This is a genomic window from Ruegeria arenilitoris (assembly GCF_013030985.1).
Lineage (GTDB): Bacteria > Pseudomonadota > Alphaproteobacteria > Rhodobacterales > Rhodobacteraceae > Ruegeria > Ruegeria arenilitoris_B.
The window spans coordinates 57,672-115,342 of record NZ_WPYP01000013.1 but is presented as its reverse complement, the minus strand read 5'-3'; the positions used below and the strand labels follow the sequence as shown (position 1 = coordinate 115,342).

The window sequence follows — 57,671 nt, the reverse complement described above, 5'->3', positions numbered from 1 at the left end:
ATATTGGAAACCATCTTCGAGTTTTTACGCGAAGGTGATGAACTGGTTGTTCACCGACTTGACCGCCTTGGTCGTTCTACGAGGGATGTTCTGAACCTGGTGCATGAACTGGATACCAAAGGCGCTTCCCTGCAGGTTCTTGAACCGGAAGTGAGTACAGCCGGTGATCTTGGTCGAATGGTGGTAACTCTGGTCGTTTCATTTGTTTTCCTTTCAATCCGCACGACATCAGGCACGGAGAATTCCGTGTTGGGTGCGACTAACTGGAAAACAATCAAGGCATGATTTCAGCTAACATAGCTTAGTCCTGTCGGCAGCGTTGTTGGGTGGCACGAAACGGCCGTACGTCAGGCTTGATCTGAAAGACCGCAACGCAGGACTGAGTGAACATTCGCTGCAATTGGACCTATGTCAGCTTCCTAGGCAATGGGGTCGTTTGTTGAGGCGACTTCTCGCCATCGTCTCGGGCGCGGATCTGGGCTTTGTGATCACCCCCCATCTGACAAGGATCGTGTTGGCAATCATCGGTGCACCCATCGCCGCAAATCTTATTCTGCGCTGGTCCAAACCTCGGGGTTGATCATGTGGATCGGAGCGCCTTCGGCATAGGCGTTCACCTGATCGAATATATCCGCGAATTGCAGATCGAACTCGTCCTCGGTGACAAAGCCGATATGCGGGGTCGCGATCAGGTTTGGATGCGACAATAACGGATCGCTCGAATCGGTCAGTGGCTCGGTATCGAACACATCAATGGCCACCTTGCCGGGGCGACCGGCGTGCAGCGCCTCAAGCAAAGCGCCCGGAGCGATCAGCCCGGCCCGTGAGGTGTTCACAAACAGCGCCCCCGGCTGCATCTGTGCGAAATCCGATACGGTGATGATCTCGCGCGTGTCCGGTTTCAGGCGCACATGGACTGAGACGACATCGCTGTCGGCAAAGAACGCTTCACGGCTGGGCGCGACCAGCGCGCCATCCGCCTGCGCGCGTGCCCGGCCTTCCTCAGACGACCACCAGACAACATTCATCCCGAACGCCTCGGCATAACCCGCAACGGCGCGGGCAATGCGACCATAACCATAGAGCCCCAATTGACGGCCCCGCAGCGTTTTGCCAACACCAGCCTGCCAGTGCCCTGCCTTGACCGAGGCCATTTGTGCGGGCAAGTCGCGTATCCCAGCCATGATTAACGCCCAAGTAAGTTCGGCTGCGGCGTAGGACGGCGTCCCACCATGCATGTTCGAACACAACAACAATCCGTGATCTGTACAGGCCTCAACATCGATATGAGGATAAACGCTGCGCTGGCTAATCAGTTTCAGCTTCGGCAATTTCTCCAGCAAGGCGCGAGTGACTTTGGTGCGTTCCCGGAACAGCACCAGCACCTCTGCATCCTGCAACCGCTCGGCCAGAACGTCAGTGTCTTCGACATGATCCGTCCATACCGTCACCTCATGACTGATGAGTTTTTCAAAGCAAGGCAGGCCACGCAGCGTGTCAAACCAGTCATCCAGAATATGTACGTTCATCGGCTTTCTATACCCTGACCGCAGGTCAGCTTTCTTGGGGTTGGTACAAAATGCGGAGCGTCGAGGGCGGCCAGCGCGTTCCGGACGCGTTCGCTTTGGTCCAGCAGATGGTTGAACTGCTCATCGCACCCAGCGATCGGTGTCGGGTACTCTGCCATATCCCGCCTTAGGACCGCTTGCGCCAACCTAAGTTCCTGACGCGCGATAGCGAGGCATTCCGAATAGTCGTCCATCGTGTCCTCCAATATTGTATACCGAAGTATACCGCGTAGACGACACCTGATCAACTTCCGTTCCAAACAGATTGCGGCACATAAACATGCCCGTCCGCCAACTTGCGCGCGGTCCTTACTAGGCCCGCCGCGTCCACGGAGAACCCGTCGGTGGTGGAGAAGTCCACCAGCACGTCGATTTCGCCGGAGGCGTGCTCCAGCACGACTTCAGCCGGACTTGCAGTGGGGCGATCCAGCAAACCGTCCGCCACTGTGCCAGGCGTCAGCGCGCAGGACGCCATGCATTGCGCGCCGGTGACCGCCATGGTCGGGTGGGTCTTCCACGGCATGAAATACCGCACCGCAAGCGTTCCGCCCTCTTTGGCAGGCGCGACGAGGCCGAATTTGGGAGTGACCGATTTGGACACATCCCCCATACCCATCCGATCCCCGGCCTCAATCCGAACAGCCCCCATCCGATCAAAAAAAGTGTGGTTGGCATCCAACTCTTCAGCGCTTTCATAGCCCGTCAACCCGAAGTCTGCGGCGCGGGCGATGACCATCGGCATTGCAACATCCATGCAAGTTAGTTCAACGCCCTGAACGGTATCGCGTAAGTTGCCCGTGGGCAGGAAAGCTCCGGTTGCCGAGCCCACCACACCCATGAAACTCAGCTGCACCGGCGCTGAATGGCCGGGTACACCAGCGATCTCCGCATCGCCCTCATAGGTCAATTCGCCCTCGGGTGTATTCACCTTGGCCACGACCCGAGCCCCCGTATTGACGGCCCGAATGCGGATCTCAGTTTCATCGCCCTGAGGTACAAACAGCCCCATTTCGATGGCCGCAGGGGCAACGCCGGACAGGATATTGCCACACGTGGGCTTGAAATCGACCAGCTTGTCATCGACCGAGACCTGCGCGAAGAAATAGTCGATATCGGCCCAATCATCCTCACTGATCGACAGCATCGCGACCTTCGTGGTCACCGCCGCGCCGCCGCCGATACCATCGATGTTCAGCGACTGCCCGGAACCAAGAGCGGCGATCAGCACCTCGGCCAGCGTGTCCAGATCCTCGGGCAAGTCCGAGCGGCGGAAATACGGACCTTTTGACGTGCCGCCGCGCATGAAGAGGTAAGGGATTGCGGTTTGGGTCATTTTGAATCCCTCACTTCAACGGCCAGGGCAGGCTGACCATGTCTTGCAACAGACCCGGCGGGAAATCGCGGTTCAGTGCGCCCGCCATCAGGCACATGAATCCAATGCCGCAGGCGGTCAGGATCAATGTCATCTGCCAACTGGCCCCGGCCCGGATGCGGAAAAACGCAATCAGGAAGCCCAGCAATGCCAGGATGAAGCCCACCAACCATGTCACCGCGATCAGGCTGGCGAACCATGCCAGTGTGGACCAAAGACCATGGGGCGCGCCGGCATCCTCACCAGCGATTTCCTTGTCGGCAAAGATTGCGTCGCCCTCGGGCCGCCGCATCATCTGAATCAGCAGGATCACGCAGCAGAACAGAGACACACTGCCGATCACCAGCGGGATGATCTTGTCAGTCATGTTGTAGTCAGGGATCATGTTGGCGTTGACCAAAGCGACGATCAGATAGGCCATGATCACCAGCAGAAAGATCAACGGCGCGCGTTTGTGCCCGGCCTGCACGTCACCCTCAGCCATGATCATCTTGGCCTGCCGGATGCCCAGAATGACCGAGACAACCGTAACAACGATCAGGACGATCACGATGGGGCTGAAGACATACTCCATGCCCTCCCCAAAGCTCTTGCGGAACCGGAACGAGGCGATCTGGAACGCCTGATTGGTGAACTTTTCGACCGGGTTCGACAGTACGAAGCCGATCAGAAAGGCCGGACGCGACCAGTCGAACCGACGCAGAAAGATGCCGATCAGGCCGATCACGAACAGGGCCAGCAGGTCTTCGAAGTTCTGTCCGGATTGAAAGGCCGCGAAGCTGATCAGCATGAACAGGAACGGGGCCAGATAGGTGAACCGGATCGTGGTCAGCTTGGCGATCCCGCCCGAGGCTGCGATGCACAGAATGGTGCCCACCACGTTGGCCAGCGCCAGCAGCCAGACGATCGAATAGGTGATGTCGAGATTGTCCTGGAGCATGCTCGGACCGACTTCGATATCCCCCGACCCCAGCAGAGCGACTGCACCAATGAAGATCGCCATCGATCCTGAGCCGGGGATGCCGAACAGAAGCGTCGGCACCAGACCGCCGCCTTCCTTGGCGTTGTTCGAGCTTTCCGGGCCGATGACACCGCGCACTTCGCCTTTACCGAAATTGCTTTTGTCCTTGGTCGTTTGAACTGAGTGACCATAGGCAATCCAGTCGACAACCGAGCCGCCGAGGCCGGGGATAACCCCGACAATCACGCCGATGATCGAACAGCGGACCGACAACCAGATGTTTGCAAACCAATCCTTCACGCCATCCAGCCATCCAGCGCCCAACGAAGCGCCTTTGGCAATCGACCGATCCTGCCGCAGCAGCGAGACGATTTCGGGAACGGCAAAGATACCCAGACCGACGATGACCAGCTTTAGACCATCCGTCAGGTAAGGAATGTCATAGGTCGCCATCCGAAGCGAGCCGCCGGCATCGGCCTCGCCAATCGTACCCACCATCAGGCCCAACCCAGCCGCGGCAACGCCTTTCAGTGGGATACGTCCGGCCAGAATGGCAACCATCGACAGGCCGAGAATGGTTATCATCAGCATCTCGGGCAGACCAAAGGCCAGGACGATGGGCCGCGCGATCAGGATGAACATAGTTAGGAAGGTCGCGCCAACGAGACCACCGAATAAGGATGACGCAAAGGCAGCAGACAACGCCCGCGCGGCCTCTCCCTTTTTTGCCATCGGGAAGCCGTCAAGCACGGTCGCCTGCGAAGCAGAACTGCCTGGTATCCCCATCAGAACCGAAGCAAATGTGTCCGAGGTCGGAACGACAGCGACCATTCCAATCATCAGAGCCAGACCCAGGATCGGGTCCATGCCGAACATGAATGGCAGCAAAAGGGACAGGCCAGCGATACCGCCGAGCCCGGGAAAGACGCCCACGGCCAGCCCCATGACAACGCCGAGCACAAGATAACCCAGAACGATAGGTTGCAGGATCAGAGCCCACGCATCACCAAGCGCAGGAAGAGCGGTGGCGAAAACCTCCATAGCGGCCGCCTTTCATTCAATTTTGGTAGAATTCAGATGGCGCGGCCCCCGTGTGGGAGGGCACACGCCGTGAAGGGCCAGCTTAGTTCAGCTCGACGCCGTAGGAGTCTTTTAGCCAGTTCAAGACATACTGCTTGGCGTTGTCATCCACGCTCGTTGCAGTTTGCAGCGCTGCCTTGGAGCCGTCGCCCACGAACACAGGGTATTTGCCTACACGCTTGGAGGAGATGTCCGCAAAGTCGCCACGCTCGGTCACCGCCTGGAAGGCCGCGGTATAGGCTTCAACCACCTCTTGCGGTGTGTCACTCGGCAAGAAGGCCAGTTTCTGAACAGGGAAACCCGCAACAAAGAAGGCTTTCCACGCGTCCCATGCCTCGCCGCTGGTTTCGCAGCCATCAGTTGCCTCGCAGACCTCTTTAAAGGTCGGAATGTCCGGGAAAGTCGGATCGCGTACGATATTGGCATCGGCATCCAGCGCACCCCACGTCATCATAGGCACGGCCTTACCGGCCTCGACCAGCGGCGCCGAACCGCCCAGATAACCCGAGGAGGTCTGGTAGTCGATATTGGCTTCACCACGCTCAAACATCAGGCGACCGTCTCCACGGCCTTTGATGCCAAAGACGGGCTCGACATTCATGCCCAGCATCTGCCACGCCAACAACGGCACGAGATCCAGACGGGTCGCACCCTGCGAGCCGTAGATGAAATTGGTATCCTTCAGAGCGTTTGCGGACCCGTCGAACTTGGCCCCGTCCTCGGCATTTAGATAAGCAACACCGCCGGTTCCGGACGCCATGACCGGAATCCAGTCGTTATACTCGTATCGCACGCGCGGGTCGCTCAGCAGATAGGGAAACTGGGTTGATCCAGATGTGCCAAACAGCAGTGTGCCGTCATCGTGGCTTTGCTCCTGAAACCAATTCGCGCCTTTGGTCGACCCTGCGCCGGGCATGAATTTAACCACAACGGTCGGCTGACCCGGCAGCGCCTCGGACAGAAGCGGTGCAAAGAAATTGGCCCATTTAGCAGACCCACCCGTTTCCGAGAACGGAATGACCCACTCGATGGTCTTACCCGAGAAATCGACCTCGGCAGCGGCGGGCGCGGCAAGTCCGGCGGCGGCGATCAGCCCCACGACGGCGCGGCGGGTGAAGTTGGAATTGGCCATTGGTTCCTCCCTGTTGACCAGACAACCACGTCAGCGCTCTCCGCGCCACTGTGATCGCAAATAGAACTGTGGGGTTGATTCCCCCTCCCATCTGTCAATCATGGAGCGCCAACCTTGCGTGAAACTTGCAGGAGCCCGAATGCGGATCGTCATCGTCGAGGATAATGAGACCCTCGCAAACGCTATTGCCTACCGCTTGCGTGATCGTGGTCATGCCGCAGATGTGCTGACGGACGGCGACGCGGCCGAGCTGTATCTGGTACAAGAGGGGGCGGACCTGATCGTTCTGGATATCAACTTACCGGGCCGGTCAGGGCTGAAAATCCTGCGTTCGCTGCGCAATCGGGGGGACAGCGCCCCCGTCATACTGCTGACCGCGCGCAGCGAGACCAGTGACCGGGTTTCGGGTCTGGATATGGGCGCGGACGACTATCTGGTCAAACCTTTCGAGATGGATGAGCTTGAGGCCCGCATTCGCGCGCTGTCCCGCCGCAAACAACTGGACTACGGTGCGCGCGAGACCATCGGAGAGCTGGAATTTGACCGAACTGCTCGGCAGGTCAGCGCAAATGGGCAGGTACTTGACGTGCCGCGCCGGGAAATGGCCGTACTTGAATGCCTGCTGGAACGGCGCGGCAGGATTGTCCCCAAAAGCCAGTTGACTGATTACGTCTACGGTGTGGGCGCGGATGTCGAGGACTCTGCCGTCGAACCCCATGTGTCGCGATTGCGCAAGCGCCTTCAGAATCTTGGCATCCGGATCAAGACGGCTCGTGGCCTTGGATACCTGCTTGAGGTGCATAAGTGATCAGGCATGGTTCGCTCAGGCTTAGGCTGTTCATTCTGATCCTGACGCCTTTGGTGCTGCTCGCAATCCTGCTTGGATATTGGCGCTTCACTGTTGCCCAGCAAACAGCGCAGGAACTTTTTGACGACAGCCTGTTATCCGCCGGTCTGGCGATTTCGCGCGATGTGGCGGTGTCAGAGGGCGATGCCTTGTCGCCCACCACGCGCAGTTTAATCCGCGATGCATCGGGAGGAGAAATTTTCTATCACGTGACCGGACCCGGCGGCATCTACGTGACCGGGTACGCATATCCTCCAGCCTCAGCAAGCCCGCCACAGCAGGATGTTTACCAACCGCAGTTCTTTGAGGCGGTCTATCGGGATGAGCCAGTGCGCGTGCTGAAAATGACCGAACGGGTCACGCTAGGGAATCTGGTGGGGGATGCGACGGTAACGGCATGGCAACGCATCGCGGACCGCAACGCCTTTGCCAACGAATTGTCGATCCGCGCAGCAATCCTGATGGGTATCCTGCTGGCCACGCTCGCCTTTGTCGTATGGTTCGGCGTCGCGCGCGGCCTGCGGCCGTTGCTGGATTTGCAGGACGCCATTGACCTGCGCTCACCCGACGACCTCAGCAAGATCAAACGCCCGGTACCGGTCGAAGTCCGTGGCATTGTTCAGACCCTGAACCGGCTATTCGGGCAGGTCGAACACAGCATCAACGCCCATCAGGTGTTTATCTCAGAAGCCGCGCATCAGCTGCGAAATCCGGCAGCCGCAGTCCAGTCCATGGCCGAGGCACTGCGCGATGCTAAAACGGATGCGGATAAAGACAAACGCATTGTCGAGCTTGTGGCGGCGGCAAAGAATTCGGCCACGGTGGCGGAGCAGCTATTGTCGCTGGAGCGACTGCGGCAACCTACACATCAGGATCAGTTTGATAAGATTGATTTCCGCTTGGTCGTGGAAGAGGCTTGTGCAGAGATGGGCGTACACATCCTCACAAAAGGGATCGACTTCGAGGTCACCATGCCGGAAACGTCGATCATAGCTTCAGGGGATCGAGTGTTTTTGACTGAAGCCATCAAAAATCTGTTGGACAACGCAGTTAAGCACGGCGGCGCAAAATTGAGCCGAATTTCAGTTATGCTGCGCTGTGACGGTGGCTACGTCAAACTAACGGTGGCCGATGACGGAACAGGCCTCTCGCCCGACCAAAGCGAAGCCGCGTTCAGTCGGTTTTCGCAGCTGGAGTATTCCGAGGGCAGCGGTTTGGGGTTGTCAATCGTGTCTGCGGTGGCGAAGCGCCACGGAGGAATGGTCGCAATCAACCACGTCGAAAGAGGAGCGAGCGTTACGCTTGAACTTCCTATAGTCCTCTAATTCGTTTCGAAATTTAACTAGAAACCCGAAGCCCATCACGATCAAATTGCATTATTTGCAATTGTAGCGAGGGTCTGCTTTCCCACGGTCTACGGCCCTTTGCACGAGGCGCAGCATTCGTTAAAATGGACTCGCTGCCGTCATTCTCTGCGCGTTAAACGAAGGGCTGCTTCTCGTTTGCTCAGCCAGAAAATCATGAATTCTAGAGTCTCAGAAATTCAAAACCCCAAGTAACTGATTTTGTTGCGACCACAGTCTCGGCAATTAAGTGATCCGACATCGCCTGTCGGAGTACGTAAATAGTGGGACTGAATTATTGAGACTCCCCTTCCATTGAATTCAACACCTTAAGATTATTGCGCATTTTGAATGCTCCGACGGTTCAGCGCTTCAGCGGCGAAGTCTTCTACAACCTGTGCGACGTTCAAATTCTGATCGAGCAATGGAGGAGACACTACAAAACAAAACGCCCCCACAGTGCTCTGGGCTATCGCCCGCAAGCGCCGGAAACCATGATCCCGATGGATAACAGGCCGATGATGCACTAACAATCTATGTGGACCAGTCAGACGAGGCTGCTCAGTGGCTCCTTTTCGCCCAACTTCGCGCTGGGCCACTCGTTCGCGACACCGCGCAGGCACTCGGAAGATGCTGACCTATGTAGCCTATTGCTCGTTCTGCTATTACTAACGCAGAAATCGCTCGCGCCTGCAGTATGAGAAATTTGGCGGCTCAGCAAATTTCCCGATTCCGCCTGGTCCGATCTGATTGTTAGTGCACGACTGGCCCCTGGTCTACCGGGACAATGGTTTTTAGTGCGGGCGGTCGGTATCCCAAAGCCCGGTTCGAATAGAAGAATGGATCGGTGGCGTCCGGCCGCTGCAATGACCTGCCGGACGCCGCTGTTCCTATGCCGCTTTGGCATCTTCCATGACGGTGACCGCCATGCCTGTCAGCATCGGCATGTAGTAGCTACGATGGATTTTATTGACCTCGGAGGTCAGTGCGCCACGCATGCCAAGCCACATCATCATCTCAACCGATTCCGCGCCTCCGCGCTCCATCCAGATATCGTGCGGGATGTCGATCAAGGCCTGGGGGTCATCCTCGATTTTGTTGAGGAACTCCTCATCCCAATCTTCGTTGGTATGACCGAAGCGTGTACCATTGAGCTGATGCGACAGACCGCCGGTGCCGACCACGGCAACGCGCGCGTCCTCGGGGTAGGACTCCACGGCTTTGCGAAGCGCGTGGCCCAGTTGCCAGATACGGTTGGGCGTCGGCAGTGGATGCTGAAGCACATTGATGTGCAGCGGCACGGTTTTGACGGTCCAATCCGGATCGTGATCAAAGAGAAGCGGCAGTGGAACCAGCAGACCGTGATCCATCACCATTTCCTGGCAGACGGTGAGGTCGAACTCGCTGTCCATAATAAGCGAGTTGGCCAGATGCCAGGAAAAATCGGCATCGCCCTTTACCGGCGGAAGATCCCGGATCCCCCAGCCCTCGTCCCCAATCGGGTACTCATCGGCCGCGCCCATCGCAAAGGTCGGGCACTTGTCGTAGAAGAAGTCGGTGCCGTGATCATTATAGATGACGATCGCGTGCGTTACGCCTTTTTCCTTCAGAAAAGCCTTTGCCGGCTTGTAGCCTTCCCAACACGGCTGCCATTCAGGAGATTGATCGTTTTGGTCGTAGGCAGTCCCGATCGACGGAATATGCGACGAACCAATACCTGCAACTATTTTTCCCATGTTCGTATCCTTTGTGATCTGACTTCGTTCAGGTGTTCTGCTTCAGCGGAACGTTCCGTGTCTTCATGAACTCTTCGACGGATTCACCACGTTGCTGAGCGCCCATAGAGGCAAGCCCGTCACCGGTGACGCCACCAAGTTTGATCAGCATGTAGATGCTGCCGCCGCCTTCCTCGATCAGCGCCTTCACGTCCTTTTCGACGATCTTCTGCTTTTCCCAATCCGAAAGCTTGTAGTTGTTCATGTAGGTTTCAGGATCCGCTTCGAACGCAGCACGGTTTTCGGCCAACCGAAGTGAATACGCGAACTTATTCAGCTGGAGACCCTTTGCCGACCGTTGCCCGGTAAACACGGTGGTGCCCGGAATGTGGTCCGAGTGTCCGGTTTCTTTGCTCATGTTCTTTGCTCCTTTCCCAGCGAGAATTTGAACGGATTCATCGCCCGGTCCTGGTTCGAAGAACCGGGCGGTCGGATTGCAGCCGCCGCAATTTTGGCACCCTTGGCTGCCACTACAGTCGCTGCGCTGGCTCACAGTTCCGGCCAGTAAGCGAAAGGCAGACCCGTATGTTGCTTGGCATAGGAGATCTGCGCGGTTTCATCGGTCACCAGATATTCCAGCTCGGCCTGTTGCATTCGGCGTTCAAAGGAATTGGTCCCCGGGAAGATGTGGTATTTAGCGGTATTTGCCCACGAGAAGCGTTGGGTCTGCACATTCCTTTCCACTGCCAGCCTGGAATACTGATCGAGGATGGAGGAGTCGTCCTTGGTATAGTGCTGGATCAGACCGGCCGAGAGCACGCTGATATCAGCAAAGGCCGAGTTCAGACCCTTTGCGCCTGTGGGCGGTACGATGTGGGCCGCGTCGCCGGCCAGAAACATGCGACCATAACGCTGTTCTTCGCAGAAGAAACTGCGCAGCGGTGCCAAATCCTTCTGGAAGATTTCGCCGCGGATGAGTTCCCACCCTTCGGTTCCCATGCGTGCATCCAACTCATCCCAGATGCGGTCATCCGACCATTCATCCAGGTTCTCGTCATTGGCAACCTGCAGATAAAGACGCTGAATCTCCGGGCTCCGCATGCTCAGGAGCGCAAAGCCCCGGTCATGGTAGGTGAAGAAGGCGACAGGTTTGGATTGCGGCGCCTTCACCATGATGCCCAACCAGCCCAGCGGGTATGTCTTTTCGTGCATCCTGATCCCGCCTTCCGGGAGCGATTTGCGCGATGCGCCGTGATAGCCATCGGCGCCAACCACGAAATCGGCAGTCAGGGTCTTTTCGACGCCGCCTTCCTCATAGGTAACAGTGATCTTGTCGCCATGATGATCAGACACTCCGGTCACAGGGGTCTCGTAGAGTACGTTGTGTCCTACGCTGTTCAGAGCGCCGAGCAGGTCTTTGGTCACTTCCGACTGACCATAAACAGTGACACCCACGCCAATCAGTTTTTCAAAATCGATGAAATGATGAGTATTGTTGATGCCGACCTCGACACCTCGCTGATACATGGATTCTTTCTGAAGCCGCTCACCGACACCGGCACGGACCATCAGGTCGACGGCGTTTTTTTCCATAACGCCAGCGCGAATGCGACCTTCGACATAAGCTCGGCTGCGGTTTTCGAACACGATGCTCTCGATTCCGCGCTGGCGGAGAATCCAGGCCAGAAGAGACCCGGATGGTCCGGCTCCGATTATGGCTACGGGGACATGCATTGGCTGGCTCCTTTTTACCGTAATGTCCGTTGCTCTGGCCGTTCGACGGGAGTTCTCGCGGCTATTCTGCTCAGGTATTTGGAAGGAGGTGTCAGCGACACTTCAAAGATCAAACTGCTCTGCACTACCACTAGGCTGGCATTACCCGTCAGTTTCGATCTCCTCCCAGTACCAAATTGGTGTGCTAAAAATAACGACCGAGAACCATAAGAGCTATTCATGCAAAATGATAATCAATATAGACATCAGTTATGCATATAGCCGTGATGAGGTGTGTGTGAGGAAGCTACTGGAAAACTTTCCGACCGGTTGTTTGATCGATCGGCCTCAAGTCACCGGTTGAATCTCAAACCTCCACCAACGACTTTGCTTTGGCATGATGAACAATCTCGTCAAAACGCAGCTTCAGCCCGTGTGCATCAAGCAAGGTTCTGACCTGATCTTCCAATAGAGTCCGGTAACCCGCATCTTGAGACTTCGAGTAAACTTCCTGAATCTCAGTGGGTTCGTCCTTTAGATAGCCATTCAAGCGGACACACACATGACCTGGCATGTTCAGGAATTCCACTTTGATTTCTGATGTCCCGGCGCTTTTGATTTCTGAAAAAAGATGGTCGATCAAATGTGGGCGCAAATGCATATGCGGCAACAATGGCCCGACGAAAACATAAGTTTTGATCCCGGCCTCATTCAAACGTCGCAGTACATCCAACCTTGCGCTGGCCAGCGGTGCCATCATGTCCAGTTTTCGGCTCAGCGCGTCATCCGTTGTTGCTATTGAAAGCCCGACTTCTGCATTCTCAAGCTCTTGCAGCAGGCTGACATCATCCATGACGGAAGGGCTCTTTGTAAGAATACTGACCCGCCCGCGATATTTGTGCCTGACCAGAGCCTCCAGAACGCCACGGGTCAGGCGGTACTTTCTTTCGACACCCTGATACGGATCAGTAACAGTGCTGATTGAGAGTCGCGGATGTGGTTTCTTCTTTAGCAGGCGATGAACTTCCTTTTCGAACAAATCCACCGCATTGGTTTTCACATAGACATAGTTACCCCAATTCGAGATGCTCTCACCGACAAACCTTCCCATGAAACTTGCGAAACAGTAGCTGCATGCAAACTGGCAGCCTGTATAAGGGTTAATAACAAAATCAGCGCTCGGAACCTTTGTGGATGAGATGATGGTTTTGGCCTCTACTTCGTGGATTTCAAGCACCATGGCGTTGATCCTTTGTTATTCGCTTCCGTTGACAAGGGTGATAGGTGCGCTGCGCGCCGCGGGGTCAGGCGGCATCGCTGACCTCTTCGAGAATTTGTTCCGGCATCGCCCAGATAAGAGCGACTACCGCGTAGCAAATGATCGAGACCCAGCTGGCCGCAAAAGAGGCCACAATTCCGAACAGATAAACAAATATTACCTTGTATCTGTGATTTTTCAGAATCGACCCGCGCAAAACAAATTCATTGCCAGCGTGTTTTGCAATCGAGCTTTGCAGCCCCATATACGCAAGCGCACACATCGACAGAATGCCTCCATACAGTGCCACAGGGAGCGCGGACCCCAGATTTTCATCAACCCAGGACGTCGCGAATGGGATCAGCGAAAGCCAGAACAGTAGATGCAGATTGGCCCACAGAATTTTACCGTTGACCCGACGGGTGACCGCAAGAAGATGATGGTGGTTGATCCAGTAGATTCCAACGTAAACAAAGCTCATCACATAGCTTAGAAACTTTGGAGTAAGCCCCAGCAAAGCCACTGCTGAGACTTCATCTGGCGCTTCTAACTCCAGAACCATAATGGTGATGATGATCGCAATGACACCATCGCTAAACGCCTCCAGCCTGACTGTTTTCATTGTATTTCCACAATTTTTAGATGCACTCGTTGAAGAAGGGGACTGTTCAGACCATTGTTCCCATCAACTAAAATACGGGGCGCTGATATGCGCCCCGCAGATGTTTTTGGCGATCGCGCCTGAGTTCCCTCAGCGAACTTTCAGAATTTTCCGTTGTCGTTCTTCCAGTCGGACTTCGGTGGGATTGCCGCCATGATCCCCCAATGCTGATCGACGTAGCCGTCGTTCAGCCCCAGTAAATCGAAGTAGGCAAAGGGTTTGCCAGCAAATTTTCCTTCGGACATCACCAGAACAAAGTTCCCTTCACCATGTACGGCGTGGATCTTGTCATATTCCATTGTGATGCCTTGTTTGGCGAATTCACCCAACGCCGCCTTCAGCCCTGACACGCCATTTGCGATATCAGGGTGATGCTGGATATAATTGTCGTCTTTGACAAAATTCCCGATCTTGTCGACCTCGCCCTTTACAAGAACGGTGTCGATATAATCGTGTGCTTTCGTTTTGTTCGCTTCGGTCTTATCGGCGTCGACAATTTGGGTAACACCATCAAGCTGGGTATTGCCGCTGGGGTTGGGCTTTGAGGCCAACGGCATCATGTTGTCCCAGTGTTCGACGATCAGCCCGTCTTCGAAGCGAAACACATCAATCACAACTAGTGGGGATTTGTTATTCCATGCGCCGCTGTACAGGGACTGCACGACAGCAAAGTCTCCGTCGGATAGCGTTCTGTAGGGGTTCACGAGTGTCCCTTGGAATGCACCCGATTCCACCGCACCAATCACAGGCGCGATACCGTCAGGAAAATAAGGGTTGTGCTGAATGTACTTGTCCGGATTGACGTACTCTTTCATTGCGGTTGCATCACCAGTCTGGAAAGATTGCAGTACAGCCGCAGCTTTATCGCCGTTGGACAAATCTTGTGATTGGGCAGTCGTCGCCAGCATCACCATTGACACTGCTGACAAGAAAATTCTACGCATTTCGGTTCCTGTTCATTTCAGTTTGTAGAAGCACATGGGCAATCTTGAAACTTCCAGGGAAGAGCTGATCCATGGTCGGTCAGAAACTAAAAAAACTCTCGCCCCGCACCTGTGCGGTTGAAATCTAGACACATCACCATCTTGCGGTTAGTCTGAAAAATATGAAAATTATCTTCCGATAATCTGAAAGATGTTCGACTATCTGCGAGGGATGGCCATATTTTCGGTTGTGGCTGAAGCCGGTAGTTTCAGTGCTGCAGGAAAAAGGCTGGGGTTGGCCACATCAGGCGTCAGTCAACATGTCAGCAATCTTGAAAAGCGCCTTGGAACCACTCTGTTCTATCGCTCAACACGAGCTCTTTCACTGACGGCGGACGGAAAGAGCCTGCTGGAAGCGTCGCAGCGAATGTTGAGCGCTGCCGAAGACGGCGTGAATCGCATCGTTGACTCAGGTCCAAGTATTGTTGGTGAGCTAACAATTACGATGCCGACGTTCATGAACAACACCGAATATGAACATGCGATCTGGGATTTTGCGCGGGAAAACCCCGGTGTCTCCCTGACCGTCATGTACAGCGAACACCTTGTTGATCTGGTGAAGGAAGGTGTCGATCTGGCCCTGCGGCTTGGGGAGTTGAGCAGCTCAAACCTTCGCAGCCGCCGAATTGGAACCTTCAGCCGAACGCTGGTCGGCGCACCTCGGTACCTGGAACAAGTGGGCCCGGTACTGGAAGTCGATGATCTTGCTCGGTGCGAGTTTCTGTCTTTTCAGGGACTTCAGGCCAAGCTTGTACTGACTCGGCGGGACGAAGAGATTTTCTTTATGCCATCCGGTTCACGCATAAGAGTCGACTCTTTTTTCGCAATCCGTTCAGCGTTGTTGGCCGGGTTGGGGATTCATCGCGGGCCCAGCTTTCTATATGCCGACGACATTGCCGAAGGCCGCTTGCAAGAAGTGCTTCCGGACTGGAAACTGCCGAACATGGGAATTTTTGCCGTCTGGCCGGATATTGGCGGGCACAAGGCCATAACGAGAATGCTCGTCGAGCATATCGTCGACAAACACAAATCCATCCAAGCCGAACGCCGCATCGCCCTGTAAATTTTGATCGTACAACAAACTCAGGTGCTGAAGAGTTATCGAAGTTCTTTCTTTGGCGTCTCAGCAAAAAACTAAGACGGCAGAGATCAGAATTTCCCGGAGTTATTCCACTCCTCCGGCGCGAGAATTCTCTCCAAAACGTCCCAGTGTTCAACCAACTTGCCATCTTTCAGTCGGAATATGTCAAATGCCGCATAGTGACCATCACCGCGCTGAAGATGCCCATATGTTACCACGAAATTCCCCTGCCCGATCAGCTTATGCAACTTGTGATACTTCGCAAAACCATGCGTTTCGAGCAGCCGATGAACGTGGTCCTTCAACCCTTCGATGCCATCTTTGGCTCCGGCAGCGTGCTGATCGTATTGTTCCGTCGAAATATACTCAGTGATCTTCTCAAACCGACCGTTCAGAAGGATGTCATCATAGAAACGTTGCACAACCGCTTTGTTTTCAACAGTGCGATCCAGATCTTCGATATCGACCGGACCGTCCACCATAGTACGTCCCGCCGGATTTTCACCCTCATACTTTGCAATAACGTCCCAGTGTTCGATCATTCTGTCCTGATCATCAGTATCGAACAGATCGGCGGTAACCCATTCTGCTTCACCGTTGTTGAGGCTCTGATAGACATGGAGGAATACATTTCTTCCGTCTTCTATAGCCCGGATAACCCGAATGTCCCTGACAGGGTTTCGCTTCACGAACGGTTCAAAGAACTCAGTGAACCCCTCTTTGCCGTCGCCCACGCCAGTGGAATGTTGCGTATAGCGGGCACCCGTGAACTTATCCAACGCTTCACGTATGTTGCCATCCCGGATACCTTCCAGATACAGGCCCTTGGCGTTTGCGATCTTTTTGCTGTCCGGCATAATGTTTCTCTCTTTTCCAAGTCAGAAATTTCGATGTGATTTTGACGCTTGCTTGAGAACCAATTCAGCAAACTGGCACTTAGGGGTCCGATTCTTGGCTTTCCGATCTCAACCCCAGTAAAGGCGCATTGGATTCTCGACCAACAAAGCCTGCTGCTTCGCTGGTGACGTGGCTATTCTGGGTATGACGTCCACCAGTTGGCCGTCATCGGGAGTGTGTGACTTCATATTCGGGTGGGGCCAGTCTGTCCCCCACAGAGCCCGGTCAGGGAAAAGATCGACCAGTTCACGGGCAAAGGGGACGACATCGTCATAAGGCGGGCCGCTGACCGTCAGACGCTCTGGGCAGCTTACCTTGGTCCAAAAGTTCTCATGTTCTGTCATCAGGTGTATGAAGCGCTGAAAATCTTCGTGATTTATGCCCTTGGTTACGTCAGGCCGCCCCATATGATCGACGACAACCGTTGTGGGCAGGCTGGTCAGAAACGGGATCAGCTCTTCAAGATCGGGCGCTTCGAAATATACGACAATATGCCAGCCCAGTTTTGCGATGCGCTCGGCAATCCCCTGAAACACTGACTTGGGCGTGCTGTCGACCAAACGTTTTACAAAGTTGAAGCGGACGGCACGCACGCCAGCAGCGTCAAGATGCTTCAACTCTTCATCTGTGACTGCAGGGTCGACAACTGCGACGCCACGGGCGAGATCCCCGGCCGTATATAACGCATCCACAAGCGCGTCATTGTTGCGACCGTGGCACGATGCCTGAACGATCACATTCCGCGCAAATCCAAGCCGGTCGCGCAGGGAAAAGAGCTTGTTCTTTCCAGCGTCGCAAGGCGTGTATTTTCGCTCAGGCGCGTAAGGAAACTGTTGTGCCGGGCCAAAAACATGACAATGCGCGTCCACTGCTCCGAGTGGTAGTTTGAAGGAAGGGTTCGATGGATTTGGATGAAAAGGGAGATAGTCGGCGTCCATGTTAATGTCCTTCAATCTGCAAAAATTGTTCCGTCGAACAGTTTGCGTGCGGTTCTCAAAATTCCCGCAGTTTCGATTTCACCATTTTCTGACAACTCGACCACAATCGTGGTTTCACCGCTTGGATGTTCGACGGAAAGAGATATGGATGATCCCTGCGGGACTTTTGCCTCAACCGCTGCCGGCGCACCGTCTAGCAGGCAAGCAGTGGCGACACTGACCGCCCCAAGAACGCCAATAGATGCATGGCATCGGTGCGGAATGAACGTGCGGGTTGATATGGCACCCCCGGCTTTTGCCGAGGAAATCATCGTCATTTTGGGGACTGATTTGCTGGAGACATCACCCAGATTCATCAAATGTCCGGCTTGCAGGCGAATGCCTTCGAGCCGAGCTTTCAAGGCCTCATTCCCATCCAGCTCATCGCGGGATTCCGTGCCCTCGATGCCGACATCGCGGGCGCGCAACACGACCACTGGCATGCCGTTGTCGATCAACGTGGCTTGAACCCCATCGATTTCATTTACCGGTTGCCCGGTGGGAAGCAGTGAGCCGCATGTTGACCCCGCTGTACCTGTGAACGAAATCGGAATGGGTGCGGCTGAACCTGGCACACCATCGATCAGTGCCTCCCCGGCATACACCACACGCCCTTTGTGCGTTTGCACCTGAAGGGTCGAAATCTGCCCGGTATTCTCCATGAAGACCGTAACTGGCGTAACTTCATCTTTTGGTTGGACCAGCCCCCGTTCGATTGCGAATGGCCCGACCCCGGCGAGTATGTTTCCGCAGTTTTGCGCATCGGTAACGACCGCCTGATCGACGAAGACCTGTAAAAACAAGTAGTCAACATCGACACCGGGCCGGGTCGATTTGGAAATTATCGCCACTTTCGAAGTCAACGGATCGGCGCCCCCCATGCCGTCAATCTGGCGCGGGTCGGGGGAGCCCATAATTCTCAGCAGAAATGCGTCTCGCCCTGCGATATCTGATGGCAGATCGTCGGCGAGAAAATACCCCCCTTTGGACGTGCCTCCCCGCATCCACATGCACCTTACTGCATCTGATGAAGGCGTTTCAGACATACTTCAGGCCTTTGTCAGCAAGGCAGCTACGCATGTCGTAAATGTCCAGTCCGAGTTCACCGCTGGCCAGGCGCGCGCGCTTGCTTTCTTCGTTCGCTTCGCGCGCCCTCGCCTTGCTCAGCACGTCTGCGGCATCCTCCCGACGAACAACACAAACCCCATCATCGTCCGCGACGATGACGTCACCCGGAATGATGTGAGCTGCAGCGCAGACAACGGGAACATTGACTGAGCCCAACGTCTCTTTGACGGTTCCTTGAGCAAAAACTGCTTTGGACCACACCGGAAACTGCATCTCCGTCAAATCGCGGATATCACGGACACCGGCATCGATGACCAGACCTGCGCAGCCTCTCGCTCTGGCTGATGTGGCCAATAGATCTCCAAAGTACCCATCGCTGCATGGGGATGTTGGGGCCAATACCAATATGTCCCCCTCTTGCAATTGTTCGATGGCTACGTGCAGCATCCAGTTGTCGCCCGGTGGTGCGGAAATGGTGACTGCTGAGGCCGCAACCCTGGCGCCGGGATACACCGGGCGCATATAGGACGCCAAAAGACCTTTGCGCCCCTGTGCTTCATGCACAGTCGCAACACCGCATTCAGCCAACCCGGCTATGACTGCCGGGTCTGCACGCTCAATGTTCTGAACAACCACGCCCATTACAACTCATCCACCGTGCGCGGGTAGATCGACTGGAAGCCCTCGGCGTATTCGGCCTTGCGACCCCCGGCCATTCCCCCTGAGTTACGACGGAAATGGTTGGCGCGGTTACGAGCGACATTGGTGTAGTAGTCCCACAAATGCTCCTGACCCTGCATGCATTCAATCGCCGCGCGCTTCTTGTCCCAGACCGGTGTGATGTCGAGGAACGTGTCCGGTTTCCAGCCCATCTGCTCGGTCTGATGCGGTTCAAACAAATAGAGCTGCGGCGCGCCGAGGACTTTCTCGCCCGGATTGTGACCCCAGGCCTGCGCTATCATCCGGCACTCCATCGCAACACTGGTCGCGTACATGTGGTCGGTATTGTAAGGATCATAAGCCGAGTGGCTCAGCATGAAATCGGGCTGCACCTTACGGATCAGATCCACAACTTCAAATTTCTGCTCGCGTTTCAGTTCAAGCGGGTAGTCACCTGCATCGAAGAAAACAATGTCATGCGCACCAAGAGCGGCCGCGGCTTTTTCAGCTTCGGCCCGACGCGCTGTTTTCACCTGGTCAAGTGTGCAGCCATCCTGCTTCCAAAGCTTTGCTGACTCTCCGCGCTCACCAAAGGAAAGGCACGCGATGGTAACATCAAATCCCCTTTCCTGATGCAGGGCGATGGCGCCACCACAGCGCCAAACGAAATCTGCCGCATGTGCACTGATGACAAGCACACTCTTGTTATCCGTCATGATTGATTCTCCGGAATGCAAGTGTTGGACCACTTGGTTGGGCTTTAGAAAAGAGCCCGGCCGGTTCGGCGTGAACCGAGCCGGGCTCCATCCAGGGAGAGAAGGTTACAGACCGTTCATATTGCACAGCGCATTTGCCGCCTGACCGCCATCCACCGCGATGTTCGTGCCGCGAATCCAGGGCGTCATATCGGAAAGTAGGAAGGCCACGACCGGCGCCACATCTTTCGGAGTTCCGGCGCGATCCATGACCTTGCGGGCTTGTTCGGCTTTCTCACCTAATGTCTCAAGGAAGTCCTTCAGAATTGGTGTTTCCACTGCACCGGGGCTAATGGCATTCACGCGAATACCACGATCGCGCCAGGTCCAACGATGCTGCATGGTCCAAACAACTAGCGCTTCTTTCGCGAAGAAATATGAACGGGCCTGTTCCTTATCGATGTCGTGGCGGGCTACAAAATCAGCGACCTGTCCAAATTCCAGATTTGCCGCTTCTTTGATCTGGTCCACCGAATTTGGCCAGCCCAGCCCCGCCAATGATGCCAGATTGACGATAGAAGCTCCATCAGCCAGCTTGTCGATCATCTTTTCTGTGAAGTACTTCAGGCCAACAAGATTGACCCTGATAACCGTTTCAGCATCGACCGTCGGCGGGACACCGGCGATGTTTGCTATGCCGTCGATACCGTCGGGAAGAGCATCCACCAAAGCATCGATAGACGACTTGTCGCCAAAATCGACCTTGTAGAAAGTATCGACATTTTCAGAGACCTCATTCCGGTCGACACCAAGAACCGTGCCACCGAGTTCTTTGACAAGACGTGCTGTTTCCGCACCGATACCTGAGGCACATCCTGTCACGACGATTTTTTTGTTTGTAAGCATTTTGAATTCACCTTCTGTCGGTATTGAACTTCGGCTTGTTCATTCGATTTTAGGCAATGAAACTCATTCGATCTATTGATGGGTAGTGATATTTATTATGGTTATCTTTTATAAATACATCTTGAGCGCGACCCAAACATCCGCCTCGTGGCAGCAGAGCGTTTACCAAAACCGTTAAGAAAACCGTTTATGTTCCGTTGCTTACGATACGTCCCCGAAACTACTCCCTGCCAAGCTCGTGTCCTCGCCGTTAAAGCGGAAAATCTCAGTGATGACGAATTTGAGCCTTTGCCCAACTGACCAGCCACTTGTGAGATCAAAGTCTCGTTCTTAATCTGAAGGTGATTAATGCGCTTTGGAGTTCACCTCAGAATGCGCCCCGAGTTGGAGTGACAGAATGTCAAAAACATCGCCTGTCCTGTCCGTCATCGTTCGCAGATTCCGCGAAACTCAAAGGGATGCAGCTAACGAGGTCCTTGCCCGTTTCGAGCTGGCACTGAAGTCGCAACCAGGTTTCATCGAGGTTCGGCACAATGCGCCGTCAAACGAATCCGGCGGGACTTTCGCGACCGTTATCTCTTTTGCCACGCTGGAGGATCTGATCGCCTGGGAGCAGTCTTCAGCGCGCAAGGAAATAGTGGAAGAGCTGTCGCAATATATCGAGGGTGAAGTAGTCAAGAACCGGCTCTGGGATCTCGATTCTCTGCTGGGTGGCCTCGGCGCGCGCCATGTCCATCAGAAATGGAAAACCGTGTCGGTCCTGACCTTTTGGGTTCTGGTCGTGGGGGCATGTCTGAGCTGGATAGCCGATCAGATTTCCCCTAATTTTCCAGCTGGTTATCCGCGGACAGTTGTACTTCTGATCTGCAACATCCTTCTAAACTCCTATTTCTTCCTGCCCCGATCGATGGAGCTTTTGCACCGGCTGGAAGAGAAGTACGGGGCGAAGCCATCTGCCTGACGCCGAGCTTCTGTGACACCTACCATGGTGCGAAAACAAGAGTTTAAAAGTGTTCCCCGATTTTTGGGCGGTGACCCGGACACAGAAACCGAGAGCGAATTCATGAATAACGGAAAACTTCTCTATATTCACACAGCTGTCAGAACCGGGCGGCCAATGGTGTCGCACGAAAGCGCAATCGCAGTTGCGGATGCGGGATTAGAGGGCGACAGGTATCTCAAAGGTGACGGGCGTTTTTCCCGTTCGCCCGGGTCCCGCGACGTTACTCTATTCGAGAATGAGGTGTTGGAAGCCCTAAAGAAGGAGCACGGTCTGGAGCTGCAGCCAAACGAGCATAGGCGAAACCTGACGACCGAAGGCGTCGCATTGGCGCAGCTTGTCGGCAAAACCTTTACTGTAGGAGCGGTCACTCTGGAAGGACTTCGCCCCTGCAACACGTGCCGGTTTCTGAATGTCGCTTCACGCAAACAGGTCTCGGTCCCGCTTGCAGATCGCGCCGGGCTGATCTGCCGGGTCGTAAAGGGTGGAACAATCAACGTCTCGGACCCGATCAAACAACGTTGAAACAGGCCCCCGCAACCGAGAATGAGGCGCCATTCGCTTGCATTTCCGATTCAGGATCGCTGCGAGATAGCCAGATGCATAGCCAGCGGGCTTTCACCCTTTTGCACACTGTCCCGCTCAGGGATATTCAACAGTCTCAGGGATTGCATACGAGTTAACAATAGCTCGATCGCCAGCGCTATCTCGATGCGGGCCAGATGCGCACCCGGGCATGCGTGCATTCCGTAATCGAAACTGTAGTTCCGTTGTCGTCGGCGAGTGATATCAAACCGGCCAGCCAGGTTATTCCGCGTTGGGCGAATTCTCCCGGAACTGCCCGTTTTTGGATGCATTCGCTTCACTCATCTTCAGACCAGACAATTGTCGGCGGATCACGAAACGCAAACCGTTCCAGATGCGATGCTGCCACATGTTCCAGTCGTTTTAGGTGTTCGTGGGTATCCGCAAATGTCCTCATTATCAGGGTATTGTCACCCTCTGTGCTGAGCTCAAAGTACCCGTAGCTTAGGCTTACTTTTGCTGTTTCTTTAGTCTGCTCCACATCGACTTTATGTGCGAAATGCTGGGCGAGCTGCTGCAGGTACCGCGACGCCGGGGAAAGGGCGACGCGAGCAGTTGAAGTCAGTTGAGCACTCATAGCAAGAACCCCTCAGGGCCTGTGATGGTATGCGCTTCGGTGAAGGCCAGAATACCGTCGTAACCCAAATTGCGCCCAATCCCGGATTGCTTGAAACCGCCAAAAGGTCCGCGTGAATCCTGTGCCGTCGGACCGTGTGCGTTAAGATAGGTGTAACCGGCTTCGATCCGACGCGAGATCGCAACTGCACGATCCTGGTCTGGCGTCCAAACCGAAGAACACAAGCCATAGATGCTGTCATTGGCTTTGGCGATGGCTTCTTCATCGGTTTTGAACTTCATGATCGGCAGAGCCGGACCAAACTGTTCTTCATGTACGACCGAAAGCGATGGATCGGCATCGTAGACCAATGCAGGTTTCTGAAAAAAGCCGCCACCGTTATACAGCGCCTCGTCCGGCACCTGACCGCATTCGCGCACTTCCGCACCCTTGGCGCGCGCCTCGGCGATCATGTCGGTCACCACCCTCAGCTGCTTGGCATTGTTGACCGGCCCCATAGTGGTTTCCGGCAACAGACCGTCACCAACAACCGCACGTTCACAGGCCGCAGTGAAACCATCGATCACCTCGTCATAGCGGCTCTCGTGCACATAAAGCCGTTTCAAAGCCATGCAGATTTGACCCGATGATCCGAAGGCACCCCAGTACATCCGATTGAATGCATCATCATCCAACACGGCGTCGTCCAGAACCAGCCCGGCATCGTTGCCGCCCAGCTCCAAGGTGACCGGGGTGATGTTGTCGGCGGCCACCTTCATGACGTGGCGCCCGATGGTGGTGGAGCCTGTAAAGTTCACCATGCGCACCAAGGGATGCCCAACCAGCGGATCACCGATGGTCGACGCAGAGCCGGTAAGAATGTTCACCACACCCGGTGGCAACAATCTGGCGATGATTTGCAGGGTCAGACTCGGCGCCAGCGCCGAATTGGCCGAAGGTTTGACAACAACAGTGTTTCCGGCGGCCAGAGCCGCGGGCAATTTGGCGCCCAGGATCGACAGCGGCCAGTTCCATGGGACGATCAGTGCTGCGACACCGCGAGGCTGACGTGCGATCAGTGTGTCAAACGGAGGGCCCTTGATCTGTTCATCGATCGCCATGCGTTCGGCAAACGCGGCGGCCTGCATGAAACGGTCCCCTAATCGGGACATCTCCAGCAGGGTTTCACGGCTGATCTTGCCGTGTTCTCGTGTGAACAGGCGCGAGCGATATTTGACGTCGTCATCATCTGCTGTGAGTTTCTGGGCCACCTCGCGCAACAGCGCCGCACGCTCTCCAAAGCTTAGCGCGGACCAGGCTGGAAACGCAGCATGGGCAGCCTGAACTGCGTCTTCGACATCCCGTTCGGTGGCAGAGGCCGCATGCCCGACCAATTCCTCGGGCCGGGCCGGATTGTGAATGTCGTAGACTCTGCCATCCGAAGCGTCGCGAACCTCACCATTGATGAAAATTCCAGTGGTAATGACCTTATCCATGTTGCTCATGGTTTCGCTCCTTCAAAGCTGGTGAGAGACCGGGGGCACACTGAACGCCGACGACGCCAAGTGGGCCGTTTCCCGCGTAGATCCGCGTCAATCAGCGGGCATTTCGATTTAAGCTCGGTATGAGAATGACCTGCCATGACACCCTCACCCAATCATCGTCTGAGGAAGCCAAACGGCGATTTGCGGAAACAGGATCAGCAACAGCAGCATCAGTGCCATCGCAAACCAGAACGGCCAAATTCCGCGAAAGACCTCTGCCATCGAGACATTGGGCGCGATGGATTTGACGACAAAGACATTGATGCCGACTGGAGGGCTGATCATTCCCATTTCCAGAACGATCACAACAAGTACCCCAAACCAGATCATTTTCATGCTGGCCATCGATGGATCGAAGCCGAATTCAAGCGCGGCGATGATTGGCAGCACAACCGGAATTGTAAGAACCAGCATAGCGATGCCTTCCAGGAACATGCCCAAAAACATGTAGATGAGGATAATCACCAGTAGAATTCCATAATCCCCGATCGGCAGGGATGTCAGCAGAACCACCAGCTGACCAGGCAGCTCAGTGAGCGACATGAACGGAATAAAGATGAAGGCACCGATGAGGATCAGGAAGACGGTGGCCGAGGCCTTCATCGTCTGCAGCACGACCTCTCTGATTGCGGCAAGGGTCAAGGTACGGCGCACTGCTGCAACAATCAGGGCAAGAAATGCACCTACCGACGATGCCTCGACCGGGGTGAAAAAGCCGGTGTACATGCCACCTATGGTGATACCTACGACAAATGCGAAAGGTAATGCAGAGACCAATGCGTCTCGTCTGTCTGGCCATGATGCGCGTTCACCCGCTGGCCCGGCCTCTGGCTTGCGCAACACCGTCTGATAGATCGCGCCTATGAACAAAAGCGTCAGAACTATACCGGGTATTACACCGGCCATGAACAAGCGCCCAATACTTTGCTCGGTGAGCACTGCATAGATAATCATGCCGCCAGACGGCGGGATCAGAAAACCCAGGGTTCCGCCTGCGGCGACTGCCCCTGTTGCCAGACTGTCAGAATAGTTGAATTTCTTCATCTCGGGCAGCGCCACACGACCCATCGTAATAGCGGCCGCGAGTGAAGACCCGGAAAGGGCAGCAAACCCTGCACAAGCCGCAATTGTCGCCGAGGCCAGCCCGCCGCGATAGTGGCCCATCCAACGATATGCGGCGTTAAACAGGTCAGCCGACATACCGGAAACCCCCGCAAGATTACCCATCAAAACAAACATCGGGATAACCAGCAGGTTGTAGTTCGATGCTGCCTCGAATGTCTCTCCGGACATGTTCGACATCGCTGTTCGAAGGCCACGGGCCAATGCCTGGTCAGAGTCCATTCCAACCAACACGAACTTCTGCGTCGTCGCGACAATTGTGCCTACTACACCCACCAGTATCATTGACAGTGCAACGGGAAAGCGTAATCCAAGAAGCGCAAACAAAGACAACAGTCCCAGTATTCCAATCAGCGTAAGGCTCATTCTGTGCCTCCCAGATCAAGAAGGCGGACAGACCCGCGGAACAGGCGCTGATACACGTCCAAAACAAGGACAATCCCATAGAGTCCGGAACTAATGGCCAATAGGTAGTAAAAAGGCTCATACGAGATCAGAAGTTGCTGCGTCGTTTCACCGAATTTCGTGGCCTTTTGACCCGCGTGGATCAGTTGCCATGACATGACGAACATCAGCCCGCCGCCAATAAGCCGCAGCAGCACCATCGACCATTTCTCAAAACCAGCCGACATGCGGGATTCGAATACTTCGATTTCAATATGCGCGCCCGTTCGCCCACCCAGTGGAATGGCCAGTGCGACCAGGATCACAAGGCTCAGGATCAACAGATCCTCTGCCCCTTTGATCGGTGCACCAAAAAATTTGCGCATGACCAACACGTTGGCTGCACTCAGAAATACCATGAATGCCAACGTCAATCCGCCGCCGATCAAAGCAATACCAAGTAGAAACTTATCGATCAGCCGGATCGGTGCGGGCAACATATCTTTGCCAGACATGGTCATCCTCCACGTTGGGGTAAAGCCAAAGAAGCGCCCGGCCGAACCGGGCACCCTTTACTCAGTTATTGGTTGATGGCTTCGTAAATCTCGCGCGCACCTTTGATGCCGCGGGACTCATAATCTGCAAAAATCACTTCCAGACCTTGATTGACGGCATCGTCCATCTTGGCCCGCTCTTCAGCGCTGACTTCGATGAGTTCGACATTTGCCATTTGTTCCGCGCCATCCAGCATGGCCTCGGAACGCCCATCGGCACCGTCAAAGCTGGCCGCCCCCTGCAACGAGAACGTCTCGCCAGCAAGTTCGTCTATGATCGCCCGATGCTCATCTGAAAGTTCCAGGTAACGCTCTTTGTTCATCGCAACGAAGAACACTGCAAACTGCACGGGTACGTTGGTGACGAGGTGACTGGAGACGTCCCAGAAGTTCCATGGTGCCGTGATATTGTTGTACGTGGCCGTGGTGGCGTCGATGGTTCCGGTGGAAAGGCCGGTGTACATTTCAGTGACGGGCATCTGAACAGGCACAGCACCCAGCGCTTCAACGATCGGGGTCGTCATCGCCGCATAAGGCACCATTTTTTTGCCCTTGAGGCTGTCCATGGTCGACACATCGCTGGTCGCGGCCCAAACGTTCCCTGTTGTGGTGAAAATGCCTAACAGCTTTACGTCCTGATATTCTTGGGCGAGATGCTCCTCATAGACGCTCAGCATCCTTTCCGTGGACTCTTTTGCACTCGTGGCTTTCCCCGGCGGAATAATCAGCATTGTGCGCGGAAAGATGTTTGGCGTGTATGCTTGAAGGCCGAAGACAACGTCGGCCACACCCTCGACCACGCGCTTGTATTGCTGCACCGGCCCCGCACCCAATTGACCCGCCGGATATAGCTTCATCGTCAGAGTACCGTCCGACCGCTTCTCCAATTCTTCACCGAACCACTTGAACAGGTTGGAGTTGATGTGATGTTGCGGCGGAATGAAGGTTGCCACCGACAGCTCCTCCGCATGCGTGAATGAGGCGACAGCCGTCGACGCTGCGACAGTCAGGGCACCAAGTATGTTTGAAAGTTTCATCGCGTTCCTCCCGACATTCGTGATCAGGGGAGATTACGCGCCGCTCGACATTCAATCTATTTATGTGTATTTATATATCTCATGCAGAAAACTAATTTCCTTGACCTTGATGGTCATATTCTTCGGACATTTCTGGCAATTCTCGAGAATAGCTCTGTTTCCGTCGCAGCAGAACAACTGGGAGTCACGCAACCTGCCGTCAGCCACACCCTGGGCAGGCTGCGCAATATTCTGGGCGATCCACTATTCGTTCGATCAGGGCAAGGTTTGATGCCAACGGAGACAGCTCTTGCATTGAAAGAACCGGTGCAAAGAGCCATCGACGGGCTCAAGTGTCTGACAGATGATCGTATTTTTGATCCCAGAGCCGAGAAAATGGAATTCGTAGTCGCAGCAAATGATATGCAGCGCGATCTCGTCTTTCCCCAACTCATACGCGAGGCCTGGAACGACGGCATTTCTGTTGATTTCCAGTTTCTGCCATCGGGCCAGCCAACAGTGAACATGATGCGAGAGGCACGGTGCGAGCTTGCTCTGACTCCTCTGCCACCGGATGGCCCGGACATTTTCCAGAAACCTTTGTTTTCCGGTGAAATGATGTGTTTCTATGACGCCGAAATGCGTGATCCGCCGAAATCGTGGAAAGAGTATTGCAGCGCGGATCATTTGACGGTTCGGTTTGCAGGTGGCGGGACATCAATCAAGGTCATCACCGATCTTGAAGCATCGCAGATTGGTGAACCGCGTGTTTCCGTACCCAACTTCAATGCGATTCCACCCTTTATTAAAGGCACGCGGATGATCGCCACAGAAGTGAGCCTGATGCGCCTGCACACTTTGCGTGAACTCGACGTGGCCCCCCTGCCCTTCAAAAGTAATCGCGTCACAATTTACATGATCTGGCACGAGCGCAGCACAAACGATCCGGCACATATCTGGCTGCGTAACAGAATATCCGAAATCGCATCGATGATTCCTGAACTGATGCAGGACTTGTGACCGGTACTCGCTTGGACAGTCACTATTCGATGAGGAATAATAAAACCCCCTTATACTGAATATAAAACCCCATGAATGGGCTTTATATTTTGTGTCGATATCCTGCTCGGATCAAATTTGGTTATCAGGAGATCGAGATGGCAAAGCTGTTAGCTGGCCGTCGGCGTTGGTTGAATTGGCCCAAGAGGTTAAGACCAGCCAACCTTGTCGCTTTGCTCACGACAATGGCGGGGATTGCCATCCTGACAGGTGCACTGAATGACAGCGTGCTGCAGGGTTCTGATTTGGTAATGACCCGCGCCCTGGGTGTTGTGGTCTTTACTCTGGGCCTCTGGATCACAGGAATTGTCCCAGAATTCTTTACCTCACTTCTGTTTCTGTTTCTGTCCGCCCTGCTCTCTATTGCGCCACCGGAGGTCGTGTTCTCGGGGTTTCAATCAGGTGCGCTGTGGATGATTTTCGGAGGTCTCGTCATTGGTCATTCGGTAACACAATGCGGTCTCGGAGACCGGTTGGTTAACCACCTTCTTGCCCTGTCTGCGCCAGGTTACCTGGGAGTTTTGACGACAGTCGCGTTATCCGGTCTTGTTTTGTCGTTCATGATACCAACAGCTATCGGGCGCGTGGTCCTTATGGCTCCAATCGCGGTTCATCTTGCCAAACAACTCGGATTCGAACCGGGATCGAAGGGACAAGCAGGGTTAGTTCTGACCGCCGGAATGAGCACGACTCTCCCCGCTTTCACCATCTTGCCATCGAACGTTCCGAACCTGGTGATGTCGGGTTCAGCCGAGGGGCTTTATGACATCTCATTCACCTACGCGCAGTATCTGGTCCTGAATTTCCCAATTCTTGGTGTATTCAGCCTAGTCGCTACAATTGGCCTGAACTGGTGGTTTTTTCGAGGCTCGCCCAAACGCCAGACGATTTCGATTGAACCCAAACCACTGACAGGACCGCAACTCCGGCTATCCGGAATACTTGTGGTAACCATCTTACTCTGGGTAACAGACAGTTGGCATGGAATCGCACCTGCGTGGGTCGCGCTTGGGGCCGCACTGATCTGCGCTTTGCCTGTAGTCGGTGTTATCCCCGTCAGCGACTTACCTCAGAAAATAAACATTGCGCCAATCTTCTTTGTTTCCGGTGTCATTGGCTTTGGAGCCGTGGTTTTTCACACCGGCATAAGTGCCCGGGCCGGAGAATATCTGGTGGCGATTTTCCACGAAGCAGATCTTTCGAGCAATACGGCAATATTTGCCTCTCTGGCCGCCATCGGATCAGTGGTGGCAGTGTGCACAACGGTTCCAACAGCACCAGGTGTGATGACGCCCTTGGCAGCGCAATTGGCAGAAGCCACCGGCTGGCCAGTTGAGTGGGTCTTGATGGCGCAAGTTCCAACATGGATACTCGTACCGTTTCCGTATCTGGTTCCACCCTTGCTTCTGACAATGTCAATCGGTCGAATTCCGTCAGCACAAGCGGTTCGCCTGCTGCTTGCTTACTTCGCGATTGGAGTTACCCTACTCGCCCCACTTCATTTTCTTTGGGCTAGGTCATTGGGTTTCTTTCTATGATAACTTAGCGCACCCGCGCCAGAAGCAACCATACCGATGGAACCAAGGTCAATCATGCACTAACAATCAACTTGGACCAGTCAGATGAGGCTGCTTTGGTTGATTGAAAGCCGGGGGATCAGTACCTGCCTTTCAGCATGGCGTGCATAGGCACGATCTGTGCGCTTCTGAAACTTTAGTCTTCAGCTTGGATCAACAATCGGTCTATTCGCTGGGCAGAGGACACGAAAACGTAGATCTGCAGAAATCTCCGTGCCGCGAGCGCCACAAAGGAAGCTCTCTTGGTCTCTTTCCAGGCATTCCCTACGTGTCAACCGGAAGTCACGTTCTCAAATTCCGGAAATTTTGGCCCGTTTCCGAGTCTCAAAAACCCGAAAACGTAAGTAACTGACTCTGTTGCATGCGCAGTCTCAGTAATTAAGCGATCCGACATCGCCTGTCGGAGTACGTAAATAATGGGACTGAATTATTGAGACTCGCTTCCCATTGAATTCAACACCTTGAGATTTTTGCGCTTATTTAATGTTTCGATGGTTCAAGCGCTTCAAGTCTACGTCAAACGAACGCCAGTGAGCCTCTTCGCAACCTGGAAACCGGCGCAGTGTGTCTTTCTTGAGTTTGGTTGATCAGCAGAATGCCCTGCCCCATCACTCTGTCCAGAACCGCCATCCGTTGATCAAGTGAGTTGCTGCAATTGCATTCCGCGTTGCAGACATACCCAATCAATCAACGAATAGCGAAAATAGCATCCTTTGGCCGCCCAACTACGTGGCACGTACCTTCTGAGCCAACCCCTTGAGGTTTGCGTCGATGATCTTGCCCATCATCTTCATCAGGGTTTGCCGCTGAAGTCCGGTTTGCGCCCGGGTAATCAGTTTTTTGACTAATGCGCATCACGGCGTGCATCGGCCACAAAAAGTCTCTTCGAGTACCGGGCGATCGCAAAGTCTCATGTTTGTCTTTGCCACAGAATTCTGCCGAATGACGCTATTGTTCGCCGGTGATTTTGACCTTGCCTACAACCCTGGCACCGCTCTCGGTTGCCAACGTCCTGGCAACGACATCAGACTGAACCTGTGAGCTCGAGGTAAGTTTCAGATCGTCGCAGCTCAAACTGCCATTGTGCTTGCCTTCTATGGTGATCTTCTTGGCGGACAATGCGCCATCAACAGATCCACCTAACTGAACGGTAATCGTGTCAGCGCTGACATCCCCAACGATGTGACCATTGACGTCAACACTTCCCCCTTCCGACCTGACGTTGCCTTCGATTGTCAGGTCTACTTCTACTATTGAGCTCGCCACATAAATCTCCTCTGCCTGAGATAGCGGCGACCCTAAGACGGAAGCCGGGATTTGACCACCTGAATAGAGGTTGACTTGATCTCAGGGCAAAGATCCGCCGCAACCCCGCGCCGACCAAGCAATAGCCCAAGCATGACCAACTTCGTAAAGCGTGCGGATCACAGGCAAAATCGATTAGTCGGGGAGTGTCGTCCAAGGTCTGGAATACGGCCGGGCCGTCGTCAGTACGTTGGAGACGAAAGGGCTGCACTTGCCCTTTCCACCCGTTCGAGCAAAGCAGAACCTCAGGGATTTTGACCGGTTATCTCTTAGGTCGAATTTGGAACGAAAAGGTCAACTGGCGGTTTGTCCTAAGGTCGGGCAACGGCGCGTCTAAAATCTCTTCTGCCTTTAAGATAATAAGCCCCAAAATGGTCCAGAAACCGAAAACCCAAAAAGAAACCAGCAGAAGACCTTTAAAGCCGAAATACCAAAGAGGTTTCTACACTGCCTCGGCTCATTGAAGACTTCGGGGCAGCCGCAGCAATGCCCCTGCCCGCCTCAAGCCAAGTTTTTCTGACAAGACCGCTGCAGCAGAAACGGAGTCTTTTCGACATCGCCGGAGGTAAAAATAACTCCAGCAGTCTCAGACCAGGTTCGTTTTATCTGCCTGCAAGAACCCCCGGAAAGCTCTCCACAGACCTCAAAACGAGTTACTTTCACTGGACCGCCCCCCGCCACAACATGGGCGTGTCTGTCGGTTTTGCCGCCTGCTCGAGAATCTTGGTGATCAGACCATGGTTCGGGGATTTTCCGCAAACCGGATCCGGGGCCGATGCGTCTCCGGAGATTGCCAGCGCCTGGCAACGACAGCCACCGAAATCGATTTCCTTTCGGTCACAGCTCTGACACGGATTGGGCAACCAGTCGGTGCCGCGATAGGCATTGAACGCCGGGCTATCGAACCAAATCTCCGCCAGCCTTCGGTCCTGTACGGATTCGAATGTCAGGTGCGGTATACTCTCGGCCGCGTGGCACGGAAGTACCGTCCCGTTTGGCGTTACGTTCAGCCCGGCCGACCCCCAGCCACCCATGCAGGATTTGGGGAAATCCGCATAATAATCCGGTGGTACGAAGTCGAAGGCCAACGTCCCGCGCAACCGCTGCTCGGCCTCGGCCACGACACGTTTGGCCTCGATGGTCTGCTCGCGCGTTGGCAACAGGTGATTGCGGTTCGTCGTGGCCCAGCCGTGAAATTGCACGCAGGCCACTTCAAGCCGGCGCGCGCCCATCTCGACCGCCAATTCGATGGTGCGTTCCAGATCGTCCAGGTTATGCCGGTGCATCACCGCGTTCAGCGTCAGAGGAATTCCCCGATCCCTGATTTCGGTCGCCACCTTCATCTTGCGATCAAAACCGCCCCGATACCCGCCAATCCAATCCGCCAGCTCCGCATTGGTACCCTGCAGTGAAAGCTGGATGTGATCCATCCCCGCCGCTTCTAACGCATCCAGCCGCCGCGGGGTCAGGCCAATTCCGCTGGTGATCAGATTGGTATACAACCCGGCATCATGCGCCCCCTGCATCAATTCCACGATATCCGTGCGCGATGCAGGCTCACCGCCCGACAAATGCAATTGCAGAACGCCGAGCTCTGCCGCCTGCTGAAAAACATCAATCCATGTTTCAGTGTCCAGTTCGCTGTCACGGCCCAGCAATTCGGAAGGATTCGAACAGTAAGGGCAGGCCAGTGGACAGCGGTGCGTCAGTTCCGCCAGCATGGCGATGGGTGAAGGTACACTCATGAGTGGACCCCCAGAAACATCCGGGCGCGCAACCCGATCATGAACCGCTGCACATCCTTGGAAATCTGCTCTTCGGGGGCGTCGTAAGTGGTTGCGAGGTCGGCAATGATTGCGCCAAATTCGGCGTTGCCATCCACCCGGGACAAAATAGCTTCGCCAATCATGTCAAGAGCTATGGCCTTTTCCGGTGCCAGCAGAACCTTGCCGCCCCGCAGCCGGTCCTCGACCATTCGGACACCACGCGGCAAATAGGGGCGATCCGTATCGGTTAGCGCCAGGCTCATGCCATTCCCTCTCCGGGTTGCCAGGCACCGGGCGGAATACGACCCGGTTCCACGTATGCTCCCCACAACGCATCCAGCTGCGCCCACAGCACATTGGTCTTGAAGATCAGCGCCTCACAGGCCGCATCCTCCTTTGCCGGCGTGTCGGCGTGCTCCAGAACCCAGGCCAATCCGAATTTCACGTCCTTGGGGGCCTCGGTTAGGCGTTTTTTGAAATACGACATGCTTTCGGCATTGGCGAAATCATAATGCTGCAACATGCCCTCTATGCGGCGTTCGTGGATCGAGGGCGCAAACAATTCAGTGAGAGAGGAAGCCACCGCCTCGAGCAACGGCATATCTCGGACATAGCGGATATAAGCGTCCACGGCGAATTGCGTGGCCGGCAGAACCCCCCGCCCGCTTGCGACATAATCAGGGTCCAGCCCTACCGCCTCGGCCAGCTTCAACCAGCGGCGAATTCCCCCGCCACCGTCCACATCACCGTCGTGATCCTCGATCCGGCTGCGCCATTCCCGCCGCATCTGCGGGTCGCTGCATCGTGACAGGAAAGCGGCATCCTTCATAGGTATCGCCGCCTGGTAGGCCCAGCGGTTGATGACCCAGGCCCGCACCTGATCCGGACTACATCGCCCTCCATGCAGCATATGGTGAAACGGGTGCTTGTCGTGATAGCGTTCGGCCCCGATCGCACGCAGCCGCTTTTCCAGTGTTCCGACGTTGCGGCTGTGTGCGTTCATGTCACTATCTCCATCCCATCAGCAGCGACGCGCCAGCCCTGAGCGTGAACAAATGCACGTTCCGGGCCATCCGGCTGCCAGACCGGGTTTGTGTTGTTGATGTGTATAAAAATCTTGTCTGCCTTCAGCCCTGCCAGTCGGGCAATCGAACCTTCCGGTCCGCCGATCGAGATATGTCCCATACGTTTTCCGGATTTCACGCCGGTCCCCAACCGGATCATCTCGTTGTCGTCCCACAGCGTGCCGTCAAAGAACAAATGGTTCGCATCCGACAAGGTTTTCAGAAGCTCCCCGGTCACATCCGCGCATCCGGGAACGTAATAGGCCACGGTCTGCCCGTCACTCAGGCGAACCCCCACCGTCTGTTCCCCGATCAGATCGGTCTGAACGGTCTCGCCTTCCATGAACAGCGGCACCTTGCCCGGCACCGGGAATACCCGGACCTGCAATCCCGGCAGGATCTCAAAATCGTGGCCGATCTCGATCCGTTCCCGCGAAACCTTTTTCACGTTCACCGCGTCAAACACGCAGTTATCTTCCAGAACCTTGTGAATCTCGGAAGTCGCATACATCGTGAACGGCGTCTGCTCGCGCAGGGAAAGCAATCCGGCGATATGGTCGATATCGCCATTTGTCAGCAAAACTGATGCCAAAGGTGAACCCCGCAAGCCGCGCGGATGCATCGAGGGGCAGGCCATCATCTGGGCGCGGATATCGGGGGATGCATTCAGCACCGCCCAATCGCGCCCATCCAGAGAAACGGCCAGCGATGACTGGCTCGCCGGGGCGATCTTGCCGCTGCGAGCATCCTGACAATTGGAACAACCACAGTTCCACTGTGGCAGTCCACCACCAGCCGCCGCGCCAAGAACCAGAAACCGCATGGCCGTTACCCGTTCAGACGCGGTTCAAAACAGATCGCGTTCGAATTCGCGACCTTCGTCCTCGGACGGCGCGTACATGTTGATTTCCATGCCGCAGTTCACTTCTTTTAGTTTGGGTGCTGTCCAGGCCATCTTATTTCCTCCGCTGGCTGGTTAGGGTGCCTCAAACCTACCAACGAACCCCAATCTTGCGTATTGGCCTTTGGTCGTAGTCCGGGTCTGCGACCAATGTCCAATAGGGTGCGCGCACCTCCGCTGCGTAGGGTCGTTCCATGCGCGTTATTCTGTTCACACTGCTGTTCTGCCTTTCGGCGCCCCTTGTTCCGGCCGCGCCGCTGGACCGGGCGACGCTTGCCGAGCTTATCATGCCACCGTTCTCCCTCGGTGACCCCATCGGCGACAACGGTGTCTACCAATTGCTGAATTCTGGGGGTGCCAAGGCCGGATATGTATTTGAAACGGAACCGCTCGCCTCACTGCCCGGCTTTTCGGGATCGGCGATCAACGCACTGGTTGTCCTTGATTTAGAGGGATTATTTCTGGACGTACGCCTGATCGAACACAATGAGCCGATCTTTGTATCAGGCCTGGGCGAAGCTCCGTTTCACAGATTTTTTGAACAATATCCCGGGTTATCCATTTCGTCGTCCATCGTCGTCGGAACCCCCTATGGCAGTGGCGGAGCAGGTTCGTCGCTGGTCTATCTGGATGGCGTCACCAAGGCCACAGCCTCGGTTCGTATCGCACATGAATCGGTTATGGCCGCTGCCCTCGCCGTCGCCCGGGAAAAGATGGAAGGGATTTCGACCACTCCACCCGCACATCCCGATCCGGAGTATTCCGAAGCCCTGACATGGGAGGATCTCGTGTCGCAGGGTATCGCAACCCATACAGTCATTTCCAACGCTCAAGTTAACGACGCCTTTGATGACACTATTTGGGAGGATGACGATCCCGAGGCGCAAACTAATCCGGACGCGCCTTACCTCGATCTCTGGATCGTGGATCTCGGTCCGCCATCCATCGCCCGCGCGGTCTTGTCCGATGGCGGGTTTCGCGAGTTGCAGGATTTTCTCGCAATCTCACCGAATGACGAACCGATTCTGGTGATCGAAACCGCGCGTCACGGGCTGGTCAGCCCGGATTTCGTGCGCAACACCGCGCCGGACTGGCTGTCTGCGGAACAAGACGGATTGCCGGTTGCGCTGCGCGACAGCGATCTATTTGTCGAACTGTCGGACAACCTGCCCGGCGTTATGCATGACGGGGCCATGATGATCCTGCGCACGGACCGGCGCCTCGGATTTGATCCTTCCCGGAAATGGACCCTGAACGTCGCCGCCATCCGCCAGCACGGCATGTTCCAGCCTGAAACCGGCTCTATCAATCTGCCGGTCACCCACGCAACCGACGAGCGGTTTTTCTCGCACCCAAAAGCAACAAAGGCGAGCCCCCCCTGGTTGGATGCTCTGCGCGCGCGGCAGGCAGACATGATCATCCTGACCCTGTTCCTGGCCGGCCTGACCGCGCTGCTGTTTTATGCGCAGAATCCACTGGCGCAAAGCCGTACCCTCACCCCGGTCCGTCTGGCGATTCTTGCCTTTGTGACAGTGTTTGTCGGCTGGTGGGGCCAGGGCCAGCTGTCGGTCGTCACAGTGCTGGCGGTGGTTCGTGCCGCGTTTGAAGGCGGCAGTTTCGCCTTTTTGACCTATGATCCGTTTTCGCTGCTGATCTGGGGGGCCACTTTTCTCGGGTTCGTGCTTTGGGGACGCGGTTATTTCTGTGGCTGGCTCTGCCCCTTTGGCGCGTTGCAGGAATTCGCCCATCACCTCGGACGCGCTCTGCGCCTGCCCCGGCTTGAACCTTCGCCATATTGGGACACACGATTCAAGCTTTTCAAATACGCGGTGCTGGCAGGTCTGTTCGTCACCCTGTTCACAGCGCCTGACCAGTTGGACAAAGCCGCAGAGGTCGAACCTTTCAAGACGGCGATCACCACGTACTTCATCCGCGACTGGGGCTATGTCGCCTATGCTGCGATCTGGCTGATTCTGGGGATGATGCTGTTCAAGGGGTTCTGCCGCTATGGGTGCCCGCTGGGTGCGGTAATGGCCATTGGCGGCCTGTTCCGGGGGCGCAACTGGATCAAACGGAGAGGGGAATGCGGGTCACCCTGCCAACTGTGCAAAGCAAAATGCACCTATGGCGCAATCCGTAAATCCGGTGAGATCCGGTATTCCGAGTGTTTCGGCTGCCTTGATTGCGTCGCCATCCACAACGATCAAAACCGATGCGTTCCGTTGATAATTGCTTCGCGGCGCGCCACCAAACGGATGGAGGCAGCCGAATGAGCCCATTATCCCGTCGCCGGTTCCTGACCATTTCCGCCGCGGCGCTGGCAACGCCGGCTATCGCTACCCCGCTGCGCTGGCAGGGCCACGCCATGGGCGCACGGGTTTCGGTGGTTCTGCATGCTCCGGAAGATCAGGCTAAACCCGCGCTCGATCAGCTGCGGCAGTTACTGCCGCGCCTGGAACGTCTGTTCAGCCTTTATGACAGCAACTCCGATCTGTCCCGCCTGAACCGAAGCGGCAGGCTGGACGCACCCCATCCGGATTTCGTCGCGCTTCTGGAACAGGTCGGTCAGGTTCACAGCGCAACAAGCGGGCTGTTCGATCCGACCGTACAGCCGCTTTGGCTGGCACTTGCGCGGGGCGAGGACCCCGCACCGTCGCGCGCTCTGTTGGGTTGGGATCGCGTACAGGTCTCTCGCCAGGTTGTAGCCCTGGAATTCGGTCAGGCGCTAACCCTGAACGGGATTGCGCAAGGCTTTGCAACCGACATGGCCCGGCAGATCCTGCAGCAATCGGGCCTGAGCAGAACGCTGATCAACATCGGAGAGTTTGCAGCCCTCGGCGGCCCCTTCCGCCTTGGCGTGGAAGATCCCGAATTCGGGCTGGTTGCCACCCGTACGCTGGAAAACCGAGCGATTGCCACATCCAGCCCTTCGGCACTGACACTCAGCGCGGATCAGAGCCATATCCTGCACCCTGACGGGAAACCGCGCTGGTCCACGGTCAGCGTCGAGGCCGACAGCGCTGCAATTGCCGACGCGGCCTCGACCGCCTTCTGCCTGATGTCTGAACCCCGTATACGTGATGCGCTGCGCGCCCTGCCCGGAACCCCGAAAGCGACGTTGGTCGATCACCACGGGGATCTGAAGACCTTGGGTTAAAGCTGCTTCAGAATAATTCCGGAGGCGCGAATGTCAGACCGTATTCGGCGAATATCTGCGCCACGCGCCCATCTTCTACACCGGCAAAAACCGCATCTCCAACTGCATAGGCCAGTGGCCGATACGCAAAATGAACCGCAACCCCGGCGGTCCATTTCCCCACGGCAAAGCCCGGCAACGGTGGGCTATGCACTGCCAGATCTTCGGTAGCGCCGTGTTCCAGCTGCGCCCGAGGCCCCATCGCCGCCATGGTTTTACCCACAGCCAGCCCCGCCATGGCATCCGCCATCGAAGGGTACCGGGTCACATTGTGCGACAGCTGGCCACCGGGAAAGGACGACAGGTAAAAATCGGCAATCGAGTCGTTCTCGACCCCGACCGTGTCAAAGCGGAAATAGGCCGGAACCGGCGGGTCCTCCGGATAGGCCTCTTTACGATAGGCAATGGCGATTTCTTCGACATGGTACTGTCCGGTGAAAACCACCTGTTCGACCCGGCAGGCAAATTCGCTGTCATAAGGCACATGCAGCATGACATTGGCCACGCTGCCGCCGACGATCGGGCCTTTCCAAATCCAGTTGCGCAGATCGGTCTGCAGATCCTCGCCTGGCGCCACAAGATTGAACCGGGCCTCGACGCCCAGCTCTTGCGCGATCAGGCGTCCGATTTCAATATCCACGCCCTTGATCTTCCCGTCCTCCTCAAATGACCAGGGTGGAAAATCCTCGTAGGCAGCAAAGGTAATGAACCCGCGTTCCTGAATCGTATCGAGATCCTGCCCGACCCGATCCCGCGACACGTTTTGGGGCTTGGCTTGGGGCACATGATCTTCGCACCGGGCTGATGCGGTCTGTGCCGAGGCACAGACAACCGACAGGGAGAAAATAGTTCCGGTAAGAAAACGTTTCATGTGCCCCAATCTGTATATCCTAGTTGGCTGCTGACAGACCGATGGTCAGGACCTCGGCCGCACCGGCAAAATCCGGTTGATCGCCGGAAATCAGGCTCACCGCACGAAAGGCAACGCTGTCGGCCACGGGTGCTCCGGAACCGGTCGCCACACCTTCGGCAACCGTATTCAACTCGCTGCGCAGGGCTTCGACATCACCTGTGCCACCATCCGCCATTGCGGTAAGTTCATCCCGGATCTGTATCAGCCGTGGCGTCACATCGTCCAATTCACCATCATCGGGCCGCGTCTCGATATAGGTGCGGATCGCCCACGCAGCCTTCTGCCCCAGCAATTCGCCAAAGGCTGGCATCTTGGTGATACCGTTCTGGGTGTATCCGGTCTGGAATCGTTCGACAAACCATTCATCGCCATACTCTTCGGCTTCGAGATAGCGCAGATCAGGCGCCAACCCACCGGACACACCCCCCAGGCCGTGGCACCGGGCACAGTTCTGATTGTATCCGCTGTCTCCGATCTCTATTGCGGCCTTCCAGACCTCTTCACCCTGATCGCGATAGGGGTTTTCGATCAGCCACTCTTCGCCCACATCCGGCAAAGCATCGGTATTCATCGGTTGCGGTGCCACGTCGCCATGGGCATGCGTCATCGAACTTGCGGCAATCAGGCCAATCGTGGCCATGGACAGTCTGAACATCGAGTCCTCCCGTTCGTTTGTTTCCCACTCAGGTTTTAGCGGAGACGAACACAGGCTTGATACGAGACTTAAGTTCTAGACCGGCCGATTCACCATACGACCATGGTCCAATGGCCCCCCCTGTCGATCAGGCCTTAGCCTTGGAGTAACTGACACTCTTCTGGTGAGGAAACATGCGAAATCTCATGCTCACAATCATTGTCATGATGCTTGCGGCTGGCGCTGCGGTTGCCGAGATTCGTATCCCAATGGTCTTTCTCAAGCAGGAAATCGACCGTCCTCCGACTCTGTCGAACCTTGACCCAATCCCCGACGACCTGGGGGAAAAGGGTGCCCATCTGGGGCTGAGTGACAACCAAACCACCGGGGCTTTTCTCGGCCATAGATATCTCCTGGAAACCGTACTGATCCCCGTTGGTGGCGACCCGCTCGCGGCTGCGGACCAGGCGCTGGAACAGACGCCTTTCCTGATCCTCGATGTCCCGGCAGACACACTGCTGAAAATTGCCGACCTGCCCGCTGCGGGCGAGGCCTTGCTGTTCAACACCTCCAGTGCCGACATGAGTTTGCGCAGTCAGAACTGTCGCGCCAACCTGTTGCACACCTTGCCGTCCTACCAGATGCGCAGCGACGCCATGATGCAATTTGCCCGCACCAAACGCTGGGACACGCTGGCCCTGATTTCCGGTGAACACCCGGAGGACCAAGCCTTTGCCGATGCATTGCGCCAAAGTGCCGCCAAATTCGCCCTCAGCATCACGGCTGAAAAAACCTGGACCTTTGATGCGGATATGCGCCGCAATGCAGCGCAGGAGGTTCCACTGTTCACACAAGACCTCGGCACATATGACTTGCTGCTGATCGCCGATGAGCTGAACGATTTTGGACGCTATATTGCCTTCAACACCTGGCTGCCGCGCCCGGTTGCAGGCACCGAGGGGCTCAGGCCTACAGCCTGGGCACCGGTGGTCGAACAATGGGGCGCGGCCCAACTGCAATCGCGGTTCCAAGACCTGGCCAACCGCCCGATGCGGCCCCAAGACTACGCCGCCTGGGCCGCCATTCGCTCGATTGGCGAGGCCGTAACCCGCATCAACAGCTCGGAACCCGCCGATCTTCGCGAGTTCATCCTGTCGGATACGTTCGAACTGGCCGGCTTCAAGGGCCGCCCGCTCAGTTACCGCAACTGGAACGGTCAAATGCGCCAGCCGATCCCGCTGGTCACCCAAAGTGCCCTCGTTGCCCAGCCACCGCTCGAAGGGTACCTGCACCAGCATAACGAACTCGACTCGCTGGGCCTCGATGCGCCGGAAAGCGCCTGCGAAGCCTTCCAATGACCTGCTTTCATCTTTTTCGAGTTATCCCGCCAGAGGCATCCAACGGAGCCACACAATGAAACACCTGCTCTTCACTGCCGCCCTCAGCCTCACGACGCCGCTTCACGCTGCCGAGATCTGGGTTACCAACGAAAAGGACGACACGATCAGCGTAATTGATGTGGACACGCTTGAAGTCACCCGTACAATTCCAACCGGCGAGCGCCCGCGCGGCATCACCTTCTCCAAGGATTACAGCCGCGTCTATATCTGTGCCTCAGACAGCGACACGGTACAGGTGATGGATCCGAATACAGGACAGATCCTGCACGACCTGCCATCGGGCGAAGACCCGGAACAATTCGTTCTGCACCCCAATGACCGCCATCTCTACATCGCCAACGAGGATGACGCGGTGACCACGGTAGTCGACACCGAAAGCCGCAAGGTGATCGCTCAGATCAATGTAGGTATCGAACCTGAAGGCATGGCTGTGAGCCCCGATGGCAAGATCGCCATCACCACCTCGGAAACCACCAATATGGCGCATTGGATCGACACCGAAACCCGCGAGTTGTTCGCCAACACGCTGGTCGACAGCCGCCCGCGCCACGCCGAATTCACCGCAGGCGGTTCCGAGCTCTGGGTGAGTTCCGAGATCGGCGGCACCATCACTGTTTTCGACACAGCCAACCAATCCGAGAAAGCCAAGATCGAATTCGCCGTCAAGGGCGTGCATCCCGACCGTGTGCAACCCGTCGGCTTTGAATTTACCGAAGACGAAAAGACCGCTTTCGTCGCACTTGGCCCCTCAAATCACGTCGCGGTCGTCAATGCCGAAACGTTTGAGGTCGAGGACTACATCCTTGTCGGCCGCCGGGTCTGGCACATGGACTTCTCTCCCGACAAATCGCTGCTGTTCACAACCAACGGTGTTTCGGGCGACGTGACCGTGATCGACGTGGCCAGTCGCGAGGCGTTGAAATCCGTCAAAGTGGGCCGCTTCCCCTGGGGCGCGGCGATGCGACCGTGACGCTCCCCATCCGCCACCCTCCGACTGGGCTGCCAGTTGGGACACGCGCGGTGCACATCCGGCGCCTTAAAGACCCCCCAAAGACGAGCCAACAGGAGAGTAAATATGCTTACCAAATCCCTTATCACCATCCTTCTGGCCCTGGTCCTGCCCGCCACCGCCATGGCAGATAACGACGATGACGAACCCCAGTTCGGTATGGCCGGCCTGCTCTCGGCTACCAACAAGGAAGATCTGCCGCCGATCACCCTCTCTGCCGGCATGCCCCTGACGGACGCTCCATGGGAACTCAAATCCGGAACTTATTACGAATTCGAAATCCAAGGCGACGGCAGCCAGGAGCTGGCGCTTGTCGGCTCTGAGTTCTTCCGCGCTATCTGGATCGACGAAATCGTGGTCGAAGGGCTCGAAATCCGCCCGCTGGGGCTCGACAGTATCGAGTTTGATGAGGCCGGCGAAATGGAGATCGGCTTCATCGCACTGAAACCAGGCAGCTACCATCTCAAGGTTCCCGGCTCTACCGGCGAGACCCAAAAACTAGAGATCGCCATACAGTGACTGGTCTCAGCGTCCAGAACCTGAGCTACGCCTATGGAACGAAACAGGCGTTGGATGATGTGAGCTTTCACGTCCCGTCCGGCGCTTTCTGTGCGCTTCTAGGCCCAAACGGGGCTGGGAAATCCACCCTGTTCGGCCTTCTGACCCGGCTGTTCACATCCCCCCAAGGTCGCATCGAAATTGCCGGTCAAGACATGGCAAGAAACCCTCGCAATGCTCTGAAAAACATCGGAGTTGTCTTTCAACAACCCACGCTTGACCTGGATCTCTCGGTTCAACTCAACCTCACCTATTTCGCTGCACTGCACGGATTGTCAGGCAAACTGGCCCGATCCCGCGCCGATGCCGCTCTGGACCGACTCAACATGCGCGACCGGTCAAAGGAAACCGTGCGCGACCTCAACGGCGGTCACCGGCGGCGATTGGAAATCGCTCGTTGCTTGATCCACCGCCCTAAGGTGCTGTTGCTCGACGAACCCACCGTGGGCCTCGACACCACCACCCGCCGCGCAATCACCGACTATGTGCACGATCTGTCGGTGAATGATGGGCTGACAGTACTTTGGGCAACCCATCTGACCGATGAAGTCCAGAACAGCGACCAGCTGGTAATCCTGCATAAAGGACTGGTCCTCGAAACCGGAACCTGCAGCACGATCCGGGGCGCTATCCCACTCAACGACCATTTCCTCAACCGGACCGGGACCGATGCGTGATCCGAGCCTCCAACTGACCGGAAGTCTGCACGCCTCGGACACCGATGTTGTTCGTAAAGGCCTGTTAGGTGCCATAATGCCTGCCCTTGTTGCCCTGCGCGCCATCATCACCCGCGAATCCTTGCGCTTTGTGCGTCAGCGCAGCCGCTTTGTCGCTGCCTTGGTACGGCCCCTATTGTGGCTGGTCGTATTCGCTGCGGGCTTCCGCGCGGCACTCGGCCTATCGATTACCCCGCCCTACCAGACCTACACCACCTATGAGGTCTATATCGTGCCTGGCCTCTGCGGCATGATCCTGCTGTTCAATGGCATGCAAAGCTCTCTGTCACTGGTCTACGATCGCGAATTGGGGTCGATGCGGCTCTTGCTGACCAGCCCCTTGCCCCGCTGGTGGTTGCTGATCTGCCGTCTCCTGGCCAGCACATTGATTTCGATCCTTCAGGTCTATGTTTTTCTAAGCGTGACAGCGATTTACGGCATTCGATTTTCTCCGCTGGGCTATCTGGTCCTGCTTCCTGCCCTACTTGTGACCGGCATGATGCTGGGAGGTTTGGGCCTGGCCCTGTCTTCGGCCATCAAGCAGCTCGAGAACTTTGCTGGGGTCATGAACTTCGTGATCTTCCCCATGTTCTTCCTGTCCACCGCGCTCTACCCGCTGTGGAAAATGGCTGAAAGCTCGGAGCTTCTGCACGACATTTGCACCTTGAATCCCTTCACCCAGGCGGTCGAGCTTATCCGTTTTGCGCTTTATGGCAGCTTCAACGGCGTCGCGCTGATGTGGACCTGCATTGCCGCGGTGGTGTTTCTTGCCTTGTCGGTCTGGGGATACGATCCCGCGCGAGGCCTGACACGGCGCAAGACCTGATCAGCCTTACGACCATTGTGCAATACCCCGCCGTCAACCTGTTCCCGATAATGCACATAGCCGGAAACCCGCGCGACTAGGCGTCTGGCATTGGAACAGATACATCATGGGAGGAGCCCACATGAATCGCTTTATCACTGCAGCTGTTGCAGGGGTCATGTTGGCCGGCGCGAGCCACGCCGGAGTGACCGAAGAAGAAATCAGGAATGACCAATCCGTCACGTCGCAGATCGTGACCAACGGCATGGGGCGCCACCTGCAGCGTTTCAGCCCGCTGGACACGCTGAACAAGGAAAACATCCATAAAATGGTCCCGGCCTGGGCCTTCAGCCTGGGCGGCGAAAAGCAGCGCGGGCAGGAAACCCAGCCGCTGATTTATGACGGGGTGATGTATATCACCGGCTCCTACAGCCGTGTCTATGCCATCGATGTGAACACTGGCGAAGAGCTTTGGCAGTACGACGCACGCCTGCCCGAAGGCATCTTGCCCTGTTGTGACGTGATCAATCGCGGCGGCGCCATCTATGGTGACAATTTCTACTTCGGCACCCTGGATGCCCGCATCGTAGCGCTGGACCTGAAAACCGGCGACGTTAAATGGCGCAAGAAAATCGCCGACTACAAGGCCGGCTATTCCTATACCGCCGCGCCGCTGATCGTGGACGGCCTGGTTGTGACCGGCAACTCGGGTGGTGAATTCGGCATCATTGGTGAAGTGCAGGCGCGCGACGCCGAAACCGGCGAACTTGTCTGGACCCGCCCGGTGATCGAAGGTCACATGGGCACGCTCAACGGTGAGGAATCCACAATGACCGGAACGCTCAACGCCACATGGCCGGGCGATATGTGGAAAACCGGTGGAGGCGCGACCTGGCTGGGTGGTTCCTATGACGCCGACACCAATACGCTTGTTTTTGGTGCTGGAAATCCGGCGCCCTGGAACAGTCACCTACGTAATGCGGGCACCCCGACCGAAGGCAACAAGGGCGACAACCTTTATGCCGCCAGCCGCATCGGCATCGATCCGAAAACCGGTGAGATCAAGTGGCATTTCCAGACCACCCCGCGCGAAGGTTGGGACTATGACGGCGTCAACGAAGTGGTCGCTTATACCGATCGCGAGGGCAACAAGCGCTTTGCCACCGCCGACCGCAACGGCTTTTTCTACGTGCTGAACCGCGAGGACGGCGCATTTGTCAGCGCCACGCCTTTCGTCAAGGACATCTCGTGGGCCAGCGGCATCGACGAGACCGGACGCCCGATCTTTGTCGAGGAAAACCGCCCCGGCAACCCGGCAGACGCGGCAGACGGCAAGAAGGGTGACGTGATCTTTGCCTCACCCTCGTTCCTGGGCGGCAAGAACTGGATGCCGATGGCGTTCTCGCAGCGCACAGGCAATTTCTATGTCCCGTCGAACGAGTGGGGCATGGATATCTGGAACGAACCGATCTCGTACAAAAAGGGCGCCGCATATCTGGGCGCTGGCTTCACCATCAAGCCCAATTACGAGGACCACATCGGCAGCCTCAAGGCGATCGATCCCGATACCGGCGAGATCAAGTGGGAATTCAAGAACGACGCGCCGCTTTGGGGCGGTGTGATGACCACCGCTGGCGGCCTCGTCTTCACCGGAACGCCGGAAGGCAAGTTCATCGCCTTTGACGACGAAACAGGCGAGGAGCTTTGGTCGTTCCAGACCGGTTCGGGCATCGTTGGTCAGCCCGTAACCTGGGAGCAGGACGGCGAACAATATGTCTCGATTGTTTCGGGATGGGGCGGCGCGGTTCCTCTCTGGGGCGGTGAAGTGGCCAAAAAGGTCAACTACTTGAATCAGGGTGGCATGGTCTGGACATTCAAGCTGCCCAAGGAATTGGCGGCAGCCAACTGATCAGACACGGATACATTCAAACAAGAACGCGCACCCCCGGGGTGCGCGTTTGTCGTTCTACGACTTTTGGCGTATATCCTGCTAACCCGCTACTTTGGTATGATGACAGGTAACGCTATCTGATCTGGATTCAAATGCACGCGAACACCGACATAGCACAGGCGATCACTTTTAACTCCGCCCTGATCGTGGACGATCACCCCTTGTTTTGCGATGCTCTGTCGATGACGTTGCAGGTTGTGTCGTCGATCACCAGCATGCACACCGCCCCGACCCTTCAGGGGGCGCTCGACATGATCTCGCGCGGTACTGAACCGGATCTGATCGTGCTTGACCTGAACCTGCCGGACGTAAACGGGCTTGATGGGCTTTTGCGTCTGCGCAACGCAACAAAATGCCCGATCCTTGTGGCATCGTCGATGGCCGACAATCGCATCATCAGTTCGGCAATTCACGCCGGAGCCGCCGGGTACATTCCGAAGCACAGCCAACGAGACGTGTTCTATCAAGCTCTGGAAACACTGAAGCGCGGGGAAACCTTCATCCCGTCCGACTGCGTTCTGCTCGAAGAAACGGACACGGCCGAAAAGGATGATGCAATGAAGCGGTTGGCATCGCTGACCAACCAGCAGGGCCGCATTCTGCAACTGATCTGCGAAGGCAAGCTGAACAAGCAGATCGCCTATGATCTGTCGATTGCCGAAACTACGGTCAAGGCGCATGTCACCGCGATCATGCGGAAACTGGGTGTTCAGAGCCGCACGCAGGCGGTACTGATCGCAAAGCAAACCAGCTTTGCAAATGTCTTACACGACCAAACACCACACGGCTAATCTGGCCCGCGGTTTTCAGGGGAGGAAATGAGATGGACCATCTTCATGGTCTATCCGGGACGACACAGATCGTGCGGTCAGGACAAGTCGATTGTCTAGCCCCGGATGCGGTTACGCAACTGGCCAGAGCGCTCAGACCCGGAGATCTGTCCCTGGTTGTACTATTTCTGTCTCCGCATACAGATGTGTCCCGCCTGATCGACGAAGCACAGCGGGTTTTTGCGCCGGCACAGGTGGTTGGCTGCACCACGGCCGGAGAGATCGGCGAAAGGGGCTATACCGATGGCGAGATCGTGGCCGTCGGGTTTCCACAAACCCACTTTCACACCCGGACCATCCTGATCAACGATCTCGATCAGTTTGACGCCCATAACCTGATCGAGCGCATGATCCGCAACCGAAACCATATGGCGCGCGAAACGCCTGGCTGGATCTCGGATTTTACCTTTCTGTTAATCGACGGGCTGTCCACCAAGGAAGATATGCTCACGTCCCAACTGTCCGTCGGGCTCGGACCAGTACCCTTTTTTGGCGGCTCGGCCGGCGACGGTACTGATTTCAGCAAAACTTATGTGCTGCATGGTGGGCGCGCTCATTCCAACGCCGCCATTCTCATTCAGGTCCGCAGCCGCTGCCCTATCCGCGTCTTCAAGACCGACCACCTCATCCCGGCCCAGAAGCGCATGGTGGTGACCGGGGCCGATCCGGCCCGGCGCATCGTCCACGAGATCAATGCCGAACCGGCGGCGCGGGAATACGCACGTCTGCTCAACAAAGATCCCGAGCAGTTGACGCCCTTTACCTTTGCGGCCCATCCGGTGGTGGTACAGATCGGTGACCAGCATCACGTGCGTGCGATCCAGCAGGTGGCCGAAAACGGTGATCTGGTGTTTTTCTCGGCCATTGACGAGGGTGTCGTCCTCACGATGGCCGATGCCGAGAACATGGTCACACATCTGACCCGTGAAATGGCGGCCCTATCGGACCAGAAACAGCCGGAAATCGTGCTGGCCTGCGATTGCATCTTACGCCGCCTCGAAGCCCAGCAGAAACAGATGACAACCGACATCTCACGTGTGCTAGGGGAAAACCGGGTTGTTGGCTTTTCCACTTACGGCGAACAGGTCAACTCGATGCATGTGAATCAGACGCTCACCGGCGTTGCGATTTATCCGCCCGAGGATGGCTGAGCCATGACCAGAGAATTGATCGATCCCCGGGACACGCTCGAGCGTCAGAACGAAAAACTGCTGAAAATCACCGAGACGCTGATGCGGCGGGTCGAACAGAGTTCCGAAGCCTCAGGTGCCGCCTACGCCCAGTTTCAGCGGGCGGTGATGCTTGAAGAGGAAGTACGCTCGCGCACAAAGGAACTCGAGCACGCGCTGGATCTTTTAAATGTCTCGAACGCAAAACTGGCTGAAGCCAATGCCGAAACCGAAGCGGCCCGTGCCAACCTCGCCAATGCGATCGAGACGTTGAAAGAAGGGTTCGCCCTATTCGATCCAAGCGATGCGCTGGTCATGTGCAACAGCCGGTTCAGCAAGCAGATGCGGGACATCTACCACCTGCTCAAACCGGGGCTGAATTTCGAAAACTATGTCCACCTGATTGCCCACAGCCCCTATCTGTCGCTGCCCGATGGCGAAACTCCACAGGGCTGGGAGGCCTACCGGCTGGCCCAGCACAAGAATAGTCACGCCGCCTTTAGCGTTCGCATAGCCGACAACCGCTGGCTGCAGGTCAGCGAACGCCGCACCCCAGATGGCGGCACCGTGATCATCCAGACCGACATAACCGAAATGATGCGCCTCGAGCTACAGGAACGCGAACGCCTGCTGGACGATCAGGCAAAGCTGATCAAGGCTACGCTCGAGCATCTGAATCAGGGCGTTCTTATCTTTGACGACCAAAGCCAGCTTGTTGGCTGGAACCACCGCGCCGGTGAGCTTTTGGCCATACCGGCAAACCGGGTGCAGCTTGGAACCTTTTTCTCATCGTTCTACCGAGAAGTCCGTGACGATCTGAAATTCCTTGGCCCGATCGACAATACTGATGTCGAAGCCTGGGTGGCGAGCAAGACCACGCGTGCTCCGCTGTCTTTCGAAATCGGCATTGGTGCCGATCGTGTCCTGGCCGTCTTTGCCCAACAGATGCCCGATCGGGGATTCGTGATCAGCTTCACCGACATCACTGCAGAACGGGCGGCTGTCCGCGCGATCAGGCAGGCGAACGAAACCCTCGAACAGCGCGTGGCCGTACGAACCCTGGACCTTGAGGACGCATTGTCCGAAGCCGAGCGGGCGAATGCCTCGAAATCGCGTTTTGTCGCCGCGGCCAGCCACGACCTGTTGCAACCACTTTCAGCCGCAAAGCTATATGTGGCATCCCTCGATTGCGACCTGCAACGGTCCGAACTTCGTGAACGCGTATCCAAAGTCAGCAATGCACTGGTCAGTGTCGAGCAGATCCTCGCGGCCCTGCTGGATATTTCCAAGCTGGACTCAGGTCTCGCTTCGGTTGACGTCTCGTCGATCAACCTGCGGGACATGCTGACCCAGCTAAACGATGAATTAGAACCGCTGGCCCGAAAAAAAGGGTTGGAGTTTCGACTGGTCAACTGTGACGAGTGGGTCGAAAGCGACGCATCCTACCTGCGCCGCATCCTTCAGAACCTTGCATCGAACGCAATTCGCTACACCGACCATGGCAAAGTGTTGGTCGGTGTACGCCGCGGGTCGGGTTCGGTCCGGATCGAAGTCTGGGACACGGGCCCGGGCATCCCTGAGGATCAGCAGGAGAAAGTGTTTTTTGAGTTCCACCGCCTGAATGCGACCGCCAATCCGACCGAGGGCATGGGCCTTGGTCTCGCCATTGTCGAACGCGCCTGCCGCCTACTGCAACACCCGTTGCACCTTTCCTCGCATGTAGGGCGCGGCACCTGCTTTTCAGTTGAGCTACCGCTCAGCGTGGCAACCCCAAGCAAGAAGCCCGCCCAAATTCCCGCCTCAAGTGGCAAGTCACTGGAACACCAGATCGCTGTGCTGATCGAAAACGACGCCGAACTGCGCTCGGCCATGACCATCACCCTGGACGATTGGGGGCTTGATGTGCTGCCCTGCGCGAACCTAGAGGAGGCACAAGAACTGCTTCGCGAAGTTGATACCGCTCCGAACGTAATCATTGCCGATTATCAACTGGATGACGGGGCGCTCGGTATCGATGCTATCAATTCTATTCGCGCCATACATGGTCCGGTGCCAGCCTGTCTGGTAACAGCCAACCGCTCGCGCGATCTGCAGGGGATCTGCGAAACGCTCGACGCGGCTTTCTTCTACAAACCGATTGACCCGGGCGAACTTCGCGGATTTCTGGAAGATGCGTTGGCAGGGACTGGGTAATAAGCCTGCTTGGGGGTCTGCAAGGCGGCTCCGGCCAGCGGGTTAGACCATTGGATTACTGTTGCTCAGTATTTGTGCCAGTACGCGTCTGCTGCACACGCTGCATCTAGCGCAAACAGACATCCGACCGCGTAAGGAACCGCCGCCCGGATCCATTTTCAAGCGAGAACATGCCGCCAATTCCATCAATCGCATCGACGATCAGGTTTGTGTGTTTCCAGCGTTCGTATTGACCAGCGTTCATGTAGAATGGAACATCGCCAATCTCGCCGACCAAAACATCGTTGTCCCCGACCAAGTAGTCGCCCTGCTGAAAACACATTGGGGCCGAACCGTCGCAACATCCGCCCGACTGATGAAACAGCAGATGTACTCCAAACCGCCATTTGAGATCCGCGATAAGCTCCAACGCTGCGTCGGTCGCGGTCACGGTCATGGTGTCGGTCATTACGTGGCCTTTCGGGAACAAAAAAAGAAAAGCCGCCCCCGTATCAAAGCAGGGACGGCCTGTTCGTAGCTTGTTTAGAAGAAGCCAAGCGCGTTGGGGCTGTAGCTGACCAGAAGGTTCTTGGTCTGGCGGTAGTGATCCAGCATCATCTTGTGGGTCTCACGACCGATGCCCGACTGCTTATAGCCACCAAAGGCCGCATGGGCCGGATAAGCGTGGTAGCAGTTGGTCCAGACACGGCCGGCCTGGATTTCACGGCCAAAGCGGAATGCGCGGCTGCCATTGCGGGTCCATACACCGGCGCCGAGGCCGTAGAGCGTGTCATTGGCGATTTCCAGCGCTTCGGTGTCATCCTTGAAGGTGGTGACCGACAGAACCGGACCGAAAATCTCTTCCTGGAAGATCCGCATCTTGTTGTGGCCCCTGAACACGGTGGGTTCGATGTAGTTGCCACCTTCGACACCAGGCAGGGTCGAGACATTGCCACCGGTTAGCAGTTCGGCGCCTTCATCCTTGCCCAGTTGCAGGTAGGAAGCGATCTTTTCCTTTTGCTCGATAGAGGCCTGCGCACCGATCATCGTGTCCATACTCAGCGGGTTGCCCTGCTTGACCGCCTTTACGCGCTCCAGAGCGCGGGCAATGAAATCGTCGTAGATCGATTCCTGGATCAGCGCGCGCGAGGGGCAAGTGCAGACTTCGCCCTGGTTCAGGGCAAACATCGTGAAACCTTCGAGACATTTGTCGAAGAATTCGTCATCCGCGTCCATCACGTCTTCAAAGAAGATGTTCGGGGATTTGCCGCCCAGTTCCAGGGTGACCGGGATCAGGTTCTGCGAGGCATATTGCATGATCAGGCGCCCGGTGGTGGTTTCACCGGTGAAGGCGATCTTGGCGATGCGGTTGGAAGAGGCCAGCGGCTTCCCGGCTTCGAGGCCATAGCCGTTGACAATGTTGAGAACACCGGCGGGAAGGACATCGGCGATCAGTTCAGCCAGAACCATGATCGAGGCCGGGGTCTGTTCGGCGGGCTTCAGAACAACGCAGTTGCCAGCGGCCAGCGCTGGCGCCAGTTTCCAGACTGCCATCAGAAGCGGGAAGTTCCACGGGATAATCTGACCGACAACGCCCAACGGTTCGGGAATGTGATAAGCATAGGTGTCGCCATCGATTTCCGAGACATGGCCTTCTTCGGCACGGATGCAGCCGGCAAAGTAACGCCAATGATCGACACACAGCGCCAGGTCAGCGGCGATGGATTCGCGGATCGGCTTGCCGTTGTCCAGAGTTTCAGCAGTTGCCAGGGTCTGGGTGTTGGCCTCCATGATGTCCGCAATCTTGAGAAGCATGTTGGCGCGCTCGGTGGTCGAGGTCTTGCCCCAGGCCGGGAACGCGGCGTGGGCAGCGTCCAACGCGGCCTCAATGTCATCAGCGTTCGAACGTGCGATTTCGCAGATCACTTCGTTGGTGATCGGTGTGGTGTTTTCGAAATACTGGCCCGACTTGGGTTCAACGAATTCACCATTGATGAAGTTGCCATAGCGCGCTCTGAACGGGAATTCGACGCCAAGATGCGAGGTGTCCAGCGCGGTGCTGACCTGTACGTTTTGAATGTTCATGCCATTCCTCCCCTTAAAAAGAGTTTCAAGAAATGCAGCGAATCCCATGGCCTCAATCCTCATTGGTTCAGGCACCGGACCGGTGCTGGGCCAAACATAGAAAGCAGAACAAAGTTTCGATATTATACCTTGGTCTGAGCGACTTAGGTCTCACTCGACACAACCCTAGTGACCCGATCATCTGAAACCGGACCACCAATTTGACCTGTCAGTGCTGTCAGACAAATTCAAACCAGTCTCAGCTAGATCGTGTTGACAAAAAAGGGGCTCACTGCGCCCGCTGCTCGTGATTCAAGCCGGTATCTGCAATGGAGACCAGCTTGGCACGAAACCTAATGTCGGACGAGGTGCGGGCATTCTTTGAACGGTTTATCCTTTCGGTCCGTTCCCCGAATGGGCGCAAACCGACCAATCACCGCCTTGTTCTAGATGGTGTTTTCTGTATTGCACGCACAGGTGACCATAGCGAGACTTGCCTGACGAGTTTGGGAAGTGGTCGAGTGTCTACTGACAGTTCCGGCGCTGGACACTCGCGGGGCTCTGGGAACAGATCCTGGAAGCCCTGACCGAGAGCAGGATTGTTCTCGACGCCCTTCAAATGGTCGACAGCATTGTGGTTCATGCCCATCATCAGGCAGCGGGCGCAAAAGGGGGACTCCGCGACAGGGTTTTGGCCGCTCAAAAGGCGGCTCCACGACCAAGATCCACCTTCGGGTAAATGCCGCCAGGCTGCCGATGAGAACAGACATTACACCCGGCCAGACATCCGACTATCTCGGCTTTGATCGGGTCATGGACAACAACCTGCCGGAGCCGATCGTGCTGCTAGCCGACAAAGGTTACGATGCCGACCGTATTCGCGCCGAACTGCACAGCCGGGGCATTCGACCGGTGATCCCAATGCGAAAGTCCCGAAAGAGGCGCGTTGGGTTGGATTGGCCTCTCTACTGGCTGAGAAACCTGGTCGAGAGATGCTTCAACAAACTGAAGAATGCCCGCGGTGTGGCAACTCGCTATGACAAGACAGCCGAAAGCTACTTCGGCGTCGTAAATATCTCTTCGATCCGCCTCTGGATCCGCCATTTGTCAATATGACCTAAACCGCCGCTCATGGTAGCATCGGCGATGTCCGCTTTGCATCGTGAAACGGAAAAAGTTGTAGCTTGATCACCAATTGCCCGAGCTTTTCCTCCAGATACAGCCCGGTCTGTTTTTGCCAAGTCACTCAATGGACAACACTCTGAAATGACAGGGTGGCTCTTACTCCGGATCTACTTCAATCAAATCAGCCAGCGGAGCGAGCTGGCACGCCTGCTTTTGTGGAAAGCACCTTCCGGCAGGACATCACGCCAGTAATCCATGATGCGGGTGCCGTTTTTGTATTAATGGCCAAGCTCAACAAGATCATAGCTGATCGAATAGGTGTCAAAGTTCATACTGTACAACCTCACGCCGTTCTATTTCGCCGTTTAGGTGTAATTCTCGTGTGATTTCACACGGAAACTCAACTTCCAGTTAGGAAAATGGGATTTGTGCGTGAAGATTAACGGGGCGCTGCAGGAGTACAACGCTCGGGCTACTTAGTGCGCGACGATCGTTCAAAATGTATCTGCGGGCACAGGCAAAGGTGGTCGCAGACATACGATAATTTCGATCTATGACTTCGGCCTCACCGACTTACGGGGGCAAGACGGTTTTGTGGGTGGTGCCGGTCTGGGTGAACAGGCTCGATGACCGGGAAAACGAAAAATAAAGCTCCGAGGGGATCGGTCGGTGAATAATAAAAAACTTGGGAAACACGTGAATACTCACGTGATCCGTGGCGGTCGGGTAGTGAAATGGAAGGGGACAGTGGCGAGCATGGCGCCTTCGCTGTTCCTGGCGTCTGTGTCAGTGGCGGCGTTGTCGGTCGGGATGGCCACAGCGGATGTCATTTCTTCTCCGCAGAATACGCAGGCTGTATTCAATACCGACGTGGATCATACGATCACTACTACTGGTTCCGTCAATCTGACGACAAGCGCCGGCTATGCGGTGGTAATTACAGACGACTACTCCAGTACGTTCACGAACGATGGCACGATCTCGGGACCATCGGCAGCCGACCGGGTTGGGTTAGGCTTGTTTTTGAATGGCGATCTGGAGGAATCTGGCCAGATCGTGAATAACGGTACGATCGGCATCAATGTGAGCGGATCGAGCTTTCTTGCAGGGACAGGCTTTTTCCTGGACGGGCAAGTCGCCGGCAGCATCGTCAACACGGGTACGATCACAGTCAACTCGGACAATAGCTCCAGCGGGAGGGCGCTTGCCTTTGGCATAGATTTTGATGGCGACGTCGAGGCTACTGCGACCATCCGGAATTCTGGTGTTATCTCGGCAAAAGCCAGTGCGGGATCTACCAGTAGAGCAATCGCGACCGGTCTTTATTTTGACAACGATGTTGATACCAGCGTCACCAACAACGGGACAGTAAGAGCCACGGCCGAAAACGCTTCATCCCTGTTTGCGACGGGTATTGAATTCAATGACGCGTTGAACGGAAACATAAACAATTCCGGAACGATTCAGGCAATTGCTACGGAAAATGGCAGCGAGGCACGGGCCGTCGGCGTGCGTATCGACGGCGATGTGACTGGAAACATCACCAACGGAGGCTCCGTTTCAGCGAATGCCAGCGCAATAACCTCGGCGACGGCTTATGCGTTCCTGCTTGCAAGCGACCTGACGGGCAACTTTACCAATACCGGAACCCTTACCGCGATCTCACGCGATTTGATTGAAGACGATGTGTCGTTTCCGCCGTTCGTGCGCATTCCGGGCGCAGCCGCAGTTTATTCTGACGGGACGGTCCAGGGAAATCTTGAAAACAGCGGATCAGTCGTTGCCGAAGCCACTGCCGTCAGCAGTGGAAGCGCAATAGCCTCGGGCTTCCATCTCCAGGATGAACTAAACGGTAACTTCCTGAATTCCGGCTCGATTTCGGTGTCAGCCTTTGCTGAGGATGACGACGCCGAGGCTTATGCCTTTTACATTTTCAACGAGGTGACCGGAGATCTTTCGAATTCTGGCTCAATCACAGTGACCGCAAATTCCTTAGGCCGCGATGCAGAGGCTTATGGCTTCTATGCTCGCGATGACCTGAACGGGGACTTTTTGAATTCCGGTTCGATCACAGCGACCGCGAATTCGCTGGTAGACGATGCCGAAGCTTACGGATTGTATGTCAGTGACGACACGGCAGGTAATGTCACTAACAACGGCAGTGTCGAAGTGCGGGCTGAAAATGCAACCTCGGCGACTGCTGCAGGTTTTTACCTCAACGGTGATTTCGATGGTAACTTCACCAATTCGGGTAGCATCTCCGCCGTAGCCACAGATGTGACGGGGGATGAAGCCGAGGCTTATGGTCTTTATGTCGATAGCGAGATGGTCGGTGACATTCGTAACAGCGGTTCGGTTTACGTTCAGGCTGATGGCTCAACAGATGCGACCGCTGGGGGCTACTACATCGACGATATTCTCAACGGCAGTTTCGCCAACTCCGGATCTATAACCACCGTCGTCACGGACCAGACGGACGATGCCAGGGGGTATGGCCTGTATGTCGATGACGATGTAACCGGCGATGTTTCGAACTCGGGCTCGATCATGACCGGTGCCGTAGCCAAAAATCTGGGGCTGGATACGGATGGGCATTTCGCAATGGCAGGAGCCGCCGGGTTTTACTTTGACGCGGATTTCGACGGGAATTTCTCGAACTCAGGCTCGATTTCCACAAAATCATTTGCTGACAACGGTACTTCAAATGCTATCGGACTGGCGTTTGCTGATGGTCTTGTCGTCGACGGAGATATGACTGGAAGTATCTCCAATAGTGGCACGATCAGTGCCCTTTCCGATGGTGAAGTCGTAGCTGGCGCGTCAGGATTTCACATTGGCGGACAGTTGAGTGGGAATTTCGAGAACTCGGGCTTGATATCGGTTGGCGCGACTTCTCGTTCCGGCGAGGCCGAAGCCTATGGCTTGTATGTCGATGAAGGCTTTACTGGCGACATTACCAACAGTGGATCGGTTCACGTACAAGGCGACGGGGATTTAGATGCGACAGTCGGGGGCTATTACCTTGAGGGTGATCTGAACGGTTCGTTCGAAAACTCCGGATCAATTGTGGCAAACATCACCGGCAGCGCAGATTCTGCAAATGCGTACGGACTCGCGATACGTGAGAACCTGGGTGCAGGTGGTGGCATCCTCAACACCGGATCGATCCTGAGCCGCGTCGAGAATGAAGGTGGATTGAACGCCACCGCTACGGGGATATTTGTCCGCCGCGACGTTGACTCGGACATTCAGAACACCGGTACCATCGACGCGGTCGTCACCGGCAACCAGATCGGCAGCGCAACTGCAGTTGGCATTAACGTAAGCGGTGATGTGAGCGGCACGTTGTCCAACAGTGGTACGATCTCGGCCTTTGCTGATGGGGGGTCGTCGGTCTTTGCCTATGGAGTGACAGTGGCCAACAGCTTCGTCGGCGATCTGATCAATTCAGGGTCAATAAGCGTAACTGCAGAAAACCTTGACAGCGGCACCGGGGCAAGTGCTGCTGCGATCTTCATAGGTACGCTAACCGGCAACGTCGAAAACTCTGGCACGCTTGTAGCGAGCGTCGAAGGCGACGGTTCCTTCATGAACGCAACGGGTATAAACCTTTTTGGTGCGTTTGACGGGGATTTCACCAACAGCGGCACAATCCGGGCCGACGCGACGAATGCGCGTTCCAGCACGGCATCCACCGTCGCAACTGGGGTCTTCATCGGCGAAACATCTGGCGCAATCACCAACAGTGGGACGATCAGCGCGACAGCATCCGGTGTGGG

At 55.9% G+C, this 57,671-nt stretch carries 53 protein-coding genes and 3 pseudogenes (2 of these 56 cut by a window edge); 23 read left to right on the top strand and 33 right to left on the bottom strand.

Annotated elements, in window-relative coordinates:
• On the bottom strand, positions 1-14 hold the start of the coding sequence (locus tag GOX88_RS21095; RefSeq protein WP_217354280.1) for a LysR substrate-binding domain-containing protein. 547 nt of this gene lie to the left of the window's left edge; only the first 14 of its 561 coding nucleotides appear in the window; it begins with the start codon at positions 12-14; its stop codon lies off the left edge, out of view.
• Between GOX88_RS21095 and GOX88_RS21090 the strand changes: the two genes are divergently transcribed.
• Both GOX88_RS21090 and GOX88_RS23545 read left to right on the top strand, forming a co-directional pair.
• On the top strand, positions 4-285 hold the full coding sequence (locus tag GOX88_RS21090; RefSeq protein ID WP_254443392.1) for a recombinase family protein: 282 nt from the start codon (positions 4-6) through the stop codon (positions 283-285). The genes GOX88_RS21095 and GOX88_RS21090 overlap by 11 nt on opposite strands.
• A gap of 163 nt (positions 286-448) precedes the next feature.
• Positions 449-580 (top strand): annotated as a pseudogene (locus tag GOX88_RS23545) (AbrB family transcriptional regulator); the annotation flags it as partial.
• Here the strand turns inward: GOX88_RS23545 and GOX88_RS21085 are convergent.
• The 5 genes from GOX88_RS21085 to GOX88_RS21065 form a co-directional block, all read right to left on the bottom strand.
• Positions 549-1,529, bottom strand: a complete 981-nt coding sequence (locus GOX88_RS21085) for a D-2-hydroxyacid dehydrogenase family protein (protein ID WP_170406648.1) — start codon at positions 1,527-1,529, stop codon at positions 549-551. The pseudogene GOX88_RS23545 and the gene GOX88_RS21085 overlap by 32 nt on opposite strands.
• A complete protein-coding gene (locus GOX88_RS21080; protein ID WP_170406645.1) occupies positions 1,526-1,762 on the bottom strand; it encodes a hypothetical protein in 237 nt (78 codons plus the stop codon). The genes GOX88_RS21085 and GOX88_RS21080 overlap by 4 nt, the downstream gene beginning before the upstream one ends.
• Positions 1,763-1,812: 50 nt before the next feature.
• Complete coding sequence (locus GOX88_RS21075; protein ID WP_170406642.1) at positions 1,813-2,901, bottom strand: 4-oxalomesaconate tautomerase; 1,089 nt, start codon at positions 2,899-2,901, stop codon at positions 1,813-1,815.
• 10 nt (positions 2,902-2,911) lie between these two features.
• On the bottom strand, positions 2,912-4,942 hold the full coding sequence (locus GOX88_RS21070) for a tripartite tricarboxylate transporter permease (protein WP_170406640.1): 2,031 nt from the start codon (positions 4,940-4,942) through the stop codon (positions 2,912-2,914).
• 82 nt (positions 4,943-5,024) lie between these two features.
• The gene (locus GOX88_RS21065) at positions 5,025-6,113 is read right to left on the bottom strand and encodes a tricarboxylate transporter (RefSeq protein ID WP_170406637.1); all 1,089 of its coding nucleotides are present in this window, start codon (positions 6,111-6,113) and stop codon (positions 5,025-5,027) included.
• Between the two features lie 139 nt (positions 6,114-6,252).
• Here GOX88_RS21065 and GOX88_RS21060 point away from each other — a divergent pair, with 139 nt between their 5' ends.
• From GOX88_RS21060 to GOX88_RS21050, 3 genes and pseudogenes are all read left to right on the top strand, one after another.
• Complete coding sequence (locus GOX88_RS21060; RefSeq protein WP_170406634.1) at positions 6,253-6,921, top strand: response regulator transcription factor; 669 nt, start codon at positions 6,253-6,255, stop codon at positions 6,919-6,921.
• Positions 6,918-8,285 carry a sensor histidine kinase gene (locus tag GOX88_RS21055; RefSeq protein ID WP_367648091.1) on the top strand — a complete coding sequence of 456 codons (1,368 nt, stop codon included), beginning with the start codon at positions 6,918-6,920 and terminating at the stop codon, positions 8,283-8,285. Before GOX88_RS21060 ends, GOX88_RS21055 begins: the two co-directional genes overlap by 4 nt.
• Positions 8,286-8,677: 392 nt before the next feature.
• Positions 8,678-8,833, top strand: a pseudogene (locus tag GOX88_RS21050) (integrase core domain-containing protein); the annotation flags it as partial.
• Positions 8,834-9,193: 360 nt separating this feature from the next.
• On the opposite strand, the gene GOX88_RS21045 reads toward GOX88_RS21050, so the two are convergent.
• The 6 genes from GOX88_RS21045 to GOX88_RS21020 all read right to left on the bottom strand — a co-directional run bounded on the left by GOX88_RS21045 (position 9,194) and on the right by GOX88_RS21020 (position 14,564).
• The gene (locus tag GOX88_RS21045) at positions 9,194-10,039 is read right to left on the bottom strand and encodes a class III extradiol dioxygenase family protein (protein ID WP_170406632.1); all 846 of its coding nucleotides are present in this window, start codon (positions 10,037-10,039) and stop codon (positions 9,194-9,196) included.
• Between the two features lie 28 nt (positions 10,040-10,067).
• Positions 10,068-10,436, bottom strand: a complete 369-nt coding sequence (locus GOX88_RS21040; protein WP_170406630.1) for a protocatechuate 3,4-dioxygenase — start codon at positions 10,434-10,436, stop codon at positions 10,068-10,070.
• A gap of 131 nt (positions 10,437-10,567) precedes the next feature.
• Positions 10,568-11,752, bottom strand: a complete 1,185-nt coding sequence (locus GOX88_RS21035) for a 4-hydroxybenzoate 3-monooxygenase (RefSeq protein ID WP_170406628.1) — start codon at positions 11,750-11,752, stop codon at positions 10,568-10,570.
• Positions 11,753-12,098: 346 nt separating this feature from the next.
• Positions 12,099-12,971 (bottom strand): SPL family radical SAM protein, encoded by an 873-nt coding sequence (locus GOX88_RS21030; RefSeq protein ID WP_170406625.1) that lies wholly within the window; start codon positions 12,969-12,971, stop codon positions 12,099-12,101.
• 64 nt (positions 12,972-13,035) lie between these two features.
• Positions 13,036-13,611, bottom strand: a complete 576-nt coding sequence (locus tag GOX88_RS21025; RefSeq protein WP_170406622.1) for a TMEM175 family protein — start codon at positions 13,609-13,611, stop codon at positions 13,036-13,038.
• A gap of 140 nt (positions 13,612-13,751) precedes the next feature.
• Positions 13,752-14,564, bottom strand: a complete 813-nt coding sequence (locus GOX88_RS21020; protein ID WP_170406620.1) for a nuclear transport factor 2 family protein — start codon at positions 14,562-14,564, stop codon at positions 13,752-13,754.
• A 220-nt stretch (positions 14,565-14,784) separates the two neighbouring features.
• Between GOX88_RS21020 and GOX88_RS21015 the strand changes: the two genes are divergently transcribed.
• Entirely contained in the window at positions 14,785-15,696 is a 912-nt protein-coding gene (locus tag GOX88_RS21015) for a LysR family transcriptional regulator (RefSeq protein ID WP_170406615.1), read from the top strand.
• Between the two features lie 86 nt (positions 15,697-15,782).
• On the opposite strand, the gene GOX88_RS21010 is transcribed toward GOX88_RS21015, so the two are convergent.
• The 6 genes from GOX88_RS21010 to GOX88_RS20985 all read right to left on the bottom strand — a co-directional run bounded on the left by GOX88_RS21010 (position 15,783) and on the right by GOX88_RS20985 (position 20,917).
• Positions 15,783-16,571 (bottom strand): nuclear transport factor 2 family protein, encoded by a 789-nt coding sequence (locus GOX88_RS21010; protein WP_170406612.1) that lies wholly within the window; start codon positions 16,569-16,571, stop codon positions 15,783-15,785.
• Between the two features lie 108 nt (positions 16,572-16,679).
• The gene (locus tag GOX88_RS21005; protein ID WP_170406609.1) at positions 16,680-17,549 is read right to left on the bottom strand and encodes an amidohydrolase family protein; all 870 of its coding nucleotides are present in this window, start codon (positions 17,547-17,549) and stop codon (positions 16,680-16,682) included.
• 11 nt (positions 17,550-17,560) lie between these two features.
• Positions 17,561-18,634 (bottom strand): 4-oxalomesaconate tautomerase, encoded by a 1,074-nt coding sequence (locus GOX88_RS21000; RefSeq protein ID WP_217354278.1) that lies wholly within the window; start codon positions 18,632-18,634, stop codon positions 17,561-17,563.
• Complete coding sequence (gene ligK, locus GOX88_RS20995) at positions 18,627-19,298, bottom strand: 4-carboxy-4-hydroxy-2-oxoadipate aldolase/oxaloacetate decarboxylase (RefSeq protein ID WP_170406606.1); 672 nt, start codon at positions 19,296-19,298, stop codon at positions 18,627-18,629. Before ligK ends, GOX88_RS21000 begins: the two co-directional genes overlap by 8 nt.
• Positions 19,298-20,032: a PIG-L deacetylase family protein gene (locus GOX88_RS20990; RefSeq protein WP_170406603.1), complete on the bottom strand. Its 735-nt coding sequence runs from the start codon at positions 20,030-20,032 to the stop codon at positions 19,298-19,300. The genes ligK and GOX88_RS20990 overlap by 1 nt, the downstream gene beginning before the upstream one ends.
• 105 nt (positions 20,033-20,137) lie before the next feature.
• A complete protein-coding gene (locus tag GOX88_RS20985; protein WP_170406600.1) occupies positions 20,138-20,917 on the bottom strand; it encodes a coniferyl-alcohol dehydrogenase in 780 nt (259 codons plus the stop codon).
• 397 nt (positions 20,918-21,314) lie between these two features.
• Here GOX88_RS20985 and GOX88_RS20980 point away from each other — a divergent pair, with 397 nt between their 5' ends.
• On the top strand, positions 21,315-21,878 hold the full coding sequence (locus tag GOX88_RS20980) for a hypothetical protein (protein ID WP_170406597.1): 564 nt from the start codon (positions 21,315-21,317) through the stop codon (positions 21,876-21,878).
• Positions 21,879-21,980: 102 nt separating this feature from the next.
• Positions 21,981-22,442 carry an MOSC domain-containing protein gene (locus GOX88_RS20975; protein WP_170406594.1) on the top strand — a complete coding sequence of 154 codons (462 nt, stop codon included), beginning with the start codon at positions 21,981-21,983 and terminating at the stop codon, positions 22,440-22,442.
• 337 nt (positions 22,443-22,779) lie between these two features.
• Here GOX88_RS20975 and GOX88_RS20970 read toward each other — a convergent pair whose 3' ends face one another.
• The 5 genes from GOX88_RS20970 to GOX88_RS20950 form a co-directional block, all read right to left on the bottom strand.
• Positions 22,780-23,079 (bottom strand): DUF2218 domain-containing protein, encoded by a 300-nt coding sequence (locus GOX88_RS20970; protein ID WP_170406591.1) that lies wholly within the window; start codon positions 23,077-23,079, stop codon positions 22,780-22,782.
• Positions 23,076-24,563 carry an aldehyde dehydrogenase family protein gene (locus tag GOX88_RS20965; RefSeq protein ID WP_170406589.1) on the bottom strand — a complete coding sequence of 496 codons (1,488 nt, stop codon included), beginning with the start codon at positions 24,561-24,563 and terminating at the stop codon, positions 23,076-23,078. Before GOX88_RS20965 ends, GOX88_RS20970 begins: the two co-directional genes overlap by 4 nt.
• Positions 24,564-24,707: 144 nt before the next feature.
• Positions 24,708-26,090: a TRAP transporter large permease gene (locus GOX88_RS20960; protein ID WP_170406586.1), complete on the bottom strand. Its 1,383-nt coding sequence runs from the start codon at positions 26,088-26,090 to the stop codon at positions 24,708-24,710.
• A complete protein-coding gene (locus GOX88_RS20955; protein ID WP_217354277.1) occupies positions 26,087-26,677 on the bottom strand; it encodes a TRAP transporter small permease in 591 nt (196 codons plus the stop codon). The genes GOX88_RS20960 and GOX88_RS20955 overlap by 4 nt, the downstream gene beginning before the upstream one ends.
• Before the next feature lie 11 nt (positions 26,678-26,688).
• The gene (locus tag GOX88_RS20950; protein ID WP_170406581.1) at positions 26,689-27,699 is read right to left on the bottom strand and encodes a TRAP transporter substrate-binding protein; all 1,011 of its coding nucleotides are present in this window, start codon (positions 27,697-27,699) and stop codon (positions 26,689-26,691) included.
• Positions 27,700-27,780: 81 nt separating this feature from the next.
• Here GOX88_RS20950 and GOX88_RS20945 point away from each other — a divergent pair, with 81 nt between their 5' ends.
• Both GOX88_RS20945 and GOX88_RS20940 read left to right on the top strand, forming a co-directional pair.
• Positions 27,781-28,698: a LysR family transcriptional regulator gene (locus GOX88_RS20945; protein WP_170406578.1), complete on the top strand. Its 918-nt coding sequence runs from the start codon at positions 27,781-27,783 to the stop codon at positions 28,696-28,698.
• 137 nt (positions 28,699-28,835) lie between these two features.
• Complete coding sequence (locus GOX88_RS20940; RefSeq protein ID WP_170406575.1) at positions 28,836-30,275, top strand: SLC13 family permease; 1,440 nt, start codon at positions 28,836-28,838, stop codon at positions 30,273-30,275.
• A 987-nt stretch (positions 30,276-31,262) separates the two neighbouring features.
• Here the strand turns inward: GOX88_RS20940 and GOX88_RS20935 are convergent.
• From GOX88_RS20935 to pqqA, 6 genes are all read right to left on the bottom strand, one after another.
• Positions 31,263-31,580, bottom strand: coding sequence for a bactofilin family protein (locus GOX88_RS20935; protein ID WP_170406572.1), 318 nt, complete (start codon positions 31,578-31,580; stop codon positions 31,263-31,265).
• Between the two features lie 698 nt (positions 31,581-32,278).
• Positions 32,279-33,364, bottom strand: coding sequence for a pyrroloquinoline quinone biosynthesis protein PqqE (gene pqqE / locus GOX88_RS20930; RefSeq protein ID WP_170406569.1), 1,086 nt, complete (start codon positions 33,362-33,364; stop codon positions 32,279-32,281).
• Positions 33,361-33,648, bottom strand: coding sequence for a pyrroloquinoline quinone biosynthesis peptide chaperone PqqD (gene pqqD / locus GOX88_RS20925; protein ID WP_170406566.1), 288 nt, complete (start codon positions 33,646-33,648; stop codon positions 33,361-33,363). The genes pqqE and pqqD overlap by 4 nt, the downstream gene beginning before the upstream one ends.
• Positions 33,645-34,388, bottom strand: coding sequence for a pyrroloquinoline-quinone synthase PqqC (pqqC, locus tag GOX88_RS20920; RefSeq protein WP_170406563.1), 744 nt, complete (start codon positions 34,386-34,388; stop codon positions 33,645-33,647). Before pqqC ends, pqqD begins: the two co-directional genes overlap by 4 nt.
• A complete protein-coding gene (gene pqqB, locus GOX88_RS20915; RefSeq protein ID WP_170406560.1) occupies positions 34,385-35,272 on the bottom strand; it encodes a pyrroloquinoline quinone biosynthesis protein PqqB in 888 nt (295 codons plus the stop codon). The genes pqqC and pqqB overlap by 4 nt, the downstream gene beginning before the upstream one ends.
• A 24-nt stretch (positions 35,273-35,296) precedes the next feature.
• Positions 35,297-35,404 carry a pyrroloquinoline quinone precursor peptide PqqA gene (gene pqqA, locus GOX88_RS20910; protein WP_170406557.1) on the bottom strand — a complete coding sequence of 36 codons (108 nt, stop codon included), beginning with the start codon at positions 35,402-35,404 and terminating at the stop codon, positions 35,297-35,299.
• Positions 35,405-35,544: 140 nt separating this feature from the next.
• On the opposite strand from pqqA, the gene GOX88_RS20905 reads away from it, so the two are divergent.
• Both GOX88_RS20905 and GOX88_RS20900 read left to right on the top strand, forming a co-directional pair.
• On the top strand, positions 35,545-37,623 hold the full coding sequence (locus GOX88_RS20905) for a 4Fe-4S binding protein (protein WP_170406554.1): 2,079 nt from the start codon (positions 35,545-35,547) through the stop codon (positions 37,621-37,623).
• On the top strand, positions 37,620-38,507 hold the full coding sequence (locus GOX88_RS20900) for an FAD:protein FMN transferase (RefSeq protein WP_170406551.1): 888 nt from the start codon (positions 37,620-37,622) through the stop codon (positions 38,505-38,507). Before GOX88_RS20905 ends, GOX88_RS20900 begins: the two co-directional genes overlap by 4 nt.
• Before the next feature lie 7 nt (positions 38,508-38,514).
• Here the strand turns inward: GOX88_RS20900 and GOX88_RS20895 are convergent, their stop codons facing one another.
• Complete coding sequence (locus GOX88_RS20895; RefSeq protein WP_170406548.1) at positions 38,515-39,417, bottom strand: substrate-binding periplasmic protein; 903 nt, start codon at positions 39,415-39,417, stop codon at positions 38,515-38,517.
• A gap of 19 nt (positions 39,418-39,436) precedes the next feature.
• Positions 39,437-40,114, bottom strand: coding sequence for a cytochrome c-550 PedF (pedF, locus tag GOX88_RS20890; RefSeq protein ID WP_254443390.1), 678 nt, complete (start codon positions 40,112-40,114; stop codon positions 39,437-39,439).
• Positions 40,115-40,299: 185 nt separating this feature from the next.
• On the opposite strand from pedF, the gene GOX88_RS20885 reads away from it, so the two are divergent.
• The 9 genes from GOX88_RS20885 (at position 40,300) to GOX88_RS20845 (ending at position 50,724) form a co-directional block, all read left to right on the top strand.
• Positions 40,300-41,451 carry an ABC transporter substrate-binding protein gene (locus GOX88_RS20885; protein ID WP_254443389.1) on the top strand — a complete coding sequence of 384 codons (1,152 nt, stop codon included), beginning with the start codon at positions 40,300-40,302 and terminating at the stop codon, positions 41,449-41,451.
• 55 nt (positions 41,452-41,506) lie between these two features.
• A complete protein-coding gene (locus GOX88_RS20880; RefSeq protein WP_170406542.1) occupies positions 41,507-42,463 on the top strand; it encodes a YVTN family beta-propeller repeat protein in 957 nt (318 codons plus the stop codon).
• 105 nt (positions 42,464-42,568) lie between these two features.
• Positions 42,569-43,021, top strand: coding sequence for a hypothetical protein (locus GOX88_RS20875; protein ID WP_170406541.1), 453 nt, complete (start codon positions 42,569-42,571; stop codon positions 43,019-43,021).
• Entirely contained in the window at positions 43,018-43,737 is a 720-nt protein-coding gene (locus GOX88_RS20870; protein WP_170406538.1) for an ABC transporter ATP-binding protein, read from the top strand. Before GOX88_RS20875 ends, GOX88_RS20870 begins: the two co-directional genes overlap by 4 nt.
• Before the next feature lie 76 nt (positions 43,738-43,813).
• Positions 43,814-44,602 (top strand): ABC transporter permease, encoded by a 789-nt coding sequence (locus tag GOX88_RS20865; RefSeq protein WP_170406684.1) that lies wholly within the window; start codon positions 43,814-43,816, stop codon positions 44,600-44,602.
• A gap of 121 nt (positions 44,603-44,723) precedes the next feature.
• Complete coding sequence (locus tag GOX88_RS20860) at positions 44,724-46,490, top strand: PQQ-dependent methanol/ethanol family dehydrogenase (protein ID WP_170406535.1); 1,767 nt, start codon at positions 44,724-44,726, stop codon at positions 46,488-46,490.
• Between the two features lie 134 nt (positions 46,491-46,624).
• Complete coding sequence (locus GOX88_RS20855; protein ID WP_170406532.1) at positions 46,625-47,323, top strand: LuxR C-terminal-related transcriptional regulator; 699 nt, start codon at positions 46,625-46,627, stop codon at positions 47,321-47,323.
• A 32-nt stretch (positions 47,324-47,355) separates the two neighbouring features.
• Complete coding sequence (locus GOX88_RS20850; protein ID WP_170406529.1) at positions 47,356-48,513, top strand: FIST N-terminal domain-containing protein; 1,158 nt, start codon at positions 47,356-47,358, stop codon at positions 48,511-48,513.
• 3 nt (positions 48,514-48,516) lie between these two features.
• A complete protein-coding gene (locus tag GOX88_RS20845) occupies positions 48,517-50,724 on the top strand; it encodes a hybrid sensor histidine kinase/response regulator (protein WP_170406527.1) in 2,208 nt (735 codons plus the stop codon).
• Positions 50,725-50,830: 106 nt separating this feature from the next.
• Here GOX88_RS20845 and GOX88_RS20840 read toward each other — a convergent pair whose 3' ends face one another.
• Complete coding sequence (locus GOX88_RS20840; protein WP_217354276.1) at positions 50,831-51,172, bottom strand: DUF779 domain-containing protein; 342 nt, start codon at positions 51,170-51,172, stop codon at positions 50,831-50,833.
• Positions 51,173-51,246: 74 nt separating this feature from the next.
• Complete coding sequence (gene adh / locus GOX88_RS20835; protein ID WP_170406524.1) at positions 51,247-52,788, bottom strand: aldehyde dehydrogenase; 1,542 nt, start codon at positions 52,786-52,788, stop codon at positions 51,247-51,249.
• A 308-nt stretch (positions 52,789-53,096) separates the two neighbouring features.
• Between adh and GOX88_RS20830 the strand changes: the two are divergent.
• Positions 53,097-53,883 (top strand): annotated as a pseudogene (locus tag GOX88_RS20830) (IS5 family transposase).
• 678 nt (positions 53,884-54,561) lie between these two features.
• Positions 54,562-57,671, top strand: the 5' portion of a protein-coding gene (locus GOX88_RS20820) for a beta strand repeat-containing protein (RefSeq protein ID WP_170406518.1). The gene runs 1,264 nt beyond the window's last position; only the first 3,110 of its 4,374 coding nucleotides appear in the window; its start codon is at positions 54,562-54,564; its stop codon lies beyond the right edge, outside the window.

What these genes read in the sequence shown, in the direction of transcription:
- GOX88_RS21085 (WP_170406648.1), bottom strand. Translation starts at nt 1,529, where the DNA reads ATGAACGTACATATTCTGGATGACTGGTTTGACACGCTGCGTGGCCTG.
- GOX88_RS21080 (WP_170406645.1), bottom strand. Translation starts at nt 1,762, where the DNA reads ATGGACGACTATTCGGAATGCCTCGCTATCGCGCGTCAGGAACTTAGG.
- GOX88_RS21075 (WP_170406642.1), bottom strand. Translation starts at nt 2,901, where the DNA reads ATGACCCAAACCGCAATCCCTTACCTCTTCATGCGCGGCGGCACGTCA.
- GOX88_RS21070 (WP_170406640.1), bottom strand. Translation starts at nt 4,942, where the DNA reads ATGGAGGTTTTCGCCACCGCTCTTCCTGCGCTTGGTGATGCGTGGGCT.
- GOX88_RS21065 (WP_170406637.1), bottom strand. Translation starts at nt 6,113, where the DNA reads ATGGCCAATTCCAACTTCACCCGCCGCGCCGTCGTGGGGCTGATCGCC.
- GOX88_RS21060 (WP_170406634.1), top strand. Translation starts at nt 6,253, where the DNA reads ATGCGGATCGTCATCGTCGAGGATAATGAGACCCTCGCAAACGCTATT.
- GOX88_RS21045 (WP_170406632.1), bottom strand. Translation starts at nt 10,039, where the DNA reads ATGGGAAAAATAGTTGCAGGTATTGGTTCGTCGCATATTCCGTCGATC.
- GOX88_RS21040 (WP_170406630.1), bottom strand. Translation starts at nt 10,436, where the DNA reads ATGAGCAAAGAAACCGGACACTCGGACCACATTCCGGGCACCACCGTG.
- GOX88_RS21035 (WP_170406628.1), bottom strand. Translation starts at nt 11,752, where the DNA reads ATGCATGTCCCCGTAGCCATAATCGGAGCCGGACCATCCGGGTCTCTT.
- GOX88_RS21030 (WP_170406625.1), bottom strand. Translation starts at nt 12,971, where the DNA reads ATGGTGCTTGAAATCCACGAAGTAGAGGCCAAAACCATCATCTCATCC.
- GOX88_RS21025 (WP_170406622.1), bottom strand. Translation starts at nt 13,611, where the DNA reads ATGAAAACAGTCAGGCTGGAGGCGTTTAGCGATGGTGTCATTGCGATC.
- GOX88_RS21020 (WP_170406620.1), bottom strand. Translation starts at nt 14,564, where the DNA reads ATGGTGATGCTGGCGACGACTGCCCAATCACAAGATTTGTCCAACGGC.
- GOX88_RS21015 (WP_170406615.1), top strand. Translation starts at nt 14,785, where the DNA reads ATGTTCGACTATCTGCGAGGGATGGCCATATTTTCGGTTGTGGCTGAA.
- GOX88_RS21010 (WP_170406612.1), bottom strand. Translation starts at nt 16,571, where the DNA reads ATGCCGGACAGCAAAAAGATCGCAAACGCCAAGGGCCTGTATCTGGAA.
- GOX88_RS21005 (WP_170406609.1), bottom strand. Translation starts at nt 17,549, where the DNA reads ATGGACGCCGACTATCTCCCTTTTCATCCAAATCCATCGAACCCTTCC.
- GOX88_RS21000 (WP_217354278.1), bottom strand. Translation starts at nt 18,634, where the DNA reads ATGTCTGAAACGCCTTCATCAGATGCAGTAAGGTGCATGTGGATGCGG.
- ligK (WP_170406606.1), bottom strand. Translation starts at nt 19,298, where the DNA reads ATGGGCGTGGTTGTTCAGAACATTGAGCGTGCAGACCCGGCAGTCATA.
- GOX88_RS20990 (WP_170406603.1), bottom strand. Translation starts at nt 20,032, where the DNA reads ATGACGGATAACAAGAGTGTGCTTGTCATCAGTGCACATGCGGCAGAT.
- GOX88_RS20985 (WP_170406600.1), bottom strand. Translation starts at nt 20,917, where the DNA reads ATGCTTACAAACAAAAAAATCGTCGTGACAGGATGTGCCTCAGGTATC.
- GOX88_RS20980 (WP_170406597.1), top strand. Translation starts at nt 21,315, where the DNA reads ATGTCAAAAACATCGCCTGTCCTGTCCGTCATCGTTCGCAGATTCCGC.
- GOX88_RS20975 (WP_170406594.1), top strand. Translation starts at nt 21,981, where the DNA reads ATGAATAACGGAAAACTTCTCTATATTCACACAGCTGTCAGAACCGGG.
- GOX88_RS20970 (WP_170406591.1), bottom strand. Translation starts at nt 23,079, where the DNA reads ATGAGTGCTCAACTGACTTCAACTGCTCGCGTCGCCCTTTCCCCGGCG.
- GOX88_RS20965 (WP_170406589.1), bottom strand. Translation starts at nt 24,563, where the DNA reads ATGAGCAACATGGATAAGGTCATTACCACTGGAATTTTCATCAATGGT.
- GOX88_RS20960 (WP_170406586.1), bottom strand. Translation starts at nt 26,090, where the DNA reads ATGAGCCTTACGCTGATTGGAATACTGGGACTGTTGTCTTTGTTTGCG.
- GOX88_RS20950 (WP_170406581.1), bottom strand. Translation starts at nt 27,699, where the DNA reads ATGAAACTTTCAAACATACTTGGTGCCCTGACTGTCGCAGCGTCGACG.
- GOX88_RS20945 (WP_170406578.1), top strand. Translation starts at nt 27,781, where the DNA reads ATGCAGAAAACTAATTTCCTTGACCTTGATGGTCATATTCTTCGGACA.
- GOX88_RS20940 (WP_170406575.1), top strand. Translation starts at nt 28,836, where the DNA reads ATGGCAAAGCTGTTAGCTGGCCGTCGGCGTTGGTTGAATTGGCCCAAG.
- pqqE (WP_170406569.1), bottom strand. Translation starts at nt 33,364, where the DNA reads ATGAGTGTACCTTCACCCATCGCCATGCTGGCGGAACTGACGCACCGC.
- pqqD (WP_170406566.1), bottom strand. Translation starts at nt 33,648, where the DNA reads ATGAGCCTGGCGCTAACCGATACGGATCGCCCCTATTTGCCGCGTGGT.
- pqqC (WP_170406563.1), bottom strand. Translation starts at nt 34,388, where the DNA reads ATGAACGCACACAGCCGCAACGTCGGAACACTGGAAAAGCGGCTGCGT.
- pqqB (WP_170406560.1), bottom strand. Translation starts at nt 35,272, where the DNA reads ATGCGGTTTCTGGTTCTTGGCGCGGCGGCTGGTGGTGGACTGCCACAG.
- pqqA (WP_170406557.1), bottom strand. Translation starts at nt 35,404, where the DNA reads ATGGCCTGGACAGCACCCAAACTAAAAGAAGTGAACTGCGGCATGGAA.
- GOX88_RS20905 (WP_170406554.1), top strand. Translation starts at nt 35,545, where the DNA reads ATGCGCGTTATTCTGTTCACACTGCTGTTCTGCCTTTCGGCGCCCCTT.
- GOX88_RS20900 (WP_170406551.1), top strand. Translation starts at nt 37,620, where the DNA reads ATGAGCCCATTATCCCGTCGCCGGTTCCTGACCATTTCCGCCGCGGCG.
- GOX88_RS20895 (WP_170406548.1), bottom strand. Translation starts at nt 39,417, where the DNA reads ATGAAACGTTTTCTTACCGGAACTATTTTCTCCCTGTCGGTTGTCTGT.
- pedF (WP_254443390.1), bottom strand. Translation starts at nt 40,114, where the DNA reads ATGTTCAGACTGTCCATGGCCACGATTGGCCTGATTGCCGCAAGTTCG.
- GOX88_RS20885 (WP_254443389.1), top strand. Translation starts at nt 40,300, where the DNA reads ATGCTCACAATCATTGTCATGATGCTTGCGGCTGGCGCTGCGGTTGCC.
- GOX88_RS20880 (WP_170406542.1), top strand. Translation starts at nt 41,507, where the DNA reads ATGAAACACCTGCTCTTCACTGCCGCCCTCAGCCTCACGACGCCGCTT.
- GOX88_RS20875 (WP_170406541.1), top strand. Translation starts at nt 42,569, where the DNA reads ATGCTTACCAAATCCCTTATCACCATCCTTCTGGCCCTGGTCCTGCCC.
- GOX88_RS20865 (WP_170406684.1), top strand. Translation starts at nt 43,814, where the DNA reads ATGCCTGCCCTTGTTGCCCTGCGCGCCATCATCACCCGCGAATCCTTG.
- GOX88_RS20860 (WP_170406535.1), top strand. Translation starts at nt 44,724, where the DNA reads ATGAATCGCTTTATCACTGCAGCTGTTGCAGGGGTCATGTTGGCCGGC.
- GOX88_RS20855 (WP_170406532.1), top strand. Translation starts at nt 46,625, where the DNA reads ATGCACGCGAACACCGACATAGCACAGGCGATCACTTTTAACTCCGCC.
- GOX88_RS20850 (WP_170406529.1), top strand. Translation starts at nt 47,356, where the DNA reads ATGGACCATCTTCATGGTCTATCCGGGACGACACAGATCGTGCGGTCA.
- GOX88_RS20845 (WP_170406527.1), top strand. Translation starts at nt 48,517, where the DNA reads ATGACCAGAGAATTGATCGATCCCCGGGACACGCTCGAGCGTCAGAAC.
- GOX88_RS20840 (WP_217354276.1), bottom strand. Translation starts at nt 51,172, where the DNA reads ATGACCGACACCATGACCGTGACCGCGACCGACGCAGCGTTGGAGCTT.
- adh (WP_170406524.1), bottom strand. Translation starts at nt 52,788, where the DNA reads ATGAACATTCAAAACGTACAGGTCAGCACCGCGCTGGACACCTCGCAT.